58 protein-coding genes (1 of these 58 running past the window's edge) are annotated in these 57,257 nt (G+C 50.8%); 32 read left to right on the top strand and 26 right to left on the bottom strand.

The window, feature by feature from the left end; translation table 11 throughout:
• The 3 genes from greB to G535_RS0106800 all read left to right on the top strand — a co-directional run.
• Window position 1: a 1-nt sliver of a transcription elongation factor GreB gene (greB, locus tag G535_RS0106810; protein ID WP_026861377.1), read on the top strand. It extends 491 nt beyond the left edge of the window; only 1 of the gene's 492 nt is visible here; its start codon lies off the left edge, out of view; the stop codon is cut by the window's left edge — 1 of its three bases falls inside, at window position 1.
• A 65-nt stretch (window positions 2–66) separates the two neighbouring features.
• Window positions 67–2,082, top strand: a complete 2,016-nt coding sequence (locus tag G535_RS13130) for an LTA synthase family protein (RefSeq protein WP_051207009.1) — start codon at window positions 67–69, stop codon at window positions 2,080–2,082.
• Window positions 2,083–2,137: 55 nt separating this feature from the next.
• On the top strand, window positions 2,138–4,471 hold the full coding sequence (locus tag G535_RS0106800; RefSeq protein ID WP_026861376.1) for a Tex family protein: 2,334 nt from the start codon (window positions 2,138–2,140) through the stop codon (window positions 4,469–4,471).
• A 15-nt stretch (window positions 4,472–4,486) separates the two neighbouring features.
• Here G535_RS0106800 and G535_RS0106795 read toward each other — a convergent pair whose 3' ends face one another.
• Window positions 4,487–5,632 (bottom strand): fatty acid desaturase, encoded by a 1,146-nt coding sequence (locus tag G535_RS0106795; RefSeq protein ID WP_026861375.1) that lies wholly within the window; start codon window positions 5,630–5,632, stop codon window positions 4,487–4,489.
• Between the two features lie 183 nt (window positions 5,633–5,815).
• On the opposite strand from G535_RS0106795, the gene fabR reads away from it, so the two are divergent.
• Entirely contained in the window at window positions 5,816–6,439 is a 624-nt protein-coding gene (fabR, locus tag G535_RS0106790; protein ID WP_026861374.1) for an HTH-type transcriptional repressor FabR, read from the top strand.
• On the opposite strand, the gene G535_RS0106785 is transcribed toward fabR, so the two are convergent.
• A complete protein-coding gene (locus G535_RS0106785) occupies window positions 6,405–8,183 on the bottom strand; it encodes an SLC13 family permease (RefSeq protein WP_026861373.1) in 1,779 nt (592 codons plus the stop codon). The two genes, fabR and G535_RS0106785, sit on opposite strands and share 35 nt — an antisense overlap.
• 110 nt (window positions 8,184–8,293) lie before the next feature.
• Between G535_RS0106785 and G535_RS0106780 the strand changes: the two genes are divergently transcribed.
• Together G535_RS0106780 and G535_RS13870 are read left to right on the top strand one after the other, a co-directional pair.
• Complete coding sequence (locus G535_RS0106780) at window positions 8,294–10,306, top strand: alpha/beta hydrolase family protein (protein WP_026861372.1); 2,013 nt, start codon at window positions 8,294–8,296, stop codon at window positions 10,304–10,306.
• Window positions 10,287–11,390: a GGDEF domain-containing protein gene (locus G535_RS13870; RefSeq protein WP_157981190.1), complete on the top strand. Its 1,104-nt coding sequence runs from the start codon at window positions 10,287–10,289 to the stop codon at window positions 11,388–11,390. The genes G535_RS0106780 and G535_RS13870 overlap by 20 nt, the downstream gene beginning before the upstream one ends.
• On the opposite strand, the gene G535_RS0106770 is transcribed toward G535_RS13870, so the two are convergent.
• The 4 genes from G535_RS0106770 to coaD all read right to left on the bottom strand — a co-directional run bounded on the left by G535_RS0106770 (window position 11,352) and on the right by coaD (window position 15,815).
• Window positions 11,352–12,536, bottom strand: coding sequence for an ABC transporter permease (locus G535_RS0106770; protein ID WP_026861371.1), 1,185 nt, complete (start codon window positions 12,534–12,536; stop codon window positions 11,352–11,354). The two genes, G535_RS13870 and G535_RS0106770, sit on opposite strands and share 39 nt — an antisense overlap.
• Complete coding sequence (locus G535_RS13120) at window positions 12,533–13,444, bottom strand: ABC transporter ATP-binding protein (protein ID WP_034727843.1); 912 nt, start codon at window positions 13,442–13,444, stop codon at window positions 12,533–12,535. The genes G535_RS0106770 and G535_RS13120 overlap by 4 nt, the downstream gene beginning before the upstream one ends.
• A gap of 147 nt (window positions 13,445–13,591) precedes the next feature.
• Window positions 13,592–15,193, bottom strand: coding sequence for a phosphoenolpyruvate carboxykinase (ATP) (pckA, locus tag G535_RS0106760; protein WP_026861370.1), 1,602 nt, complete (start codon window positions 15,191–15,193; stop codon window positions 13,592–13,594).
• 127 nt (window positions 15,194–15,320) lie between these two features.
• Entirely contained in the window at window positions 15,321–15,815 is a 495-nt protein-coding gene (gene coaD, locus G535_RS0106755) for a pantetheine-phosphate adenylyltransferase (RefSeq protein ID WP_026861369.1), read from the bottom strand.
• 115 nt (window positions 15,816–15,930) lie between these two features.
• On the opposite strand from coaD, the gene G535_RS0106750 reads away from it, so the two are divergent.
• The 6 genes from G535_RS0106750 to ubiA are packed head-to-tail and all read left to right on the top strand — an operon-like array spanning window position 15,931 to window position 20,791.
• On the top strand, window positions 15,931–17,124 hold the full coding sequence (locus G535_RS0106750; protein ID WP_026861368.1) for a glycine C-acetyltransferase: 1,194 nt from the start codon (window positions 15,931–15,933) through the stop codon (window positions 17,122–17,124).
• A 26-nt stretch (window positions 17,125–17,150) separates the two neighbouring features.
• Complete coding sequence (gene tdh, locus G535_RS0106745) at window positions 17,151–18,179, top strand: L-threonine 3-dehydrogenase (RefSeq protein ID WP_026861367.1); 1,029 nt, start codon at window positions 17,151–17,153, stop codon at window positions 18,177–18,179.
• Between the two features lie 12 nt (window positions 18,180–18,191).
• Window positions 18,192–18,515 (top strand): thiosulfate sulfurtransferase GlpE, encoded by a 324-nt coding sequence (gene glpE, locus G535_RS0106740; RefSeq protein WP_026861366.1) that lies wholly within the window; start codon window positions 18,192–18,194, stop codon window positions 18,513–18,515.
• Window positions 18,516–18,517: 2 nt separating this feature from the next.
• Window positions 18,518–19,369: a rhomboid family intramembrane serine protease gene (locus tag G535_RS0106735; protein WP_026861365.1), complete on the top strand. Its 852-nt coding sequence runs from the start codon at window positions 18,518–18,520 to the stop codon at window positions 19,367–19,369.
• Window positions 19,366–19,953 (top strand): chorismate--pyruvate lyase family protein, encoded by a 588-nt coding sequence (locus G535_RS13115; RefSeq protein ID WP_051207005.1) that lies wholly within the window; start codon window positions 19,366–19,368, stop codon window positions 19,951–19,953. Before G535_RS0106735 ends, G535_RS13115 begins: the two co-directional genes overlap by 4 nt.
• Window positions 19,954–19,969: 16 nt before the next feature.
• The gene (ubiA, locus tag G535_RS0106725; protein WP_051207003.1) at window positions 19,970–20,791 is read left to right on the top strand and encodes a 4-hydroxybenzoate octaprenyltransferase; all 822 of its coding nucleotides are present in this window, start codon (window positions 19,970–19,972) and stop codon (window positions 20,789–20,791) included.
• Here ubiA and plsB read toward each other — a convergent pair.
• Genes plsB through G535_RS0106710 form a run of 3 tightly spaced genes read right to left on the bottom strand, consistent with a single transcriptional unit; the run spans window position 20,779 to window position 24,352 of the window.
• A complete protein-coding gene (plsB, locus tag G535_RS0106720) occupies window positions 20,779–23,232 on the bottom strand; it encodes a glycerol-3-phosphate 1-O-acyltransferase PlsB (RefSeq protein WP_026861363.1) in 2,454 nt (817 codons plus the stop codon). The genes ubiA and plsB overlap by 13 nt on opposite strands.
• Before the next feature lie 59 nt (window positions 23,233–23,291).
• The gene (locus G535_RS0106715) at window positions 23,292–23,627 is read right to left on the bottom strand and encodes an AzlD domain-containing protein (protein ID WP_026861362.1); all 336 of its coding nucleotides are present in this window, start codon (window positions 23,625–23,627) and stop codon (window positions 23,292–23,294) included.
• Window positions 23,624–24,352: an AzlC family ABC transporter permease gene (locus tag G535_RS0106710; RefSeq protein WP_026861361.1), complete on the bottom strand. Its 729-nt coding sequence runs from the start codon at window positions 24,350–24,352 to the stop codon at window positions 23,624–23,626. The genes G535_RS0106715 and G535_RS0106710 overlap by 4 nt, the downstream gene beginning before the upstream one ends.
• Before the next feature lie 202 nt (window positions 24,353–24,554).
• On the opposite strand from G535_RS0106710, the gene lexA reads away from it, so the two are divergent.
• From lexA to G535_RS0106680, 6 genes are all read left to right on the top strand, one after another.
• On the top strand, window positions 24,555–25,175 hold the full coding sequence (gene lexA / locus G535_RS0106705; RefSeq protein WP_026861360.1) for a transcriptional repressor LexA: 621 nt from the start codon (window positions 24,555–24,557) through the stop codon (window positions 25,173–25,175).
• Window positions 25,172–25,588: a hypothetical protein gene (locus G535_RS13110; protein ID WP_051207002.1), complete on the top strand. Its 417-nt coding sequence runs from the start codon at window positions 25,172–25,174 to the stop codon at window positions 25,586–25,588. The genes lexA and G535_RS13110 overlap by 4 nt, the downstream gene beginning before the upstream one ends.
• A gap of 319 nt (window positions 25,589–25,907) precedes the next feature.
• Window positions 25,908–27,002, top strand: a complete 1,095-nt coding sequence (coxB, locus tag G535_RS0106695; RefSeq protein ID WP_198678981.1) for a cytochrome c oxidase subunit II — start codon at window positions 25,908–25,910, stop codon at window positions 27,000–27,002.
• A 13-nt stretch (window positions 27,003–27,015) separates the two neighbouring features.
• Window positions 27,016–28,599, top strand: coding sequence for a cytochrome c oxidase subunit I (gene ctaD / locus G535_RS0106690; protein WP_026861358.1), 1,584 nt, complete (start codon window positions 27,016–27,018; stop codon window positions 28,597–28,599).
• Window position 28,600: 1 nt separating this feature from the next.
• Entirely contained in the window at window positions 28,601–29,179 is a 579-nt protein-coding gene (locus tag G535_RS0106685; protein ID WP_026861357.1) for a cytochrome c oxidase assembly protein, read from the top strand.
• A 10-nt stretch (window positions 29,180–29,189) separates the two neighbouring features.
• Complete coding sequence (locus G535_RS0106680; protein WP_026861356.1) at window positions 29,190–30,071, top strand: cytochrome c oxidase subunit 3; 882 nt, start codon at window positions 29,190–29,192, stop codon at window positions 30,069–30,071.
• Between the two features lie 31 nt (window positions 30,072–30,102).
• On the opposite strand, the gene G535_RS0106675 is transcribed toward G535_RS0106680, so the two are convergent.
• Window positions 30,103–30,318: a DUF2909 domain-containing protein gene (locus G535_RS0106675; protein WP_026861355.1), complete on the bottom strand. Its 216-nt coding sequence runs from the start codon at window positions 30,316–30,318 to the stop codon at window positions 30,103–30,105.
• 63 nt (window positions 30,319–30,381) lie between these two features.
• Between G535_RS0106675 and G535_RS0106670 the strand changes: the two genes are divergently transcribed.
• From G535_RS0106670 to G535_RS0106650, 5 genes are read left to right on the top strand one after another with little or no spacing between them, the layout of a single operon-like run.
• Window positions 30,382–31,074, top strand: a complete 693-nt coding sequence (locus G535_RS0106670; protein WP_157981191.1) for an SURF1 family protein — start codon at window positions 30,382–30,384, stop codon at window positions 31,072–31,074.
• On the top strand, window positions 31,071–31,616 hold the full coding sequence (locus G535_RS0106665) for a hypothetical protein (protein WP_026861353.1): 546 nt from the start codon (window positions 31,071–31,073) through the stop codon (window positions 31,614–31,616). Before G535_RS0106670 ends, G535_RS0106665 begins: the two co-directional genes overlap by 4 nt.
• 6 nt (window positions 31,617–31,622) lie before the next feature.
• Window positions 31,623–32,606: a COX15/CtaA family protein gene (locus G535_RS0106660; protein WP_026861352.1), complete on the top strand. Its 984-nt coding sequence runs from the start codon at window positions 31,623–31,625 to the stop codon at window positions 32,604–32,606.
• 32 nt (window positions 32,607–32,638) lie between these two features.
• Window positions 32,639–33,547, top strand: coding sequence for a heme o synthase (gene cyoE, locus G535_RS0106655; RefSeq protein ID WP_026861351.1), 909 nt, complete (start codon window positions 32,639–32,641; stop codon window positions 33,545–33,547).
• A 22-nt stretch (window positions 33,548–33,569) separates the two neighbouring features.
• Window positions 33,570–34,193 carry an SCO family protein gene (locus G535_RS0106650; protein ID WP_026861350.1) on the top strand — a complete coding sequence of 208 codons (624 nt, stop codon included), beginning with the start codon at window positions 33,570–33,572 and terminating at the stop codon, window positions 34,191–34,193.
• Here G535_RS0106650 and G535_RS0106645 read toward each other — a convergent pair.
• Window positions 34,190–35,245 (bottom strand): polysaccharide deacetylase family protein, encoded by a 1,056-nt coding sequence (locus G535_RS0106645; RefSeq protein WP_157981192.1) that lies wholly within the window; start codon window positions 35,243–35,245, stop codon window positions 34,190–34,192. The two genes, G535_RS0106650 and G535_RS0106645, sit on opposite strands and share 4 nt — an antisense overlap.
• On the opposite strand from G535_RS0106645, the gene G535_RS0106640 reads away from it, so the two are divergent.
• A complete protein-coding gene (locus G535_RS0106640; protein ID WP_051207001.1) occupies window positions 35,211–36,563 on the top strand; it encodes an MATE family efflux transporter in 1,353 nt (450 codons plus the stop codon). The genes G535_RS0106645 and G535_RS0106640 overlap by 35 nt on opposite strands.
• Here G535_RS0106640 and G535_RS0106635 read toward each other — a convergent pair.
• Together G535_RS0106635 and nfuA are read right to left on the bottom strand one after the other, a co-directional pair.
• Window positions 36,546–37,940 carry a DUF4397 domain-containing protein gene (locus G535_RS0106635; protein WP_026861347.1) on the bottom strand — a complete coding sequence of 465 codons (1,395 nt, stop codon included), beginning with the start codon at window positions 37,938–37,940 and terminating at the stop codon, window positions 36,546–36,548. The two genes, G535_RS0106640 and G535_RS0106635, sit on opposite strands and share 18 nt — an antisense overlap.
• Window positions 37,941–38,008: 68 nt before the next feature.
• Complete coding sequence (gene nfuA / locus G535_RS0106630) at window positions 38,009–38,587, bottom strand: Fe-S biogenesis protein NfuA (protein ID WP_026861346.1); 579 nt, start codon at window positions 38,585–38,587, stop codon at window positions 38,009–38,011.
• 155 nt (window positions 38,588–38,742) lie between these two features.
• Between nfuA and G535_RS0106625 the strand changes: the two genes are divergently transcribed.
• Window positions 38,743–41,355 carry a M14 family zinc carboxypeptidase gene (locus G535_RS0106625; RefSeq protein WP_026861345.1) on the top strand — a complete coding sequence of 871 codons (2,613 nt, stop codon included), beginning with the start codon at window positions 38,743–38,745 and terminating at the stop codon, window positions 41,353–41,355.
• Here G535_RS0106625 and G535_RS13105 read toward each other — a convergent pair.
• On the bottom strand, window positions 41,352–42,050 hold the full coding sequence (locus tag G535_RS13105; RefSeq protein WP_051207000.1) for a ComF family protein: 699 nt from the start codon (window positions 42,048–42,050) through the stop codon (window positions 41,352–41,354). The two genes, G535_RS0106625 and G535_RS13105, sit on opposite strands and share 4 nt — an antisense overlap.
• Before the next feature lie 34 nt (window positions 42,051–42,084).
• Here G535_RS13105 and bioH point away from each other — a divergent pair, with 34 nt between their 5' ends.
• On the top strand, window positions 42,085–42,870 hold the full coding sequence (gene bioH, locus G535_RS0106615) for a pimeloyl-ACP methyl ester esterase BioH (RefSeq protein WP_026861344.1): 786 nt from the start codon (window positions 42,085–42,087) through the stop codon (window positions 42,868–42,870).
• Here bioH and mutM read toward each other — a convergent pair.
• Window positions 42,867–43,682 carry a bifunctional DNA-formamidopyrimidine glycosylase/DNA-(apurinic or apyrimidinic site) lyase gene (gene mutM, locus G535_RS0106610; protein WP_026861343.1) on the bottom strand — a complete coding sequence of 272 codons (816 nt, stop codon included), beginning with the start codon at window positions 43,680–43,682 and terminating at the stop codon, window positions 42,867–42,869. The genes bioH and mutM overlap by 4 nt on opposite strands.
• Window positions 43,683–43,753: 71 nt before the next feature.
• On the opposite strand from mutM, the gene G535_RS0106605 reads away from it, so the two are divergent.
• Window positions 43,754–44,410, top strand: a complete 657-nt coding sequence (locus G535_RS0106605; RefSeq protein ID WP_084616815.1) for a 2OG-Fe(II) oxygenase — start codon at window positions 43,754–43,756, stop codon at window positions 44,408–44,410.
• Window positions 44,411–44,466: 56 nt separating this feature from the next.
• On the opposite strand, the gene rpmG is transcribed toward G535_RS0106605, so the two are convergent.
• From rpmG to radC, 3 genes are all read right to left on the bottom strand, one after another.
• Window positions 44,467–44,622, bottom strand: coding sequence for a 50S ribosomal protein L33 (gene rpmG / locus G535_RS0106600; protein WP_026861341.1), 156 nt, complete (start codon window positions 44,620–44,622; stop codon window positions 44,467–44,469).
• Window positions 44,623–44,633: 11 nt separating this feature from the next.
• Window positions 44,634–44,870 (bottom strand): 50S ribosomal protein L28, encoded by a 237-nt coding sequence (rpmB, locus tag G535_RS0106595; protein ID WP_026861340.1) that lies wholly within the window; start codon window positions 44,868–44,870, stop codon window positions 44,634–44,636.
• 160 nt (window positions 44,871–45,030) lie between these two features.
• A complete protein-coding gene (radC, locus tag G535_RS0106590) occupies window positions 45,031–45,708 on the bottom strand; it encodes a RadC family protein (RefSeq protein ID WP_026861339.1) in 678 nt (225 codons plus the stop codon).
• Between the two features lie 167 nt (window positions 45,709–45,875).
• Here radC and coaBC point away from each other — a divergent pair, with 167 nt between their 5' ends.
• Window positions 45,876–47,108, top strand: a complete 1,233-nt coding sequence (gene coaBC / locus G535_RS0106585; RefSeq protein WP_026861338.1) for a bifunctional phosphopantothenoylcysteine decarboxylase/phosphopantothenate--cysteine ligase CoaBC — start codon at window positions 45,876–45,878, stop codon at window positions 47,106–47,108.
• A 53-nt stretch (window positions 47,109–47,161) separates the two neighbouring features.
• A complete protein-coding gene (slmA, locus tag G535_RS0106580) occupies window positions 47,162–47,746 on the top strand; it encodes a nucleoid occlusion factor SlmA (protein WP_026861337.1) in 585 nt (194 codons plus the stop codon).
• Here slmA and gpsA read toward each other — a convergent pair.
• Genes gpsA through G535_RS0106565 form a run of 3 tightly spaced genes read right to left on the bottom strand, consistent with a single transcriptional unit; the run spans window position 47,738 to window position 49,730 of the window.
• Window positions 47,738–48,739, bottom strand: a complete 1,002-nt coding sequence (gpsA, locus tag G535_RS0106575) for an NAD(P)H-dependent glycerol-3-phosphate dehydrogenase (protein ID WP_026861336.1) — start codon at window positions 48,737–48,739, stop codon at window positions 47,738–47,740. The genes slmA and gpsA overlap by 9 nt on opposite strands.
• Window positions 48,740–48,761: 22 nt before the next feature.
• On the bottom strand, window positions 48,762–49,262 hold the full coding sequence (gene secB / locus G535_RS0106570) for a protein-export chaperone SecB (protein ID WP_026861335.1): 501 nt from the start codon (window positions 49,260–49,262) through the stop codon (window positions 48,762–48,764).
• 39 nt (window positions 49,263–49,301) lie between these two features.
• Window positions 49,302–49,730, bottom strand: coding sequence for a rhodanese-like domain-containing protein (locus tag G535_RS0106565; protein WP_026861334.1), 429 nt, complete (start codon window positions 49,728–49,730; stop codon window positions 49,302–49,304).
• Between the two features lie 175 nt (window positions 49,731–49,905).
• Here G535_RS0106565 and gpmI point away from each other — a divergent pair, with 175 nt between their 5' ends.
• Genes gpmI through G535_RS13100 form a run of 3 tightly spaced genes read left to right on the top strand, consistent with a single transcriptional unit; the run spans window position 49,906 to window position 53,326 of the window.
• A complete protein-coding gene (gene gpmI, locus G535_RS0106560) occupies window positions 49,906–51,438 on the top strand; it encodes a 2,3-bisphosphoglycerate-independent phosphoglycerate mutase (protein WP_026861333.1) in 1,533 nt (510 codons plus the stop codon).
• Window positions 51,435–52,583, top strand: coding sequence for a murein hydrolase activator EnvC family protein (locus tag G535_RS0106555; RefSeq protein WP_026861332.1), 1,149 nt, complete (start codon window positions 51,435–51,437; stop codon window positions 52,581–52,583). The genes gpmI and G535_RS0106555 overlap by 4 nt, the downstream gene beginning before the upstream one ends.
• The gene (locus G535_RS13100; RefSeq protein WP_084616814.1) at window positions 52,571–53,326 is read left to right on the top strand and encodes a divergent polysaccharide deacetylase family protein; all 756 of its coding nucleotides are present in this window, start codon (window positions 52,571–52,573) and stop codon (window positions 53,324–53,326) included. The genes G535_RS0106555 and G535_RS13100 overlap by 13 nt, the downstream gene beginning before the upstream one ends.
• Window positions 53,327–53,330: 4 nt before the next feature.
• Here the strand turns inward: G535_RS13100 and G535_RS14070 are convergent, their stop codons facing one another.
• The 5 genes from G535_RS14070 to ftsY all read right to left on the bottom strand — a co-directional run.
• The gene (locus tag G535_RS14070) at window positions 53,331–53,579 is read right to left on the bottom strand and encodes a YkgJ family cysteine cluster protein (RefSeq protein WP_084616813.1); all 249 of its coding nucleotides are present in this window, start codon (window positions 53,577–53,579) and stop codon (window positions 53,331–53,333) included.
• 5 nt (window positions 53,580–53,584) lie between these two features.
• A complete protein-coding gene (gene rpoH, locus G535_RS0106545; protein ID WP_026861331.1) occupies window positions 53,585–54,451 on the bottom strand; it encodes an RNA polymerase sigma factor RpoH in 867 nt (288 codons plus the stop codon).
• A 161-nt stretch (window positions 54,452–54,612) separates the two neighbouring features.
• Entirely contained in the window at window positions 54,613–55,593 is a 981-nt protein-coding gene (ftsX, locus tag G535_RS0106540) for a permease-like cell division protein FtsX (RefSeq protein ID WP_026861330.1), read from the bottom strand.
• Complete coding sequence (gene ftsE / locus G535_RS0106535) at window positions 55,590–56,267, bottom strand: cell division ATP-binding protein FtsE (protein ID WP_026861329.1); 678 nt, start codon at window positions 56,265–56,267, stop codon at window positions 55,590–55,592. Before ftsE ends, ftsX begins: the two co-directional genes overlap by 4 nt.
• Window positions 56,264–57,257, bottom strand: a 994-nt coding sequence (ftsY, locus tag G535_RS13095) for a signal recognition particle-docking protein FtsY (protein WP_034727838.1), incomplete at its 5' end; no start/stop codon positions are given. The genes ftsE and ftsY, both read right to left, overlap by 4 nt.

Here is a 57,257-nt window from a genome sequence, read left to right as displayed (position 1 = left end):
GGTTAAGTTTCTCTTAAGTTTTCATTGCAATAGTGCTCCGGAAGATTGAACAGGAGCGCATTGAAGATGCATTGGTTATTGTCAGGCTTTCGTACCTATCGCCCGTTATATTTCTTTTTCCTTGGCGGATTAGGAATACTTAGTACCAGTCGCGTGGTGCTTTTTGTGCTGTTTGCGGAGCGCGTTACCGCGGTTCAGCAATGGCCGTCACTGTTGCTTGCAGGCATCCGAGCAGACACCATCATGATGGGGTATTTAACCTTGCTTCCATTGCTGTTAATGCCCTTTTTTCAGCTCCCTGCGCTGCAACGCTTTGGTAAAGTTTTTTTGCAGATCTGGACCGTACTTTGGTTACTTATGCTGGTTTTTATCGAAGCATCGACCCCCGCTTTTATCGCCCAATATGATGTGCGACCCAATCGCTTGTTCGTGGAGTACCTGCTCTATCCCCAAGAAGTTATCAGCACCTTATGGTTAGGGTTTCGAGGCTGGGTGATTGCCACCTTAGTTGTTGCCGTAGCTGCGGCATGGGGGCTGCGCATTCTCGTGCAACGCCCATGGTTTCACGCTCGCCGATCTGCGTTATGGCCTACGCTCGCAGTATGGCCTCTCTTACTGCTCTGTTGTTTATTGGCGATACGTTCAACCCTGGCACATCGGCCGGCCAACCCCTCGTTTTTCGCACTCAGTGGCGACCCGCTGGTCAACTCTTTGACCATTAGTTCACCCTATTCAGTAAGTTATGCGCTTTACAATCTGCGCCACGAGGCAGCCGCAAGTGAGGTTTATGGGGCACTCAATGCTGACCAACTGAGTGCGTTCATCCCCACCATTGACTACTTTCAAGGGACCGAGTTTCCGAGCGCCGAATACCCCTCCGTACATTGGCAACAAGCCTCTGCCGAACGCAAGCACCCCCTAAATATTGTGGTCATCTTGGAAGAAAGTATGGGCTATGGCTTTGTTGAGCGTGGTTTAACTCCGAACTTGCAACAATGGGCGACCAAAGGTTGGTGGTTTGAACAACTCTATGCCACAGGGACACGCTCAGTACGAGGGATCGAAGCTGTGGTCAGTGGCTTTTTACCCACCCCCGCTCGCAGCACCGTCAAACTTAGTTTGTCCCAGCGCAATTTCTTTACTATGGCCAGCATGTTGGCAGCACAGGGCTACCACACCGAGTTTATTTACGGTGGCGAATCACACTTTGACAATATGCGGAGTTTCTTCACCGGGAACGGTGTGCAGTCCATCATTGATGAAAATGACTACGACAATCCAAACTTTGTCTCCAGTTGGGGGGTAAGTGATGCTGACCTCTTTGACAAAGCGCACCAACGGCTGAGTCAATTACATGCCACTGACCAAGCCTTTTTCACCCTCATCTTTACCTCGTCGAATCACGAGCCTTTTGAACTTCCGGAGAATGCGCTCAATGATGGGCTGCAGCATTTAGCCCAAAATGTCGATAACGCTGTGCGTTATGCGGATCATGCGTTAGGGCAATTCCTTAGCCAAGCGCAACAGAGCAATTATTGGCAGGATACTCTGTTCTTAGTTGTCGCTGATCATGACAACCGCGTATACGGCGATGCGCTGGTACCGGTCGATAAGTTCCATATTCCTGGCCTGATTTTAGGCGCTGATTTAACCCCGAACACCCTGACCGAAATTGCGAGCCAGATTGACTTGGCTCCCACGCTACTGTCACTGGCAGGCGTTTCCGGCTATCTACCAACCCTTGGTCAAGATCTAAGCTCCGATCTGCCACCGGCAAACCGTGCCTTTTTACAATTCAACCAGACCTTTGCCTATCTGCAAGGAGATGACGACAACACCAGCGCCCAAGTTACACTGCTGCGCCCACAACAAGCAACGCTCACAGGGCTTTATCATCAACCATCCAAGCAACTCAGCGCGCTACAACCGGCAGACGAAACGCAGCATCAGCAAGCACTCCATTGGGCGTTATTGCCGAGCTGGCTCTATCGAGAGCAGCGCTACCAAGTTCCCGAAGCGCTGCTACGTTTTACCCAAAATCAACAGCAAATTCCTGTTGCGGAGGTCGCCTCGAGCAAATAAGGACTGGTATACTGCGGCAACATTTACGCAGTAAACCAACAGAGAGACATTATTCATGAGCTCGATTTCTCAGCAGATTGCCAATGAACTCGCGGTTCGTTCGCAACAAGTTCAAGCTGCTATCGCGCTGCTCGACGACGGTGCCACGGTACCCTTTATCGCACGCTATCGAAAAGAAGCCACCGGTGGCCTCGACGACACCCAACTACGTACACTGGCACAACGCTTGAGTTACTTGCGTGAACTCAACGACCGCCGTGACGTTATTTTGGCAAGTATTCGTGAGCAGGAAAAGCTCACGCCAGAACTTGAGTCAGCCATTCTCGCAACGCAGTCGAAAACCGAATTGGAAGACTTGTATTTACCATACAAGCCGAAACGCCGTACCAAAGGACAAATCGCCATTGAAGCGGGGCTGGAACCGCTGGCCGATCTGCTCCTAGCAGACCCAGCGCGTGACCCTGAGCAAGAAGCCACCGCATACCTCAACGCCGACGCAGGCTTTGCAGATAGTAAAGCGGTGCTAGAAGGTGCACGCTTTATCCTGATGGAACGTTTTGCTGAAGATGCCGCGTTATTGAAGAAAGTCCGCGATTACCTTTGGCAGCAAGCAGAGATCACCAGTAACGTCGCTCCTGGCAAAGAGCAAGAAGGCGCCAAGTATCGAGATTACTTCAGCTTTAGCGAAGCGTTGAAAAAAATTCCATCGCACCGAGCCCTCGCCCTGTTCCGCGGCCGTAATGAAGGCATTTTGCAATTAAAGCTCAACCCAGATCCTGAGCAAGAAGACCCGAAAGCCCGTAGCTACGGCGAACAACTGATTGCTACGCATATTGGTTTCGTTGCCGCAGATCGCCCTGCCGATGCATGGTTAACGCAAACCATCCAATGGACCTGGCGCATCAAGTTGTTGCTGCATATGGAAACTGAGTTATTCGGCAGTGTGCGCGAGCGCGCAGAGGCCGACGCCATTGGTATTTTCGCAAGTAACCTAAATGACCTCTTGATGGCTGCGCCAGCAGGAGCAAAAACCACGATGGGGCTTGATCCAGGTGTTCGTACCGGGATTAAAGTAGCTGTTGTTGATAGCACAGGGAAAGTCCTTGGCACCAACACCGTGTTCCCGTTCCAGCCGCAAAACCAAGTCGACAAAGCAATGCGCACCCTCGCAGGGATGTGTCAGCAGCATAAAGTTGAGCTGATCGCGATTGGTAACGGCACTTATTCACGAGAAACTGACAAGTTGGTGAGCGATATGCTCAAAGCCAACAGCGCCATTAAAGTAAACAAAGTTATCGTTAACGAAGCAGGCGCCTCAGTCTACTCAGCGTCAGAACTCGCTGCCCAAGAATTTCCAGAGTTAGACGTTGCCCTGCGTGGCGCCGTGTCCATCGCCCGACGATTACAAGATCCACTGGCTGAGCTCGTCAAAATTGAGCCGAAGTCAATTGGTGTCGGTCAATACCAGCACGATGTCAGTCAGGCCCAATTGGCCCACAGCCTCGACGCCGTTGTCGAGGATTGCGTAAACGCCGTTGGTGTTGACGTCAACACAGCTTCAGTGGCGTTGTTGGCACGGGTTGCCGGCTTGAACAAAACTTTGGCGCAAAATATTGTCGCCCATCGTGATGCGAGTGGTCGCTTTTTAACGCGTAAACAACTCCTCGACGTCGCCCGAATGGGACCTAAATCGTTTGAACAGGCAGCAGGCTTCTTACGTATCATGGACGGCGCTCAGCCTCTGGATAAGTCAGCCGTTCACCCAGAAGCTTACGCTGTGGTTGAAAAGATTGCGCAGGCCAGCGGCAAAGCAGTAGAGCAATTAATTGGCGACAGTAGCTTTTTAAAGCAACTCGACCCAGCAGCCTACACCGATGAAAAATTTGGTGAGCCGACCATTCGCGACATTATTGCCGAACTGGATAAGCCGGGCCGTGACCCTCGACCAGAGTTTAAAACCGCCACCTTTAAAGATGGTGTCGATACGCTCAAAGACTTACGTCCGGGCATGACCCTTGAAGGCGTGGTTTCTAACGTTGCGGCCTTTGGTGCCTTTGTCGATATTGGCGTTCATCAAGACGGTCTTGTGCATGTGAGTGCTTTGTCGAACACCTTTGTGAGTGACCCGCGTGAAGTTGTGAAAGCTGGTGATATCGTCAAAGTGAAAGTTTTGGAAGTCGACGAAGCACGCAAGCGTATTAGTCTGACCATGCGTCTTGATGATGAAGTTCACAGCGCGCCAGCGAAAGCTGCAACCGCTGGCGTCGGCAAGGGCAAATCTGCTGCATCCCAAGGCAAGAAAAAACCGGCGGCGAAAGCTTCGCAGCCGGTCGGGAACTCAGCAATGGGATCGGCCTTTGCCGAAGCCTTTGCCAAAGCGAAGAAGTAACGTCTTCGCTTTAGCTTAGCTGGCTTGTTGTGCCAGTTGTTGCTGTAACAAGTTGCGGAATGCGCGTTTATGCTGTTGTAAAGCATCACGTAGTTCCGCAACTTTTTGCTGCAGCTCGTCCAGCGTCGGCATATGATCTGCCAAAGCTTTGGTTTTACCATCAAGAAGTTGCTTACGCACCTGATAATACTCACGTAAACGCAGCAACAAGGCATCAAATTCATCGTGCAGCTTGGCCAAGGTGGTCTCACAACCTACATCTGATTGTGCCTTCGCTTTCTTAAACTGCATCTCAAGCTTTGCTTTCTCGACTTGGTAGCCGTTCGCGCGCTTTAAGTTACGCGTTAACCCTAACCAAGAACCCGTGCGAATCAACCATTTGGTTGGATCAAACTGCCACCAACGAATACCGTTACGGTAGTCCGCCGCAAAAATATGGTGGTAGTTGTGATAGCCTTCGCCAAAGGTCAACAAAGCGAGAAAACCGTTGTCCCGCGCAGTATTGCGGTCGGTATAGGTTTGCTTACCCCAAATATGTGCCAAAGAGTTAATGAAAAAAGTGGTGTGGTGGTTGATCACCAAACGCGCAAAACCAACCAAAATCACGGCGCCCCAAATATCTCCGAGCATCCACCCGATCGCCACCGGCCAACCAATCGTCGTCAACAGCGTGAGCGCTAAATAGTGGCGATGTTGCCACATCACAATCGGGTCTTTTTGCAGATCTTTGACGTTGTTGTAATCGTGGTAACGCGCAGCTTGGTACTCGCGCAGCATCCAACCAATATGCGAATACCAAAAACCGCGCTTCGCTGAATACGGGTCGTTGTCGTTGTCATCAACGTGTTTATGATGCTCACGATGGTCAGAAGACCAGTGCAGCGCACTATTTTGTACTGCGAGCGCACCGCCCAAGGCGAACAAAATCCGCCACGACCAATGTGCATCATAAGTTCTGTGGGCCCACAACCGGTGGTAGCCCGCTGTAATTGAGATACCGGCAAAGCCGATGGTACCAAGCAGCGCCATCCACAGACCGAACGAAAAACCGTGGGTAAAGCCGTACCAAGGAACACCGATAGCAGCTACAAGAAAAGTAATCGCAAAAACGAGAGTATTGAGCCAAATAATTTTCGGCTTTTTAGCGTGTGTCGTCGACATATAAAACCTATTTCAAACTACAGGCGTGTTCTTCAGCCAATATTAGCGAACACGTGTACGCTGAATTTAAACGTCTTTGGATTAGGGTGCAACCGTTATTTGGTAAAAATCGATGAATTGCGTGAACACACGTTCACTGACATAATTCACGTTTCTAGCTAAATCTCACCTAAAGGAAGCGTCATGGCAGGCGTACGCGCAGCACAAAAAGAGAAAACGCGGCGGGCACTCATCCAAGCGGCGATGAACCAGCTCAGCGCTGAGCATGGCTATGCGTCGCTGAGTTTGCGCGAAGTTGCTCGTGAAGCTGGGATTGCCCCGACGTCGTTCTACCGCCATTTTCAAAATATGGAAGAGCTCGGACTCACCTTAGTCGATGAAGGCGGATTAACCTTGCGGCAACTGCTGCGCCAATCACGCCAACAAATCGCCAAAGGCGGCTCCATCATTCGCTCGTCGGTCACGACGTTTATGGAATTCGTGAATAACAACACCGCTATTTTTCGGCTTTTGCTCCAAGAAAAATCGGGAAACTCACGTGAGTTCCGTTTAGCCGTGCAACGCGAAGTTGAACACTTTACTGCTGAATTGGTTGATTATCTGGTCGACGAACAGCAGTTCGACCGCGACTTGGCCGAACTGCATGCCGACGCAATTGCTCGTATTGTGTTTAGCGCCGGCGCCGACGCTCTTGATGCCTCGCCCGCGGAGCGCCAAGAACTCCTCGAGACGACCATCGCCCAAGTTCGTATTGTCGCGCGAGGCGCTGAAGCTACCCGTGCATTGGCCAAGTCACTGAAATCATAATCACCGCAACAATACCGACGACAATAGAAAGTGGCAGTCCCAAACGCCAGTAATCAGCAAAGCGATATCCGCCTGGGCCCATCACTAAAATATTGGATTGATGCCCGATCGGCGTCAGAAATGGTAATGCAGCGCCTAAAGCGACAGCCATTAGGAAAGGATCGTGCGATGCCTCTAGTGAGTTCGCCATACTTATCCCAATCGGCGCCATAAGGACCGCTGCAGCAGCATTATTAATGATGTTCGACAGCAACATGGTCACCGTAAGCAACAAACTAATGGCTACCACGCCTGGTGCGCCCTGACTCACCCACAAAGCAGCACCAGCCAGCGTATCTGCCGCTCCGCTACGTTCTAATGCGCCGCCTAGTGGAATGGTTGCAGCAAGCAACACAATAATTGGCCATTCGATATGCTCGTAGAGTTCGCGAATAGGAATAACTTTCGCCAACACCATCAGGCCCGCCGCCATACTGAAGGCGACCGGAACACTCAGTAATCCGAGAGCGCTGGCGAGAATAGCTCCAGTAAAAATCCCCAACGGCAACAGTAGTTGACGCTTTTTCCCCAAGCGCAGGCCGCGTTGCGCGAGCGGCAAGCAGCCAAAGCGATTAAATACATCGTTCAAGACTTCAGCATCACCTTGTAACAACAACACGTCACCCGGTTTAAAGCGCACATCGGATAAGCTGGGTTTCAGCGGCTGACCTTCTCGTGCAACCGCCAACACATTGACGCCAAAGCGATGACGCAAGCGCAGATCAGCCGCAGAGCGGCCGATCAGACGCGAGTCATGCCCGACAATCCCTTCAATGACCTTAATCTCATCAGACACCAAAAAGCGCGTATCGAGCTTTTGCTCAGCGTTCAATTCAAATTTGGTCACATCAAGAATTTGCTGCAAGGTTTCTGCATCGGCCTCGACAATCACGACGTCTTCGGCACGCAAGCGCTGATAACGGGGGGGTGCAGAGAGTGTTTGCTTACCACGCTTAATGGCAACCACCGCAAAGTTCTCTTTAATCTTCGACTCAAATTCAAATAACGTATGCCCCACCAAAGATGCACCTTCAGGTAAATACAGTTCGGTCAGATAGGCACTCACATCATAGGGTGAACTGGAGGTATCACGACTTTTACTCCGCGGCACCAACCAACGTGCCGTGATCCACATCATCAGTAGACCAGCTAACGCAACGACAATACCGACAGGAGTAAAATCAAAAATCGAGAATGGTTCGGCGCCATGGCTCGCGCGAATATCAGAAATAATAATGTTTGGCGGGGTACCAATCATGGTAATGGTACCACCGAGCAATGAGCCAAACGCCATTGGCATAAGCATGAGCGACGCATGTCCTGCGCCATTACGCGACAATTGCAAGGCTACAGGGATCATAATCGCCATGGCGCCAGTATTACTGATAAACGCGGAGACAAAGGTGGTTAACCCGGTCAATACAATCATTTGTAACCACACCTGGTCGCCCATCTGCTTAACGCTACTGGCCATCATGTCGACCACGCCGGAGCGCCAGAGGGCGTGGCTCAATACTAAAACTGCAGCGACGGTGATCACCGCGGCATTCCCAAAGCCTGCGAACACTTCTTCTCGCGGGATCAAACCAACAATCGTTGCGGCAAATAATGCCCCCATCGCCACAAAGTCATAGCGCCAGCGGTCGACTACAAAAAGTACCAATGCCGTGATAAGGATAAGCCCTATCCATATTTGCTCTGCCATACGCAGCTTCCTAGATCATCTTTGTCATGGTTAGAGTGGCGTGATTTCATGGGAAGTCAATAGTTTTACTGCTACTATATTCATGAAAAATAAAACTATAGGAGAATAAGATGTTCCTTCGACTCGGTCTAACCACCTTGTGCGCAACGCTTAGCTTCTCGGTTCTTGCGCGTGACATCACGCTGCAAGAAACGGTGACCACGCAATCTGTGAATAGCGTCGCAGTGAGTAATGATGGCCAAACTGCTGCATTTACACGTGTCCTTCCACGTACGCCGTATGTGGACGATGATGGGAGTAGCTTCTTAGAGTTACTCGTCGTTCGCGGTGAAAACGACCCTATTCCATTTATTGCTGATAAACAAAGCATCCGTGATGTAACGGTGCACGGTGAATTTATTTATTTCACCAGTAAGCGTGATGATGACAAATATACCAGTCTCTACAAAATCGCTTTAAATGGCGGCGAAGCACAACGCGTGTTTAGTCATGAAAGTAGCATCCGTGACTATGCGCTCAGTGCAGACGGGCGTTACCTTGCCTTCACCGCGCAAGAGAAAGCCGATAAAACCGACAAAGAGTTGGTGAAAAAAGGCTTCAAAGCAGAAGTTTATGAAGAAGAACATCAGTTTACCCACGCCTGGCTCGTTGACCTTAGTAACGACGCGCCGATGGCGGCGCAATTGACGAGCGACCGTCAGGTGCTCTCGATTGCCTTCCGTCCGGGCCATGAGCAGCTTTTATTGCGCACTGCGCCAACGGCACTCATTGACGATAATTACATGAGCAGCGCGTATCAGCTGGTCTCCTTTGCAGGCGCGCAAGAAAGCACGTTTTCTACCGTCGGCAAGTTAGGCAAAGCAGAATTCTCGCCGGATGGTCGTTATCTGGCAGTGATTGGTTCAGCAGACTACAACGACCCATCAAGTGGCCGTCTGTACGTGTTTGACACGCAAAATGATAACAGTGTTCGTGACGTACTACCGGACTATCCTGGTCACGTGAAAGATATCGATTGGCGTCGGAATGACGAATTGATTTACCTTGGCCACATCGGTACCGAAAGTGAAGTGCGTGCCATTACCATGCAATGGTTAGAGACACGCTCGTTGTTAGAGCCAGGTGAAGCTATTGTGGTCGATATCGAGGCAACTCCGAATCAATCTGCGGTCTTTGCCCGTGCACACCGTGCTAGTCATCCGACGGAGCTATTCCGCATTGAAAACCAGAGCTTGATTCGCTTAACTGACTCAAACCCTTGGTTGGCCGACATTACTCAACCTAAGCAAGAAACCATCCGCTACAAAGCGCGCGATGGCGTTGAGCTGGAAGGTATTTTGGTCTACCCAACCGACTACCAAGAAGGTACGCGTTACCCGCTGATCACTGTGGTGCACGGTGGTCCAGAATCGCATTACAGCAACGGTTGGCTTGACCGCTACGGTAGCCCCGTCAAATATGCCGCTCAACAGGGCTATGTTTTATTCTTCCCGAACTACCGTGGTAGCACAGGCCGTGGCGTTGAATTCTCGAAAATGGGACAAAACGACTATGCAGGGAAAGAGTTTGACGATCTCGTTGATGGCAAAAACCATTTGGTCGAAATGGGCTTAGTGGATACCAATAAAGCAGGCATCACCGGTGGCTCATACGGTGGTTTCGCGTCAGCTTGGGGCGCCACAGCGCAAACCGAGCATTGGGCAGCAAGCGTTATGTTTGTCGGTATTAGCGACAATATTTCAAAGTTCGGTACCACCGACATCGCCAAAGAAATGCACGCCGTTCACGCGCGTAGCTACCCATGGGAAAAGTGGCAATGGTATTTAGAGCGCAGCCCTATTTACCACGCTGAGAAAGCACGTACGCCAATTCTTATCATGCATGGTAAAGAGGACACGCGTGTCCACCCTAGCCAATCAATGGAGCTCTATCGCTACCTGAAAACACACGGTAACGTGCCGGTGCGTTTGGTCTTGTATCCAGGTGAAGGCCACGGCAACCGTCGTGTCGCTGCACAACTTGATTACAGCATGCGCTTGATGCGTTGGATGGACAGCTTCTTGAAAGAAGGTAAATCAGAAGCACCAGCTCATGAGTTACCACATGCGGAACAACTCAATTAATGACCCGCAGGACCCGCTGTACCGGCGGGTCCAATTCCTCCGAGCATTACTTTGGGTAATGTTCGTTAGCTTTTTGCTTCTTGGCTGTATTAACCAATTCTTATTTGCTAAGCCCACGCTTGCACTCTACCACTTTATCAGTAGTACCCTCGCCTTAGCCGGAACCGCGTGGTTACGCCGCCGTCCCTCCGATACCTCCGTCATTTCGCTGGTGGTTGCCTTGGCCACAGCGACACTCCTAGTGCTCTACATCGTCCGCTCTGCAGGACAAGGGTACGCGCTGTACTGGCTTTCGATTTACCCGCCTATCGTATTTTTCTTATTAGGTCGCACCTGGGGCTATATTCTTAGTATTCTTGTTATTGGCGGATGCCTGACCTACGTCAATCAAGTGGCTGCGTTATGGCAACCTGCACCATTTACACTGCGTTCTCTGCTCAATATTCTCACAGCAACCGCAGCGCTTATTGTTATTTTACGACATATCGAAAAGACCCGAGCCGAGGCGTTTCACTACCTTGAAAAACACAATCAAAAACTCGAATACATTGCCACGACCGACCCACTGACCAGCCTCGCGAACCGAGCCAAACTTGATCGAGCGCTAGGCAATGCCCTACGTATGCGACGGCAAAACGACGAATCCTTCTGCTTGATTCTGGGTGATATCGACCACTTTAAGACCATTAACGATGTTCACGGACATCCGATCGGTGATGTGATTTTGATTGAAATGGCGCAATTGTTACGCAACTCGGTACGCAATTCTGACCTCATTGGCCGCTGGGGAGGTGAAGAGTTTTTGCTCGTGCTACCGAACACTGACTGTGACCAAGCCAAAATGTTGGCGGAAAAGCTACGCAATACCATTGCGGCGTTTAAGTTCCGCAATGGTATTCATATTACCAGTAGTTTTGGCGTCGCCTGCGTGCGCAGCGATGACGATGCCACAAGCTTAATGCAACGCGTCGATCAAGCGTTGTATGCGGCCAAAACTTCAGGCCGCAACCGCACCGTCACCGATGCGGAGCTCACCGAAGTAGAATTAACGACCGATCAACGCGCGACCAATATGACGCCATGACGGCTCTTTGCCATACATGGTGATACCAAGACGAAACACGCGAATTGCGGCAGAACGAATCACGTAGGTGGTTAATAGCAACAAGACCAAGCTACCGGCCCACTCCCACCAGACCACGCCCCCATCGGCAACACGCAAAGGCATGACCGCGAACGAGGTCAGCGGGAACCAACTCAAAAATTGCGCCAAGACGCCCTGCAAACTGTCCATAACCCCAAAACCAGCGGCAACAAACAACCCAGGGATAAGCATAACGACCGGGCGGCCAGAATGGTTCGGATCATCAATGGTCGCAGCAAAACCGGCCATCATGGCATTGATCATCACCAATCCCACCAACGCGAAGAGCAGGGCCAAAATAACGCCACTGGCAGAAATCGCTGGTAAGCTCAAGGCGTCACCGCCAATAACAGTAAACAGCACAGTGACCAACAGCATGATGATTACGACGGTGGCCATGCTCTTTAAAGAATGTAGCGTGATCCCTAAAATCTTACCGTCCATCCACTCACTTGGCGTGATCAAGGTTAGCAGTTGCTCGGTAACTCGCTGCTGCTTCTCTTGCGTAATGGCCGTCATCATCAAACCAAAACTGCCAAACACACCGACCATAATACTCACCAGAATGATGGATGAAATCGCCTTGCCCGTCGACTGACTTTCAACTTCATCGGTGCTTTCACGCTGCACCGTCACATCAATAGCGATCGGCGTATTAAGCATGACAATATCACTTTCACTTAATGGCAGCGCACGCATTTTTTGTTGTTGTAACCACTGCTGCAACTGAGCCTCGAGTCGATCTTGCCAACCGGCGCTACTGGTGACGGTCAACTGCGCACCATAGCCTTGTTCAGGACTACTCACAACATGCAGAATACCGTTGTATCGCTCGCCTAATTGTTGCGTCAACTGCTCACTTGCCGGCACGTAATCCCAGGCAATATTGCGTAGTTCCGGCAAACGCACTTCTGAGGTGACCGCTATCTGCTGAGTTTCTTCTAAGGCATCCTTCAGCACACTCCAGCCAAATGAGGCACCAAATAGTGCCGCCATTAATACCAGCGAGAAGAGCTCCTGCTTCCATTTAAAAAAGCGACGAAATTCGAAGCCGCCAATGCGACGTACTTGTGACCAACGACTCATGATTGCACCGCCTGTAAATAAAGCTCATGTAAACTATGTTGCTGCCGACTGAATTGCACGACCGGCGCGCAGCCTTGCAAAGCCACCAAAAGCGCTTCTGGCGCCACACTATCTTGACACTGCAACACATAATTGCGGCTATCGAGTGATTCCACCGCCTGCACTTCTGGCACCTGCGCAACGGTTTCGGCGTCGACGTCAGTGCTAAATTCCACCATTAAGCTCTGCTGCGTCTGAAGTTGCTGACGCACTTGCGGCAAACTGCCTTGCGCAATCACCTTACCTTTATTCATCAACATCAGTTTATCCGCCATACGCTCGACCAGAGCCATTTGATGCGCACTCAAAATGACGGTGGTGCCCGCGGTCCGCAGCTCCTCCAGCACACGTAAGACAAACTCTTGGTTAACCGGATCTAACCCTGAAAAAGGTTCGTCTAAAATCACCAACTTCGGGTTATGCAGTAAGGTCGCAATTAACTGCACCTTTTGCTGATTCCCTTTCGACAGTTGCCGCATTGGTTCGGTCGCCCGCTCAGATAAATCAAAACGCGCCAACCAGTGCTCAATGTTTTGCTTCGCCGTCGCTTTATCTAAACCACGCAAACGGGCGATGTAATTCAGGTTATCGACAATGGTGCGGTCAAGATAAAGACCGCGATCTTCGGGCAAGTAACCAAAGGCTTCGGTCGCCAAGCTCTGTGCGCTGCCATCAGCAGCCGAGCGATAGATGATCGCGCCTTCATCAGGCTGAGTAAGCCCCACCAACATGCGTACTAGGGAAGATTTACCGGCACCATTAGGTCCGAGTAACGCGAGGATTTCACCACCTTGCGCAACCAAGCTCACTTTGTCTACGGCGCGAACAGTTGCGTATTCCTTGCTGACCGACTGTGCTTCTATGTACATCAATGCCAACTCCTTAGTTATCGTTACGGCATTATCCCATAGCGCAGTCTATTTTCCGTGAGGTTTTGTTAATGAATTGTGTGGGAATGTTTCAAAAAAAAGCCCCGCATGATGCGAGGCTTAGATGATCTAGGTTCGAGGTATTGCTTACAACTGCGGTCCAGCAGCAACTAAGGCTTTACCTTCGTCGTTGTCAGTAAACTTCTCGAAGTTGGCGACAAAACGTTTTGCCAAATCTTGCGCTTTTACGTCCCAATCTTGCGCATCACTGTAAGTATTGCGTGGGTCAAGAATTGAGGTGTCTTCAACGCCAGCCAAAGTCGTTGGCATCGCGAGATTGAAGTATGGCAAGTTTACAAATTCTGCATCTTCGATGCTGCCATCCAAGATAGCGTCGATGATTGCGCGCGTCGCTTTAATCGAAATGCGCTTGCCAGTACCGTTCCAACCAGTGTTAACAAGGTAAGCTTCAGCACCAGAAGCTTCCATCCGCTTCACCAGTACTTCCGCATACTTGGTTGGGTGCAGGCTTAAGAAGGCCGCGCCGAAACAGCTTGAGAAAGTTGGTGTTGGTTCTGTAATACCACGCTCTGTACCCGCCAACTTCGCAGTAAAGCCTGACAAGAAGTGGTACTTGGTTTGCTCTTTGGTCAATTTAGAGACCGGCGGCAACACCCCAAATGCATCCGCAGTCAAGAAGATAACTTTCTTCGCGTGACCTGCTTTCGATACTGGCTTAACGATGTTATCGATGTGATAAATCGGGTAAGACACACGGGTATTTTCAGTTTTTGAACCATCGTTAAAGTCGACGGTGCCGTCGTCAAGTACGGTCACGTTCTCTAACAACGCGTCACGACGGATCGCGTTATAGATATCTGGCTCAGCTTCTTGTGATAAGTTGATGGTTTTCGCGTAACAGCCACCTTCAAAGTTGAAGACACCGTCGTCGTCCCAACCGTGCTCGTCATCACCGATCAACTGACGCTTAGGATCGGTTGAAAGTGTTGTTTTACCAGTACCTGATAAACCGAAGAAGATTGCCACGTCACCTTGCTCGCCAACGTTGGCTGAACAGTGCATTGATGCGACGCCTTTCAATGGCAAGAAGTAGTTCATCATTGAGAACATACCTTTCTTCATCTCACCGCCGTACCAAGTACCACCGATCAGCTGAATCCGCTCTGTTAGGTTAAACGCAACAAAGTTTTCTGAATTCAAACCGTGCTCTTGCCATTTTTCGTTGATGCACTTGGCACCATTCATAACAACAAAATCAGGTTTAAAGGTCGCTAGCTCGTCTTCGCTTGGGCGAATGAACATGTTTTTCACGAAATGCGCTTGCCACGCTACTTCCGTAATAAAACGTACCGCTAGACGGGTATCTTCGTTCGCACCACAATAGGTGTCGACCACAAATAAGCGCTTACCAGAAAGCTGTTGGGTTACTGTCGCTTTCAAGTCCTGCCAAACTTCGCCATCAATAGCTTTGTTGTCATTCTTGCCTTGATCTGCCCACCACAAGGTATCTTTTGTGGTTTCATCACGAACAATGTATTTGTCCTTCGGAGAACGGCCGGTAAAAATACCCGTGTCTACAGCAACAGCGCCGAGCTTGGTGACAACACCTTTCTCATAGCCTTGTAGATCGCTACGCGTTTCTTCTTCAAACAACAAATCATAAGAAGGGTTATGAACAACTTCAGTGACGTCTGTGATGCCGTATTGGCCTAAATCCAGATCAGTCATGTGGCGGACTCCTGCGGGTCTGGTCTGAGCAAATGAATGTGAAACGAAATTTGGGGCGCGATTCTACCTCGAAATCGGTAAAAATGATAGTGTTAGCCAGCGATCGCTAGCTAACTTGACGGTTTCTTTACAGTTTTTGTTTTGACTTTATTTTCTGATTCAGCGCGTCAGCAACACAAGCAGCAGTAAATTGGCGCACATCACCGTAATGTAATGCCACTTCTTTGACTAAAGTAGACGAAATAAACGAATTTTCCTCTGCAGGCGTCAAAAACACACTTTCTAACCCTGGGTAGAGGCGTCGATTCATGTTCGCCATTTGAAATTCGTATTCAAAATCGGACACCGCGCGTAAGCCTCGAATAAGCACTGTCGCGCCATGCTCTTTGGCGAAATCAACCAATAAACCGCTAAATCCAACCACCCGAACATTCGGTAAATCAGTGGTCACCTGTTCAACTAACTTGACACGTTCAGCCAAACTAAACATCGGGTTTTTTCGGGGGTTATCAGCGACCCCTACCACCACTTCACTAAATAGGTTCGCAGCACGCTCGATAAGGTCTGCATGCCCGTTGGTAATGGGATCAAAGGTCCCTGGATAAATAGCACGTTTGTGCATGAATTTCCTCCAGCAAACTGAAATGAGGATGCGCGATGCCTGGCAAATCAGGTAAACTATAGGACAAATCCTATCGATGACCTCTGCGTAGGCTTTCCAAAGCACGGAGAATTACATGAAGACTGATTTTTATCAACAACTCGACACCCAGCTAGACGAACTCAAAGCTGAAGGCCTGTACAAAAATGAACGCGTAATCACCAGTGATCAAGCGGCGGAGATTACTGTTGCTGACGGCCAGTCGGTACTGAACTTTTGTGCCAACAACTACTTAGGGCTCGCGAACCACCCTGACCTCATCGCAGCGGCGAAACAAGGCCTCGACGAGCACGGTTTTGGGACCGCGTCGGTACGCTTTATTTGTGGTACGCAAGATATCCACAAAACCTTAGAAGCGAAATTAAGTCAGTTTTTGGGCACTGAAGATACCATTCTTTATTCGTCGTGTTTCGACGCCAACGGTGGTTTGTTCGAAACCCTTATGGGCCCAGAAGATGCCATCATCAGTGATGAACTCAACCATGCCTCGATCATTGACGGAATTCGCCTCAGTAAGGCAAAACGCTACCGTTATAAAAACAATGACCTGAACGACCTTGAAGCACAGTTAAAGCAAGCCAAGGCCGATGGCGCGCGCCACATCTTGATCGCAACTGATGGCGTGTTCTCAATGGACGGTGTCATCGCCAACATGAAAGGCATCTGTGATTTAGCCGACCAGTACGGCGCACTGACCATGATGGACGACTGTCACGCCACCGGCTTCTTAGGTGCTAACGGTAAAGGAACCCATGAGTATTGCGATGTAATGGGTCGTGTTGACATCATCACCGGTACTTTAGGGAAAGCTCTTGGTGGCGCCTCAGGTGGTTACACCTCTGGTAAAAAACAAGTCATCGACTGGTTGCGTCAACGCTCGCGTCCCTATTTGTTCTCGAACTCGGTTGCGCCAGCCATTGTGCAAGCTTCGATTCGCGTACTTGAAATGCTTGAGCAAGGCGATGCCTTACGTCAACAGCTATGGGATAACGCTAACTACTTCCGCACAGAGATGACCAAAGCTGGCTTTACCCTAAGTGGCGCTGATCATGCGATTATTCCAGTGATGATTGGTGATGCCAAACTTGCCGCCGAAATGTCGGATCGCCTGCTTGCCGAAGGTATTTATGTGGTTGGTTTCTCTTTCCCTGTGGTGCCACGTGGTAAAGCGCGTATCCGTACCCAGATGTCGGCAGGTCACAGCCGCGAACAACTTGAACGTGCGGTTGCAGCCTTTATTCGTATTGGTAAAGATCTCGGTATCATTTAACCGCAACCTTGTCGCGGAGGACGCTTATGAAAGCATTAGCAAAATTACACGCTGAACCAGGCATTTGGATGACCGACGTTGAGAAACCAGAATACGGTTACAACGATCTGCTCATCAAAATAAGGAAAACCGCAATCTGCGGCACTGATGTCCACATCTACAAATGGGATGAATGGTCACAACAAACCATTCCTGTCCCTATGGTTGTCGGCCATGAGTATGTGGGTGTGGTTGAAGCCATGGGTGAAGGCGTACGTGGTTTTAGTCCTGGTGATCGCGTGTCGGGCGAAGGTCACATCACCTGTGGTCATTGCCGTAACTGCCGTGCCGGACGTCGCCATTTGTGTCGAAACACGGTGGGTGTTGGCGTCAATCGTCCAGGCGCTTTTGCCGAATACTTAGTGATACCAGCCGACAACGCATTTAAGTTACCCGATGACATTAGCGATGACCTCGCCGCTATTTTTGACCCATTCGGTAACGCGGTTCACACTGCATTGGCCTTTGATTTGGTAGGTGAAGACGTACTCATCACCGGTGCCGGTCCAATTGGCATTATGGCCGCAGCCGTGGCGCGTCATGTCGGTGCCCGGCACGTCGTTATTACCGATGTAAACCCATACCGCCTTGAGCTGGCTGAGCAAATGGGGGCAACCCGGGCCGTTGACGTCAGTAAAGAGAAATTGACTGACGTCATGAACGAGTTGGGCATGAAAGAAGGCTTTGATGTTGGCTTGGAAATGTCAGGTGTGCCTTCAGCATTTTCACAAATGCTCGCGACCATGAACCACGGTGGTAAGATTGCTATGCTCGGTATTCCACCACAAAGTGTAGCGATTGACTGGAACCAAGTGATCTTTAAAGGCCTTACCATCAAAGGTATTTATGGCCGTGAAATGTTTGAAACATGGTATAAAATGGCGAGTTTGTTGCAATCAGGATTAGATTTAAGTCCAATCCTTACACACCAGTTGCCCGTTGACGCCTACGAAGAAGGCTTTGAAATCATGATTTCAGGTCAATCAGGCAAAGTGATTTTGGATTGGGAAGCGTAAAGGACATTTGTTATGAGCGATTTCAGTCGTATTAATGTGGCCACTGCCCATCAACTCTGGCAAGAAGGGAACACCGCGTTCGCCGATATTCGTGATGCACGTTCCTTTGCTATGGGTCATATCCCGGGCGCGGTGCACCTTACCGACGCGTCGCTCAGCGACTTCCTCGCCGACCTTGCCGATGCGCAGCCTGTTGTTGTCGTGTGCTATCACGGCAACAGCAGTCAAGGCGCTGCGCAGTACCTAGCCCATCAGGGGATTGAACCTGTGAGTAGCTTGGATGGCGGATTTACAGCCTGGGTGCATCAGCATCCTGAAGCGGTGGAGCAAAGCTAACCATGCAAAAGTTACTGACCACCCGTGATGCTGTGATGATGAAACGTCTCCATGACTATCTGCAACGCCGCGGCATCCCTGTCACGGTCAGTGAACATGGTAACCAACTCGAGTTATGGCTGGTGCAGTCCAGTTATAAAGCGCTGGCGAAAGACCTGATCAATGAATTCAAAGCCGACCCTAGTGGTGCTGAAGCAGAACTGCAAGCGCAGACAAGTGCGCACCCCACACACCAAGGTTCCGGCGGGCCGTCTCTCGCGCAGCAACTGCTCCAGCAAGCGGGGCTTGTGACCATCGTCTTTGCTGTACTCGTGAGTTTAGTATTTTTAGGTCTTAACACTCCCCTTGCGGAAGGCATTTTTGCGCAGCTAAGGATCAGTGATACCTTCACTGAACTCCCTTGGCATCAACCTTGGCGCCTACTGACACCAGCCCTACTTCACTTTAGTTTGCTGCATTTCCTATTCAATGTGTTTTGGTGGTGGTACCTTGGCGGGCGCTTTGAGCGCACCTACGGCTCTGTTTACCTTGTCCTCGCGCTGGTTGCATGTGCGGTGTTTTCTAACGTCATGCAGTTTTGGGTCAGTGGCCCTTACTTCGGTGGCCTCTCTGGTGTGGTCTACGGTCTTTTTGGGATTGCCGTTATTGTTGCTTGGCAACGCCCGCAGCACCCGCTCTACCTCCCCATCGGCCTAATCGGCTTTATGCTGGTGTGGTTGTTACTTGGGTACACTGATTTGCTTTGGGTTAGCGTTGCCAATACCGCCCATTCGGCAGGCCTCATTGCAGGACTCATTTTTGGCTTGGCCCTGCGCCTTATTGAGTACTCTAAAAAGCGCACAACGACAAAATGATACAGACATTTCCAACCGTCGCTTTTCCGGTCGTCAGTCGCGGTGGTGAAGCCAACTGGCATACACCCGCCAGCGGTGAGGTTACCTCGCCCTTGGCGGCCGATTGGTTGTTTGACCCAGGCTCACTGACCGCCAAACTCAAACAGCATAGCCAACACTTTGCCGTGCAGTTGCTCGGCCAATATGAAGCTGACCTCCTTGACGATGAACAGGTTTGGCTGGGCGCGCCGCAACGCTGTGTGATCCGCGAAGTGATCCTGTGGTGTGATGACGCACCTTGGGTCTTTGCTCGCAGTGTTTTCCCGCTGCAAGCCCTTGCGCAACAACAGCTTAAATTAGAGCAACTTGGTAATCGCCCACTTGGCGAGCACCTATTTAAGCAACCGGACCTTGTGCGTAGTGAGGTCGAGATTTCTAGCTTCACAGCAGACTCAAAAGTGGGGCGTTTGCATCAACAACTGGGATATCCAGCGACAGAACTTTGGGGTCGTCGTAGTCGCTTCACAGCCGCACAACAACATGTATTGGTTGCCGAAGTATTTATCGGCGCCTCGCCACTTGCTCAGGAGGTGAATCGTGGTTAGTCCTTACTTACGATTAATGCGAGCCGATCGTCCTATCGGTACCTTGTTGCTCGCTTGGCCAATGCTGGTCGCACTTTTGATTGCTGGCCAAGGAAATCCTCCGTTAAAAGTCGTGGTCCTGTTCTTGCTTGGGGCGTTTATCATGCGCTCAGCAGGCTGTGTCATTAACGATTTTGCCGACCGTCGCATTGACGGCCATGTCAGTCGTACCAAAAGCCGACCACTGGCTACGGGCGAGGTGAAGTCCTGGCAAGCAATGACCTTGTTTATCGTGCTCCTGCTGGTAGCCTTTGTGATTGTGTTACAGTTCAACCGCGAGACCATTTTGCTCAGCATTGCGGCGGCAGGCGTGGCGACGCTCTATCCTTTTTGTAAGCGTTTTACCCAACTACCACAAGTGGTGCTAGGCATCGCCTTTAGCTTTGGTGTGTTGATGCCATTTACCGCCTTAGAGCAAGGGCTGCCTTTAGCTGCATGGTTGCTGTTTTTCGCCAACATCTGCTGGACGGTCGCTTACGACACCGAGTATGCGATGGCCGATCGTGACGACGACCTAAAAATTGGGGTTAAGTCGACAGCGATTTTGTTCGCCGGCTTTGACAAATTAGCGATTGCGGCCCTACAACTGCTAACCCTCGCCTTGCTCGCCTGGTTGGGATACAGCTTAATGTTTGGTCTGTATTACTGGGTAGGCCTCGGCATCATCGTGGGGTTATTTGGTTGGCAACACGTACTGATTTGGTATCGGGAACCCCAACGTTGTTTTCACGCCTTTTTGCACAATAACAACGTCGGGTGGGTCTTGGCGTTAGCCGTTGCAGCGACTTATTGGTTCTGAGTCGCTGCAATACGGCGTTGTACCGATTGCCGAATGGTCTGTACCACCGGCGCTTCTAACAAACGATCAATGGTGTCACTCAGCTCGCCAACACTCCAATGGGCGACAAAGTTGCCATCACTATCGACATCAATGAAGTCTTCACGTTTCAACGTTGACACTAAAGCGCTCAGCAGCTTCTTATCAAAGAATTCCGGTGCGTTCACGCCATGCATCGCCGACAAACGCTCCGCCAACTCTACGGCGGCCTGCTCAAGCTCGGCACGACCTTGCGGACCTGCTTGCTGCAAGAGCTCAAAGATGATGGCATAACGCTGTAACGTCTCACTGGCGGCACGTGCCAACAAGTGCAGTTGGAAATACTCAGAGGTTTCACGCGGAGCAGCGCGGTAAGTGCAGTCGCCAACGCTTTCAATCAAGCCGATACTTGCCAAGTGCTCAACAATCGCCTCACCCCAAAGACTCATGGCATCACGTTCATGGCTAATAAACAGCTCTTCTTTTAACAGCGGCTGCAGTTGCTCTAGCAGTTTACCGATTTGCGCAACATTGAAGGTACGATGGGCGCAGGCGAATGAAGCGACCAAGGCCGGCACAATCATCATATGCATAATGTTGTTGCGGTAGTAGGTCATGGCAATCGCCGTGGTGCCATCTAAACGAATCATTTCGCCCATGCTGTCACTGACGACAGTGAATTTGTCATGGCGCTTCGCCAATTGCCATAATTCTTCACCGGTCTCTTCAGGTACATAGGCATATTTACTGTAGGGAACTTGGCGCAGCATATGCGTATACACATCAAGTTGTGCGACGAGCTCTTCACGTGACAAGGTATACTGCTCAGCACTCAGCAATGCCAACGCGGTAAGGTTAACGCTGTTTAAACCCGCAGCATCGTTGATACGACACATGATCTGATCGGCAATCAGATTCACCGTTGGCGTTAACCAACGTGGCCGCGCCGGCTCTTCAGCACCTATGGTGATTGAATCACGCCAATCAGGTGTTAAAGCGTCAAGCGTTTGGCCAACGTTGATCGGCTCACCGAAGGTCACATAACCTTGACCAAAATTCCGCAAGTGGCGCAAGCTCGAGATCACTTGCCAAATCGATTCATTTTCTTTCGATTTGCCTTTCAGTTCTTTGAGGTAGGTCCCCACTTCCATCACGTGCTCGTAACCCAGATACACAGGCACAATCGACATCGGTCGTTGCTGACCGCGCAACATGCCTTGCAAGGTCATCGCAATCATGCCGGTTTTAGGCTGTAACAAGCGCCCCGTTCGGCTGCGTCCACCTTCGGTAAAGTATTCCACCGGATAGCCACGTTGAAACAAACGATCTAAATACTCACGAAACACGGCTGAGTAAAGCTTGTTGCCTTTAAAACTGCGGCGAATAAAGAAGGCTCCGCCACGACGAAAGAGTGGCCCGGCAGGGAAAAAGTCGAGGTTTACCCCCGCAGCAATATGCGGTGGCACCAAGCCTTCTTTGTAGATCACATAACTCAATAGCAAGTAGTCCATATGACTACGATGGCAGGGAACATACACAATCTCATGACCAGCTTGTGCCAGCGCGCGCAAACGCTCGCCACCCTCAACATGAATGCCATTATAGATACGGCTCCACATCCATCCCATAAAGCGATCCAGCATTCGCACTAAGGTTTCGCTGTACTTCGCTGCAATTTCGTCAAGATAACCTTGGGCACGCTTTTCGGCCTTTTCTAAACTGATCTTTTTCGCGCGCGCTTCTTCGGCAATGGCTTTTTGTAAGGCCGCACTTTGCAATAACTCTCGAATGACGCGCTCGCGATCAACAACTTTGGGGCCTGCAACGGCATGACGTAAGCGCACGAAATGTACGCGCGCAACACGGGCAAGCTTATGGGCAACCGGTCGCTCAGCACCGTAATCGTCGGTCATTTGGCGTAAACTCACCGCCCGACTGACCCGAATCAACACGTTGCGCCCAGAAAACATTACCAGCCAAAACTTGCGCCAGCGACCCGGGTTATCAAGGTCGGCCACCATGGTGTTACCTTGGCGTGGCTCTTGCCCAGCTTTACGTCCCCAAAACAGACCCAAAGGCACTAGTTGAACGTTTAGCGAGGTCTCTTTTTTATGGCTTTGCAACAGATGCAAAAACTCGTCAATCGCGACTTCGTTGGTATCGGTGCGTGCTTGTTCAAGATACATCACGCGCGCATGGCGCTCACCATTAATAATCAGTGGTTCTGCGGGATCTGGTAAGCCTGCACGGAGCATCGCTCGACGCGCAAGTAAATAGTCGGTGACAGAGGTCGAACGCATCACGTAAACCACATGTTCTGGGTTTTGTGTGTTCCCTACTGTCTCGTCAAAAATCGTTTCAAAACGCGTTAACCAACGCACCGGCCAATACATTAATTTGGCGACGAAACTTCTCCAACTCATTCGATTCCCCTAAAGAATTCAGTCCTCTAAAGAATACCATTGATTGACAACTTTTGCTGTTACAAAAGTAGCATCACCACCGCATAACTAACGACACCAGCAAATACCGGCCAGCCTAAGGATTTGCGCCAAAACCAAACCAATAACGTGACCAAGGCCCCCACCAGGGTTGCGAGACTAAGTCCCAAGGTCAACGGTTCAGGCACTAATGAAACCCCCAACATCGCAGCAATCATCAGCGGACCCAGCACACTTAACCAGGTCGGAATACTATCCACACGGTGCTCGTCAGATTGCCCGCGCAAACGCCGCTGCAGCCAAATGACCGGGATGGCGCGCATGAGAAACGTTGCGAGCGCTATCACAACTAACGCAAAACCGACGTCAAACGTCATGCCTCTGCTCCTTTCCGTAACTGATAACGGTGCATCACTTGAAAACATATTGCTCCGCTTATCGCAGCCAACGGGATGGCTGCGTTCGGATAGCCCAACACTTTCATAATTAAGGCCAGTACAACAGTGCCACTGAGCACCAATGCCCAGCGGCCACTATTAAAACGAGGCGCAAGTAATACCAAGAATAACGCCGGCAACGCGAACGGCATAGCCTCCGCTAACAGGGGCCAATGCTTGGTCAGCTCGCTACCGCCAATAGCACCGAGAGCAGTGCCCGCAATCCAACTGAGCCAAGCGAACAGCGCTAAACCAATGAACCACGGCAGCCGCTGCGCTTCACGGAGCTGTTCCAGTTGCGTTAATGCCATGGCAAAGACCTGATCGGTTAAGCCATGCATCAGCCAAGGCCAGGCGCGATGAGGCGTAAAATAAGGTGCCAAGTTAGGGCCATAGACAATATGCCGGGCATTGATCAGCAATGTGGTTGCGATAATCAACCACAGCGGCGCGCCCGTGGCGAACATTGCCACGAAAAGAAACTGTGACGCACCGGCGTAGATAAAGGTCGAAATTAGTATCGCTTCGAAACTACTAAAGCCTGCTTGAATTGCCACCAAGCCAAACGACAACGCCACCGCAATATAGCCACCAAACAAAGGGATTGCATCGCGTGCCCCTTGCCAAAACGCGGCCTGCCACTCCGACCTTTGCTCACTACTCACGACCCCATACCTCCTCGCTCGTGTCATGTCAGGCGCAGTACCGCCTTGGAACCACATCCATTCACTAATACGCCACTATAACCTAGTCATCACGAAAAATGCCCATCACCTTACTTTTTAACGCACTGTATAAAAAATAGTTGCGATTTCAAAACACCTGTATATACTCACAGTATTACTGTATGGATAAACAGGTATTGATATGCGACCGTTAACACCTCGACAGCAAGAAATTTTAGATCTCATCAAAGAGACGATCGACGCCACTGGAATGCCGCCAACGCGTGCTGAAATCGCTCAGCGTTTAGGTTTTCGTTCTGCCAACTCAGCGGAAGAGCATTTAAAGGCGTTAGCTAAAAAAGGCGTGATCGAAATGCTGCCAGGAATGTCACGCGGTATTCGTCTCATTGGCGCGAACGATGAAGAGGCCTTCGCGGGCTTGCCTCTTATCGGTCAAGTCGCCGCAGGCGAACCCATTTTGGCGCAACAGCATATTGAAAGCCATTACCAAGTCGATCAAAACCTGTTTCGCCCGCACGCCGATTTTCTCTTACGCGTTAACGGCATGAGTATGAAAGATATTGGTATTTTAGACGGCGATTTACTAGCCGTGCATAAGACACACGAAGCGCGTAACGGTCAGATTATCGTTGCGCGTGTAGAAGATGATGTCACTGTGAAGCGCTTTGAGCGCAAAGGTAATGTCATTCTATTACACCCAGAAAATGAAGAATTCTCACCTATCCAAGTCGACTTGACTCAGCAGTACTTCACTATCGAAGGATTAGCGGTCGGCGTGATTCGAAATGGAGCGTGGTTATGAAATACAACTACCCACACGCAACGCGTGACCTCGTTGCAGAAGCTGTCGCCTTTTGCGATGACAGTACCCTCAACAATGATGACTTTTCACAAATGATGCCACGCATTCAATCGCTGGCACTGCGAACCACCCAGTGGGTGACCGTGATTGGCGGCTCTCGTGCGATTGTACAACAGCTCGTAGATGCTGGTGTCAGCCGAGGTAAAATTCGTTGGGTGGCCGGTCGTGATGCAGACCAACGCGAATGGGCGACTGAGCAAGCGCTCTTGGCAGGTACTTCAAGTGTCGTTTTAAGCTTTCTTGATCATTACTCATCACCACGCGTGCATCAGCGTTTTAAAATGGCAAGCAAAGTAAGCCAAACGCATAGCTTCGTTTTTCGGACTCCACCTTCTCAATCCCCACTCCACTAAAATTGAGAAGGTTCCCTGCAAGGCTGCTTCGGCAGCCTTTTTTTATGCCGCTCAAAAATTCTTCATTTAGCGGTGGCTTTTTCATCTACTCATGGTATTTTGATCGAGCAGCCTACTGCTAACACAATAAATAACAACAATTATTGATATAAAACAACAAAGGGTTAGTAGGGAAAGCGATTTTCTCCCCGGAAATGCTGTTCCTTTTTCTGCTCATCTCTTTGTTCTTCAGACACGCACTTCGGTGTACTCGCGGTAAAGTCCGCGTCGGAAGAATAAGAGGAGATGTCGCGTGAGTATTAAACTCATCACTGCGCTAATGGCCATGGCTCCCATGGCTGCTCAAGCTAGTTCTCAGTACAACCTTACACAAGGGGTTACTGATATTAGCCAACGCGTCTTTGACCTACACATGACAATTTTTTACATCTGTTGTGCAATCGGTCTTATCGTGTTTGGCGCGATGTTTTGGGCGGTGATCCACCACCGCAAGTCAAAAGGTAGCAAGCCTGCCAGTTTCCATGAAAACGTCAAAGTTGAAATTCTTTGGACGGTTATTCCATTTGTTATTCTTATCGGTATGGCGATTCCAGCCACATCGACCCTGATCGCAATGGAAGATACCTCTGAAGCTGACGTGACTGTGCTTGTCACAGGTTCACAATGGAAATGGCACTACAAATACCTTGAAAGTGACGTTGAATACTTCAGTTTACTCGCAACTCAACGCGAGCAAATTGAAAACAAACTTGAGAAAGGTGAGAACTACCTACTTGAAGTTGACCGTCCTTTAGTCATTCCCACCGGTAAAAAAGTTCGCTTCTTGATTACCTCTGATGATGTTATCCACTCCTGGTGGGTACCTGATTTCGCGGTTAAAAAAGACGCCAACCCAGGCTTTATCAATGAAGCATGGACGCAAGTGAATGAACCCGGAATCTACCGCGGCCAATGTGCCGAGCTTTGTGGTAAGGACCACGGTTATATGCCGGTTGTCGTTATTGCCAAATCACCTGCTGATTACGAAAGCTGGCTCGCTGAGCAAGAAGAAATCCAGCGTCAAGCCAAAGCAGAAGAACAACGCCTGCTCGCCATGTCGATGGAGATGGATGAGTTAATGGAGCTTGGCGAACGCGTCTATATTGGGAGCTGTGCCGCGTGCCACCAAGCCAATGGTGAAGGTATTCCAGGCGTCTTCCCTGGCTTGAAAGGCTCTGCCATGGTGACGAGTGATATGGACGCCCATATCGATATCGTCGTGAACGGCAAATCCGGAACCGCGATGCAAGCCTTTGGCAATCAGTTGAGCTTAAAAGAGTTGGCCGCAGTTATTACCTACGAGCGTAACGCTTGGGGGAATAACACTGGCGAAACAGTCCAAGCCGCTGACGTCAACGCGTTTATGAACCAATAAGGGAGACCTGACTATGAGCACAGTAGTTGGCGAGATGGATCAACACGATCATCACCACGCGCCGTCGGGGATTTCCCGTTGGCTATTCACGACGAACCATAAAGATATTGGCTCTATGTATCTTTGGTTCTCATTCATTATGTTTTTGGTTGGCGGTTCCATGGCAATGGTCATTCGGGCCGAGCTATTCCAACCGGGGTTGCAATTAGTTGACCCACACTTCTTCAACCAGATGACCACCGTCCATGGTCTGATCATGGTATTTGGTGCCGTAATGCCAGCCTTTACGGGCTTAGCGAACTGGATGATTCCGATGATGATTGGTGCGCCGGATATGGCGCTACCACGGATGAATAACTGGAGCTTTTGGATCTTACCCTTTGCCTTTGCGATTCTATTGGCGTCGCTATTTATGGAAGGGGGTGGTCCAGCATTTGGTTGGACGTTCTACGCGCCGTTATCGACAACCTATAGCAGCGACTCAACAGCATTGTTCGTGTTCTCCGTCCATATTATGGGGATTTCATCCATTATGGGTGCGATTAACGTGATAGTGACCATCATGAACATGCGCGCCCCAGGCATGAGTTATATGAAAATGCCGCTGTTTGTCTGGACTTGGTTTATCACGGCATTCCTGCTCATCGCCGTCATGCCAGTGCTAGCAGGCGCGGTGACTATGGTGTTGACCGATAAATATTTCGGGACCAGCTTCTTCGATGCCGCAGGTGGCGGTGACCCTGTGATGTTCCAGCATATCTTCTGGTTCTTTGGTCATCCCGAAGTGTACATCATGATTTTGCCCTCTTTCGGTATCATCTCCGCCATCATTCCAGCGTTTTCCCGCAAACGACTGTTTGGTTACGCCTCGATGGTATACGCCACCGCAGCCATTGCTGGCCTATCCTTCTTGGTTTGGGCGCACCATATGTTCACCACCGGCATGCCCGTCTTTGCCGAGCTGTTCTTTATGTACTGCACCATGCTGATCTCCATTCCTACCGGGGTGAAAGTATTCAACTGGGTTGCAACCATGTGGCGCGGTGCCATGACCTTTGAAACTCCGATGCTGTTTGCCTTGGCGTTTGTCATTTTATTCACCATTGGCGGTTTTTCGGGACTTATGCTGGCCATTACACCAATTGACTTCCAGTATCACGACACCTACTTCGTGGTTGCACATTTCCACTATGTGCTGGTGAGCGGTGCCATTTTCTCGATTATGGCTGCCGCATATTACTGGTTACCCAAATGGACCGGGCATATGTATGACGAAAAACTCGGCAAGCTACATTTCTGGGCTTCACTGATATCGGTCAACGTCTTGTTCTTCCCAATGCACTTCGCAGGTCTAGCTGGAATGCCACGCCGTATTCCAGATTACTCACTGGCCTTTGCCGACATTAACCAAATTGTCAGTATTGGTGGCTTTGCCTTTGGCTTGTCGCAACTGATCTTTTTGTGGGTCGTTATCAAGTGTGTGAAGGGTGGCGAGAAAGCCCCGGCCAAACCTTGGGAAGGTGCTGAGGGTCTAGAGTGGACCGTTCCGTCGCCGGCGCCTTATCACACCTTTGATACGCCACCTGAGGTGAAATAACATGTCTGAGCAACCAACCCGACCTGACAATACACGCATTGTGCGGCGACTCCTGTTGACCGTCATCGGCATGTTTGCCTTTGGGTTCGCTTTGGTCCCTCTCTATGATGTGTTTTGCGACATCACCGGATTCAATGGCCGCTTTACCGATGGGCAAGCGGCCGCGAATACACGCTCGGTGGATACCAGTCGTACCATTAATGTGCAATTTATTACCCGTGTGAATCAAGGCATGCCGTGGGACTTCGCGCCCGAGGTAACTTCGGTGCGGGTGCATCCTGGTGAAACGAAAGTGGTTAACTTCTTAGCCAAGAACCGTACCGGCAAAAATATGGTGGCCCAAGCGATTCCCTCGGTAGCACCGGGAGAAGCCTCACTTTACCTCAATAAAGTGGAGTGCTTTTGCTTCAATCAGCAACCCTTAGCGGCAGGCGATAACGTTGCCATGCCGATGCAGTTCTATCTTGACCCTGAGATCCCAGCTGATATTCACACAGTTACCCTGTCATACACGATGTACGACATGACAGAAAACGTTACACCTGACGCGTTGGCGGCACTTATGCCGACAACGAATTGAGGATTTTGTTATGGCAGAACAACACCATGAAAAATATTATGTGCCAGCCTCGAGTCCATGGCCGATTGTCGGCGCAATTGGACTAGGACTCATCGCCTTTGGTGCGGGCCATACGGTTATTGATATGAAAAATGAGGTCGATGGTTGGGGCGCGAATGTGCTTACCGGCGGCATCATTGTCATGCTCGTTATGCTGTTTGGTTGGTTTCGTGACCAGATCAATGAGTCTATGTCTGGGCTCTATAGCGCCCAACTTGGTCACTCGTACCGCCAGGGCATGGCTTGGTTTATCTTCTCTGAAATCATGTTTTTTGCGGCCTTCTTTGGCGCGCTTTTTTACGCCCGTGTTATTGCCGTTGAATGGCTCGGAGGCGCCAGCAACAATGCAATGACGAATGAGGTTTTATGGCCAGGTTTTGAGGCTATGTGGCCGCTGACACAAACGCCTGGGGGTACTGAAACCCAAGCCATGGGCTGGGCAGGTTTACCACTGTACAACACCTTGATCTTAATCACCTCTTCGTTTACCTGTCACTTCGCCCACGTAGGTCTTGAAAAAGGCAAACGCAAGCAACTGACCTTGTGGCTCGGCATTACCATTCTTCTTGGCTGTATTTTCTTGTACTTGCAAGGTGCTGAGTATGTGCACGCTTACGAAGAGCTCGGCCTTACCCTATCGTCTGGTGTCTATGGGAATACTTTTTACTTACTGACCGGATTTCACGGTGTCCACGTGACCTTAGGAACCTTGATGCTGATCATCATGTTCTTACGCATCTTGAAAGGTCACTTTACTCCCGAGCATCACTTTGCCTTCCAAGCGACCAGTTGGTATTGGCACTTTGTCGATGTGGTCTGGGTGTGCTTATTTATTTTTGTTTATGTTCTCTAGTGCAGAAGTTGGCCTTACTTGGGGTTCGCCCCTAGTAAGGCCGCTGGTTTGGCTCTAACACGCCAAATGCCAGCAATAAAATAATAATAACGAGCGCAAGGGCTGACACGCCTACGCGACGACCCAAATAACGGGTCATGGGTGGTTGGGTCGGATCGTTGCGCAACATAACAAGCAATGCGCGCATGAGATTAAAGACCATAAAAAACATGAGTAGTACCAGAATGATTTTAGCGGTAACAACCATTTGTCTGTCCTGTTGTGGTGAATGCTGATGCGTATCAGTACACTTCTTATTGTAGGTCTCACTGTGCTGACTATTGCTAGCTTGGTCAAGCTTGGATTTTGGCAGTTGGACCGCGCGGCCGAAAAGCAACAACTGTTTGATGACTTCGAGCACGCCATGCATAGCGCCGACAACGCTGACCTACTGACCTTACCGACCGACACTGCAAACCTTACTCGCTTTCAACCTGTACGTCTCACCGGCTCGTTTCACCCAACCTACTTACTACTCGACAACCAAATCTATCAAGGGCGCGTCGGTTATCAGGTTATCGGCCTACTTGAAAGCGCCGCAAGAAACACCCTACAACCCGTCAATTTGGGCTGGGTTGCAGCGGATTATGATCGCAACCAAGTTCCCCAAGTCCTGTTACCGCAAGGAAACATCGAGATTACCGGCTGGTGGTACCCGCCCAACCAAAAGGGAATTCAACTTGCGCAACAGCTTGTCGAGCCTTTTGACCAAGCATTCCGGATCCAAAAAGCTGAATTCGAGATACTCAGTACTGAATTTGAGCAACCTATTGCACCAGCAATGATTCTGCTCGCTGAAAGCGCAGACTTAGGCTGGCCGCGGCATTGGCAACCCGCTGTCATGCCACCAGAAAAACACCAAGCCTATGCCTTGCAATGGTTTTCACTTGCGCTTGCCGCTGTCATTGTGGTGTTCTTTGTACGACGTTCCCAAATAAAAACGAAAAAGAAGGAATGTGCATGAATGCAGTAAAAAAATCCCGCGCCACCTTGATTGGCGTTGTGTTGGCTTTTGCCCTCCCTGTTATTGGGGCTAAATTTGTGCTCGACCAAAGCTGGTATGAGGGCGCAGCCACCAATAAAGGCATTATGTTATCGCCCCCTATCACCCTTAGCGAAGCGAGCAATGCGACCCTTCCTGAAGGTTGGCATGTCGCCTTGATTGCTGATCAAGCGTGTGCGGAGAACTGCATGCAAGCGCTCTATGCCATGAATCAGCTGGATATCGCGCTCGGTAAAGAAAGTGACCGTGTCACACCGCTACTGCTCAGTAGCAGCCCGGTTAACATGGCGCTAGACCTAGTTCCAATGGTGCAGCCACTGCAAAATGCCAGCCTCGTGCGCGAGCTCGCAGCGCTACCTGCGCATCATTTATTCATTATTGACCCAATGGGCAACGTCATGCTGCATTACCCAAGCTACAGTGACGAAGCTACGATGCGTGCCAAAGCCAAAGAGTTGCTCTCTGACTTACGCACCTTGCTCAAACTTTCACGAATGGGGTGATCCATCATGCGAACCTTAGTGAACTTCAGTCTCGCCCTAGCTATTGTTGTGATTGTCTTAGGTGCCTACACCCGTCTCACCGATGCCGGGCTTGGCTGCCCTGATTGGCCCGGTTGCTATGGCCACCTCACCGTACCTACCGATGCTGACAAGGTGGCTCGAGCCCAGGCACTCTTTCCTGATACGCCGTTAGAACACCATAAAGCCTGGAATGAAATGGTGCACCGCTATGCGGCAGGAACCTTAGGGTTAATGATTTTGTTTATTGCCGTCACGGCGCTTGTGCGTCAGCGCAAACGCGCCGAAACACCGGTGAAATTGCCACTGTTACTGCTTGCACTGGTGATTTTTCAAGCTGCGCTTGGCATGTGGACGGTGACCTTAAACCTCCAGCCGCTTATCGTTATGGGCCATTTACTTGGTGGCTTTGCGACCTTATCGCTGTTGTACCTGCTCCGCCTGCGTCTAAAGCGAATGCACCTGCCAATGGGCGATAAACACGCCCACCGCTTCAGCAAATTGGCAGCTTTTACCTTAGTCGTCGTGATTGCCCAAATTGCGCTAGGCGGATGGGTCGCAGCCAACTACGCGGCACTCGCCTGCACAGAATTACCTATTTGCGAGGGGGACTGGAGCGCACGACTGGATGTGGCTGGAGCTTTTTCTGTGCCAGAAGCGGTCACCTACCAGTATGGGGCCCATGACTATGCCGAACGTATGACCATGCATGTCGCCCACCGCTTAGGCGCGGTCTTAACCCTATGCATTGCTGGCTGGTTATTGTTTAAGGGCTACCGGAATGCCCAATCGACGGTGATTCGCAGCAGTCTCAATTGGGTTGCGCTAGCACTACTGCTGCAAATCGCGTTAGGGTTAAGCAACGTGATCTTCATGCTCCCCTTAAGCGTTGCCGTCGCGCATAACCTTGTCGGAGCATTGCTATTACTTAGCCTTGTCGGTCTCAATTACAAAATCGGACGCTACGCATAACAACTCTAAAAGCGTCTAAGAGGATACTCGCTATGACAGAGATAACCTATAAAGCCTATTTTAACTGGCGTGACTACCTCGAGCTCACCAAGCCTCGCGTGGTGCTCCTTCTTCTACTTACCGCGCTCGTGGGACTTTGCTTAGCCAGCCCTACCTGGGTAGGCTGGCAGGTACTGGTACCGGCCATGATCGGTATTGGTTTGATGTCTGGCTCGGCTGCCGCGGTCAATCATTTGGTCGACCGCCATATCGATGCCCGTATGGCACGTACCCTGCGTCGCCCGCTGCCCTCAGGTGCGCTCTCTCCGCGACACGTTCTGGGCTTTGCAGCATTGATTGGCCTGCTCGGCTTTGCGGTGTTGGCAGTTTGGGTCAACATGCTTACCGCATGGCTGACCTTAGCAAGCCTCGTCGGCTACGCGGTGATTTATACCATGTACCTGAAACGTGCGACCCCGCAGAATATCGTCATTGGTGGACTGGCAGGTGCTGCACCGCCGTTACTCGGTTGGACCGCAGTGACCAACGACATTCACCCCCATGCGATTTTGCTGGTGATGATTGTCTTCACCTGGACACCACCACACTTCTGGGCACTGGCAGTGCATCGCGCAAAAGATTATGCCAAGGCTGAAATTCCAATGCTGCCGGTCACTCACGGCATTGAATTCACTAAGACCTGCATCTTGTTGTACACAATATTACTCGCGATCATTTGTTTGTTGCCCTATATTGTCGGCATGTCTGGTGTTATCTACCTGATTGGCTCAAGTATTCTGAGCATTTGGTTTCTCGGTTATGCATGGAAGCTTAAATTCGCTCCCGAAAAGCTCACAGCCTACCGTATGTTTAGCTTCTCCATCTGGCAGTTGATGGCCTTGTTTGTGCTATTGTTAGTGGACCATTATGTAGCAGCACCGACATTATCTTTCGGCAGTTAAATCGACATGAGGTAGTCAGGAAATGCAAAAGTTATTGGTTTCGGTAGTAGCCTTAATTGCTCTCGTCGCCGGGGTGGTCATATACAACAGTTTGCCACAACCCCAGCCGCAAGCCTTAGTCTACGACCCACCTCGAGTGATGGAGCCTTTCTCATTGCAAGGACATCATGGCAGCGCGATCAGCAATGCCGATCTCGAAGGCCAATGGACTCTACTTTTCACCGGCTACACTTCGTGTCCTGATATCTGTCCAACCACCATGGCCGATCTCAAAAAAGCAATGCCGCGTCTCAACGCGAAAGCTGAAGCGCCAGTGAAGGTTTGGATGATCAGTGTTGATCCCAAGCGCGATAGTTTAGATAAGTTGGCGCAATATAACGGCTATTTTGGTCCGGAATTCTTAGGCGTGCGGGCCGAACACGAGCAGCTTTATCCCTTTGTAAACGGCTTAGGCTTGATGTATTCCATTCCTGCTCCTGACCAAATGGATTACTTGGTGAATCACAGCTCAGCGATTGTGCTGGTCAACCCACAAGGTCAACGCCACGCTATTTTCAAAGCCAGCCATACCCCTGGAAAAATTCCGACAGTGGATATGGAGCAACTCATCACTGACTTCCGTTTGATCGTCAGAGATTATCGTTAATCAGGCCAACGCCCTGCTGCGTCAGGGCGTACTAACGGCACCGAATACCAATAAAAGCGCCCCTGCAACTGTTTGCTTGGCGCCGTGCAATTCACCCGCGAGCGCCCCACCGGCAAACCATCAATACTTAGCGTGAGTCGCTCACCATCAAGCTCTGGTTGCAAGCGTTCTCCTTGATAGAAACAGCCAAGCTGTTGCCACTGTACATCGTCACTAGGCTCAACCTGTAACTCAATCGTCAGACGCTCTGTATCGCTTGACTGCACCATGCTGGTCGGTGCGACACGACGCGCTGGTAAGGCCAAACTCAGCAACTTGGTCTTAAGTGTTGTTAGGTTTGCATAATGGCCTGACGCTGGAAAGCGCGGAATTTCCGTCTGCGGAACGTAACGACTCCAAGGCCCACTGTGCTGACCAAAGGCAAGGTAGCCAAGCTCTTTAAGCAACGCCGCAAGCTCGGGATTGTACTCGCCAAACGGGTACGCAAAGTATTTTGCTTGTGCGCTACCCAACTCGGCATCAATTTTTGCTTGCGCCTGCACGATGGCTTGCTGTTGTCTTGCCAACCATTGCGTCTCGGTTTCACCTTCTTCGCGCCACGTCATATGGGCATGGTACTCGGAATGATTGGCGATGGTCGCTCCGAACTCCGTTAACGCGTTCAATTGTTGCCATGACATATAGAGTCGCGGCGTTTCTTCCATAAGGTGTGGATTCACAAAAATCGTAAACGGATAGCGATACTTCTCAAACACCGCACGGCCATTGCTGTAGATGTTTCGCCAACTATCGTCAAAAGTAATGGCAACGGTTTTATCCGGCACCTTATCTTGCGCCACCAATTGCTGGGCGTCGGCAAGTGACACCACGTTAAAGTCATTTTCTTGCAAGAAAGCGAAGTGTGCTTCAAGCTCCTGCGCTGTCACCGAAGTCACCCGCGGTGTATCATCTCCCACATGATGGTATTGCAACACCACCACACCGTGCTGCGCCGCATACGAAATCACAGGGAATAAGATGAGCAGTAAGCCAAACAACCGGAATATCGCCACACTAAACCTCCATTCTTTTTGGGGGAGCTGGCCCGCGCATCGCCGCATTATTGCCATTGCTATCCCTATGATTATTTCCAACATTGCAGCGCCCTTATTGGGGCTGGTCGATACCGCGATCATAGGGCATCTCGACGATTCAATCTACCTTAGCGCAGTAGCCCTTGGGGCCATGGTCGTCAGCTTTATTTATCTGCTAGCGATTTTTTTGCGGATGACCACCACTGGTGAAATCGCCCGAGCTTACGGCCGTGAAAAACCAGCAGAACAGCTTCAAATTGCCTTACACGCACTGACGTTTGCCGTGGCCGTCGGCGTACTGCTCTTGCTGCTGCGCCCCTGGTTACTTGAGCTCGCTTGGTGGCTTATTGAGCCTTCGCCAGAGCTTCGCGGTTACGCCACATCTTACATCAGCATTCGGCTCTGGGCCGCGCCAGCAGCATTGATTAACCTCGTCGTGTTAGGTGTTTTATTGGGACGGCAACAAAGTCGTCAAGCGATGTTCTTGGTGATCTTTACCAATGCCGTTAACGTGGTTGCAGATATTTTTCTCGTCATTGGCCTCCAGTTGAATGTGGTTGGTGCCGCCTGGGCGTCGGTCAGCGCCGAGATCGCTACTGCCATTTTAGGCCTGTACTTTTTGCGCCACACCCTACAACTGCAACAAGCATGGCACCTCCAACTCAGCTACTTTAAGCGCTTTCTTAGCATGAATCGCGATGTGTTTTTACGCTCGCTCATTCTGCAGCTCTGCATGGCAAGCATGACCGGTTACGCCGCACGCTTTGGCGAGATTTACGTGGCCGTTAATGCCGTACTGATGCAGTTTCTCATGCTTATTTCGTTGGGTCTTGATGGTATTGCCTATGCTGTGGAGGCCTTAGCTGGCGCAGCGGTAGGCCGTCAGCGACGCGACGAAGTGCGCTATTGGTTACGCTTAACGTTGTTTTGGTCCTGTGGTTTTGCGCTCATCTACAGTACGGTCTTTTTACTTGCCGGGCACCAGATCATTCGCCTCTTAACCGACCTTCCCGATGTCATTCAAACCGCGCTACTGTTCTTGCCGTGGATCTATGCCTTACCACTCATAGCCCACTGGAGTTACTACTTTGATGGTGTCTTTATCGGCTTGGGCTATACGCGCGCAATGCGCGATACTATGGCAATCAGCGCAGTTGGCGTATTTTTGCCGTTATGGTGGCTTGGTCAACAGTGGTTCACAAACACAAACGCCAACCACGGGCTGTGGTTGGCGTTAACTGGTTTTCTACTCGCCCGCGGCGTGAGTCAAAGTCTCTACTTACTGTACCGGCGCTAAGTCGTCGAGCAAGATTAACTGCGGCAATAAACCACCGCCGGTGGCATCGACCGCAGCAGCACTGTAGATACCGCCGCCCTCAAGAGTTAGCGTGATCGGCCCAATTGCCGCGTTTTTGGTTCCGGTTGGAGTTACAGTCACCACATAGTCACCCGGTACCAACGACACGTAACCTGTCGAAACCAACGCACTGGCATCAAACGGAACATTGCTAAAGACAGGGTCAGCGTCCGCGATCGCATCAGTTTCCGTCACATAAATATCAACGTTGCCGGCACTCGGTGAGGCATGCACTAATTGCAATTGCGCTTCGGTCGCAATACGGCGCTGCATATCACTCACTGCAGCCAAAGTTAGACTACCATCACCTAATGCACCTACGGCATATACGCTGAGCTTATCACTGGTCGCCAACGACAACGGAATGTCATCAAGCACCAGCGGGTCACCGCCCTCGGCAGCAACATCAACCAGATAATCACCCGTGGCTAAGCTCACAAAACCTGTCGCTGCTAGAAATGGTAAATTGGCAATAGCTGGCGTTGCCGCGTTATTCAATGTCACATCGACTGCTGGCGCATCGGCGCTGGCATGAACAACACGGATCTCAGCACCGGCATTGACGTCAGGCACTAGCATTGCGCCTTCTCCATCAGCCACCTGCAACATCACTGGCGCGTTACCGGTCATCGTATTGGTCACTGCAGCGACGACTAAATCTGCCCCAGCTGCAAGTTCCAACGAACCACTGTCGTAAACCACAGTCGCTGGTTCGCCAGCAACGGTGATGCGTACTTGATAATCACCCGCGGCAACTTCGACTTGCCCAGAGTTATCGGTGAAGGCCAAGGTCGTTAACGCCGACGCTGCGGTAAGATCGGCGCCAGGTTCGGTCACATAAATATCTACCGGTGGCGCATCTGGTGCAGCATGCACAACTTCAACCCGCGCATTGCCTTCGGTAACAGCGGTCACTTCATTAGCAAAAATAAGTGGCGCGATGGTTGCGTCGCCAACTTTACCTACCGCAAACACCTCGTAACGCATGTCATCGTCAAGCTCAACATCGGCAGGACCAATGACCGTCGCGGTCGACATATCGGCTAAAATGCCATCAACTTGAATACTGTAAGTGCCTTCATCCAACTCAAGCACTGCTGAAGAAGCGCCATACGGCACACTTTCAAGCGCTACATTGCCGTCAACCAGCACATTAACATCAGGGGCATCGGCAACACTGTGATGCACCCGAACGTAGGTCGAATCGGGTGCTGGTGGTGGGGTTACAACAGACTCTGAATTATCATCATCGCTGTCACATGCGGCTAGCATGAGCACAGCTAAAACAGGTATACTGCATTTCGTGATCCCATTCATGGTTTGTTCCTCGTTGTGTTATATGCAAATTCCACATACGAAGATAAATAATGTCTGGGATCACAATTTTAGTAGTAAGAGTGCTCGCCGCGTTGGTGCTCAGTCACGTCTTTAACGCCTTTTAGCTCACCATCAAAACGCTCAAGCAATTGTTTTTCAATGCCTTCTTTCAGCGTGACGTCAACCATACTACAACCGTTACAGCCACCACCGAATTGCAAAATAGCAAAACCGTCGTCAGTGATTTCTGTCACCGATACGCGACCGCCGTGGTTGGCGAGCTGCGGGTTCACTTCAGCTTGAATCACGTATTCGACGCGCTCAATTAACGGCGCATCATCCGCCACTTTTCGTGCTTTCGCATTCGGTGCTTTCAAGGTTAACTGTGAGCCAAGGTCCTGCTCTTCAAAATCAATCACGGCATCTTTCAAAAATGGGGCGCTGCCAGAATCGACCACGGCGTCAAAACCCGAGAAAGGTAGAATTTCATCATCAGCTTCTACGGAATCAGGTGGACAATACGAAACGCCACACTCCGCTGTCGGTGTTCCCGGATTGACCACGAAAACACGAATATTGGTGTTGTCCGGTTGCTCGGCAAGCAATTTACGAAAATGTGCCTGTGCGTTCTCTGTAATACGAATCATGAGCTTACCACCTTACTAATCTACTGAAGCTATACTTGAGCAATTTACTAGGGTATATCTTATCGCAAAAATCCTGCATTGCATAGTAACCCGCTTGGGGCTTTGCCTAGCATTTGTTAGCTTATACCGACGTTTCAATTGCTTAGGATCCAACTATGCGTTTTCTCAAGATGTTCGCAGCCGCAGTGCTGTTGGTATCTTTTAGTGCTCAAAGCACAACTTTAAAAGATTACCTGCCCGATGATGTCACCTATGACCCTGAAATCCCAACACCAAAAGAGATTTTAGGTTATGAAGTAGGTGAGTGGCATGTACGCCATGATCAACTTGTCCGTTACATGGAAGTACTTGCTGAAAAAAGCGACCGTTTTCACCTTGAATACACCGGCCGTACCCACCAGCAACGTCCGTTATTGTTGATCACTGTGACCTCACCAGAGAATCACCAGAACATCGATACCTTGCGTGACGAACATTTGGCGATTGCCGATCCAAGCCGTAACGGTGACCCTGAAACTGCACCGCTGGTACTCTACATGGGTTACAGCATCCATGGTGATGAGGCAAGCGGTAGTAACTCAGCATTGTTGTACGCGTATTACCTTGCCGCTGCACAAGGCGAGAAAATTGAGGCGGTATTGCGCGACAGCATTATCCTCCTCGATCCTAGCTTTAACCCCGATGGCCTTGCTCGCTTTGCGCTGTGGGTTAACCAGCACAAGAGCCAAAACATCGTGTCAGATGACCAGCACCGTGAGCACGTTCAAGGTACACCTCGCGGTCGGGTCAACCACTACTGGTTTGACTTAAACCGTGACTGGTTGTTACTGCAACACCCAGAATCTCGTGCGCGCATCGCCAACTTCCAAAAGTGGAAGCCAAACGTACTCACCGATTTCCATGAAATGGGATCAAACAGCACCTTCTTCTTCCAACCAGGTATTCCGACCCGTCGTAACCCTGAAACCCCAGAAGAAAACGTTACCCTGACCGCCAAATTGGCAGCAGGTCACGCAGCTGCCCTTGATGAAGAGGGTCGTTTGTATTTCACTGAAGAGTCCTTCGATGACTTTTACGTAGGTAAAGGTTCAACCTACCCTGATGTACAAGGTGCAATTGGCATTTTGTTTGAGCAGGGCTCGAGCCGCGGCCATGCGCACGATTCGATCAACGGTGTGGTTGAGTTCCCGTTCACTATCGAGAACCAGTTCATTACCTCGCTAACCACCATGTACGGTGCTCACGCGCACAAGTCATCGTTCCTCGACTATCAGCAGCGCTTCTTCAAAGACGCACTAGAACAGGCCGATGATGCTGACTTCCGCGGTTATGTCTTCGGTGATGCCACCGACCCAGGTCGCGTCGAAGGTATGCTGGAGATCCTTTCACAACATGGCGTGAAAGTTTACCCAATCACCAAAGACATCGAAGAAAATGACGTCGTCTACCGTGCCGGCAGCAGCTACTATGTGCCGCTTGCGCAGCCACAGTACCGTTTGATTCGTCAAATCTTCACGACGCAGAAGAGCTTCCGTGACAACACCTTCTACGATGTATCAGGTTGGACGTTGCCACTCGCCTTTAACGTCAACTTCAGCGCAACCGACAGCCGTGTTCGCCACAGCGACCAGGTTTGGCAAGCAGTACAAGCGCCTGCGCAAAGCCTTAGTAGCGACGCTTATGCGTATGGCTTCGATTGGCACCACTACTTTGCACCACGTACCTTACAGCAGCTCTCGAAAGCAGGTGTACATGTACGCCAAGCACAGCTCGGTTTTACCGCAAAAACCAGCGACGGCGAACATGCGTTTGCACCAGGCGCAGTGATTGTTCCTCGTGCCTATCAAACGAAACCATGGGCTGAGGTACAAGCGCTCGTAGCGCAGGCCATGGCTGACAATGGCGTGACCGTGCATAGCATTACCACTGGTTTAACACCAAAAGGGATGGATCTGGGTAGCCGTAACTTACCGCCGGTTGATCCTGTTAGCGTAATGATGTTGGTCGGTCATGGTGCCAACATGTATGAAAATGGTGAAGCATGGTATTACCTTGATCGCCACGTTGGTATCCCTGTGTCCTTGGTTGACACCGACCGCTTTGGTCGCAGTGATTTGCAGCGCTACACCCACATCATTTTAGTCGATGGTAGCTACAGCAACCTTAGCGAGCAGCATGTCAAACGCCTCCGCGAATGGGTCGCCAATGGCGGTACTATTATCGGTCAACAAGGTGGGGCGAAATGGCTTGCTAAGCAAGGTATCTTGGCGGCCAACTTTGTCGACAGCAAAGCTTTTGACGAAAAATTTGAAACCGCAGAGCTAAGCTACGCAGACCGTGATAGTTACTATGGCCAGCGCCGTGTTGCCGGTGCCATCTTCGGTGCTGATTTGGATCTGAGCCACCCGCTCGCCTTTGGTTTCCCGCGCACAAAACTGCCGTTATTTAAAGACAGCTTAAATGCCATGGAAGTACCGAACGCACCATTCATTACGGTAGCTCGCTATCAAGAAGATCCGCTGCTAAGCGGCTATGCTGCGAAGCAAAACCGTGAAGTTATCGGCAATAAAGCAGCCATCGTTGCCCACCGTCTCGGCAGTGGTCGTGTGATTGCCTTTGCTGATGACGTGAACTTCCGAGCGTATTTCTGGGGCACGGCCAAACTGCTCAGCAACGCGATTTTCTTAGCGCCTGCAGTCAACGCCTTCCCGAAAAGTGCGGAAGACGCTGCCGCGGCAAACGCTGAAGCAGCTGAAGAAAACCACTAGGCCTCACCTAGTTGATGCGGTTCGGTGTAGCATAACGTCCACACATCAACCGCTCTTGCACCGCGTCGCCGCATTGCAGCGGCGGCCGCGGTCACTGACGCGCCGCTCGTCAACACATCATCGACGAGCGCCACGCGCAGACCTTTCATATCTCGCGTACAATGAAACGCCTGTTGCATCCTCTGCCAACGCTGCTGTCGATTCAATTGATGTTGCTGCTCTTCGTCGCGTAAGCGTCGCAGCAAACCAACGGCGTAAGGTAACTGCACCTGCTTAGCCACCTGTTCTGCCAACAACCCAGCTTGATTAAATCCGCGTTTACGCCAGCGCCGCCGTGTCATTGGCATCGCCACCACCACATCAGGCCAACGTGCTTGATACTTTTGATAACAGGCCATCACCTGAGCGCTGAGCAACGGCGCTAACCAACGCGCCAATTCAGGCCGTCGCTGAAATTTGTAGCTATACACCAGTTGCCGACTCATCGAGCGCCACGCCAGCGCAGCAAACCAATAGCGTGTATGTGGCAAGGCTCGCGAGGCACCGCGCCAGTGTAAACATGATGGCGGCAAGCGTGGTAAGTCACGAAAGCACGCGCGACAAAAGCCATGTTGCTCACTCGCGAATAGCGGCATTAAACAACACCAACAACAGCCACCTGACAGCTTGGCAAAAGCCCCTTCCATGGTTACCATTACACACTCCAAAATAACTACTAGGTTGTCACTCATGGTAGAGAATGTGTGGTTAGAAAGCAGTGGGACAGGGGCTGATATTGTTGTCCTTCATGGCTGGGGTTTGAATGCGAATATTTGGACACCTATTCTTGCGCCCTTACAGCAGTTAGGTCGCGTTACCCGTATCGATTTACCTGGCTACGGTGACTCAGCTTGGCCAGCCTCGCTGCCACTCACGTTCGACAACTTATGCGCACTCACCCAAGCAGCGCTGCCACCATCGTGTCACCTCATCGGTTGGTCCCTCGGTGGTTTAGTGGCGACCCAGATTGCACTGCGCGCACCGCAACAAGTACAAAGCCTTACAACTGTCGCTTCATCACCTTATTTTCCCAGTGTGGCCGAAACGCAGTGGCCCGGTATTGAGCCTAAGATTTTGAACCAGTTCGGGAAACAGCTGAGCAAAGACTTCCGTCGCACCGTTGAGCGCTTTTTAGCCTTGCAATCGCTTGGTAGTCCACACGCCAAACAAGATGTGAAAGTCATTAAAGAGTGGCTTTTTAGTAAACCTATGGCCGCAGTGGAAGTACTTGATGCAGGTTTAGATATGCTCGCCTCAGTCGATTTACGAGCACAACTGGCGCAGTTAGAAATGCCGTTTCTACGTATGTATGGGCGACTTGACGCACTCGTGCCTGTTGCCACCGCAGACAAGGTTCAGCAATTAGCGCCAAACAGCACGCAAGTCATTGCGCCGCGCTGCAGTCATGCCCCGTTCATCAGCGATCCGGAGCAGTTCATGCAACAATGGCGCGCATTCTTTTCAGCCCAAGCTTAGCGCTGGCACTGCTTACAATACACCGTACTACGCTGACCTAAGCGGATTTCGGTCAGCTCGGTTTTACACACCATGCAAGGGCGCCCACCACGACCATACACGTTTAAGTGCTGTTTAAAGTACCCTGGTTGGCCGTCGGCTTGGGTGAAGTCTTGGAGCGTGGTGCCGCCTTGTGCGATTGCCGCGCTGAGGGTTTCTTTGATAATCGGCACCAGTCGCTGATAACGCGCCAAGCTCACCTTACCCGCAGCGCGTTTAGGGTGAATACCGGCCTTAAACAGCGCCTCATTGGCATAAATGTTACCCACCCCAACAACCACATGATTGTCCATCAAGAAGGTCTTAATCGCTTGGGTTTTACCTTGCGCCTGCTGATGTAGGTAACTGGCAGTAAAGGCCTCGGTCAGCGGCTCCGGTCCCAGCGCGCGTAACAAGGGGTGCTCAACTCCCGGATGCTGGGCGCTAAACAGCACACAGCCAAAACGGCGCGGGTCGTTTAATCGCAAACACTGGCCATTGGTCAATTGCAGTTCGAAGTGATCATGCTTCACCACCAAGCTATCGCTAGCCACCACTCGGAGCGCACCCGACATGCCTAGGTGCAAAATGAGAAAGCCTTTATCGGTATGCAAGATAAGGTACTTCGCCCGTCGCTCCACCTGATGAATAAGCGCGCCTTCAAGCTGCATCACCTGTTCCGGTATGGGCCAGCGTAAACGAGGTTCACGTACGACTACAGCCTTAATTTGCTGGCCTTCTAGATGGGGCGCTATGCCCATTCGACTGACTTCAACTTCTGGTAATTCTGGCATCTCATTTCTCTTGTGTTTGGTGACACTGTCCACTATATTTCGTCGGTTAGATAATGAGGCACTATCCATCAATGACGACACATTCACATGCACTATCGTTCGCGGGTTTCGACACTGCGACCATTGATATTGAGCATTTTATTTCGCACGGTTATGTCATTGTACCCAACTTTCTCGAGCGCCAACACTGTCTCGATTTATATCATTATGCGGTCGATTTGCCGCCGCCAGCTTGGCAGCAAGCAGGGATTGGCCGGGCCGAAAACTATACCACCAATACGGCAGTGCGACAGGACAGAATTCGCTGGCTCAACAGCGACGCACCCTATGAAAACGCCTACTTGCAGCTCATGGATCAACTCCGAACACTGATCAACCGTGAACTGTTTATGGGATTGTTTGACTACGAGTGTCACCTTGCCCACTATCCGCCAGGAGCTTTTTATCGCAAGCATCTCGATGCCTTCAAAGGGCGCAGTAATCGCATTCTTACGACAGTATTTTACTTGAACCCTGAATGGCAAGAACACGATGGTGGTCAATTGGTGATCTACGGAGATCGTGGACAAGTCCTTGAGACCGTGTTGCCAGAAGCTGGGAAGTTAGTGCTGTTTTTGAGCGACGTGTTCGTTCATGAGGTGTTGACTGGGCTACGTGACCGTTACAGTATCACCGGCTGGTATCGCTTGAATGCCAGTGTAAGCGGCATTGTTGACCCAACCCGATAAGCAGGCAATAAAAAACCCGACACAAGGTCGGGTTTTTTTAGACTGCTTCAAGAAACTTATTTGATTTTAGCTTCTTTGAAGATCACATGCTTACGAATCTTTGGATCAAACTTTTTGATTTCCATTTTTTCTGGCATGTTACGCTTGTTCTTGTCGGTAGTGTAGAAGTAACCAGTACCGGCAGAAGAAACTAGACGGATCTTATCGCGCATGGTTTAGCTCCTTACACTTTTTCGCCACGGGCACGCAAATCTGCGAGCACCGAGTCGATACCGTTTTTATCAATAATGCGCATACCTTTAGTAGAAATACGCAGCTTCACCCAACGCTTCTCTGATTCTACCCAGAAACGGTGAGATTGTAGGTTCGGCAGGAAACGACGCTTGGTCGCATTGCGCGCGTGAGAACGGTTATTACCGGTAACCGGACGCTTTCCTGTAACTTGACATACTCGTGACATCGTTTTTTACTCCAAAAATTGCTTCAAGCTCGCCTGTCGCCCATCGCGGCCTTGCCTTGAATCCGAGGGCGCATTTTATACAGTAAACCGGCTCGGTAATCAAGTAATCGACGTAATTTTTTGATCTTTTGCGATCGTTTTAGATGGTCGCGGTATTCTATTACAGAAGCCCTCGTTCGGCAAACGAAACTGGCGCACCGCTGCCAATCACGAAATGATCCAACAACGCCACATCGATCATCGCTAGCGCCTTCTTCAATCGCTCTGTAACGCGCTGATCCGCTTGGCTAGGTTCTGCTACCCCTGAAGGATGATTATGGGCGAGAATGACCGCTGCGGCGTTATGTTGCATCACCAACTTCACAATCTCGCGTGGATACACTGGCGCCGCATTGATAGTACCGTGAAACAGTTCGACGTATTTAAGCAAGCGGTGCTGGCTATCCAGCAGGAGAATCACAAAGACCTCGCGCTCTTGGTGACGCAGCTGTGACGTAAGATAGTCACGCACCATGGCCGGCTGGGTGAAGCCGTCATCGCGACGCAACTGCCAAGCGAGATAACGCCGGGAAATTTCCATCACCACTTGCAGTTGCATCACTCGCGCAGGACCTAAACCCGGTTGCGTGAGTAAGTCTGCCGCCGGTGCAGCCATCAGCCCGCCGATACCTTCATAGTACTGGAGTAGCTCTCGAGCATAAGTGACCACATCTTTCCCCTTAATGCCCGTGCCCAATAAAATGGCGAGTAACTCCGCATCGCTCAACGCATGTACCCCCATCTCCGCAAACTTTTCACGGGGCCGTTCTGAGGCGGGCCATGCCTTTAAATTTGCCATCACTCCTCCTTGAGTTCGTCGCGACAATCCTTCTGCTTGCAGTGTAACCGAATGAACGAAATCAGCGACATAGGGTACGCTGAGCTCGGGTCACTTCAGCGATAAAGTTCGCATCATGCCCCTTCGTCGTGGTATCTTACAGCGTAAAGATTAGGTAAGGACTCACTATGACGGAACCCCTTTCTAACACGCTTGCTGGCCGCCATATTTTGGTTGGTGTAAGCGGTGGTATTGCCGCCTACAAAACCCCTGATTTAGTTCGTCGCTTACGCGAGCTTGGGGCGATTGTGCGGGTTGTAATGACTCAAGGCGCACAATCTTTTATTACGCCGCTGACATTACAAGCTGTCTCAGGCCACCCAGTCCACGACGACTTACTCGATCCGGCTGCTGAAGCTGCGATGGGACACATTGAGCTGGCCAAATGGGCCGATGTGATCCTGATTGCTCCAGCGAGCGCGAGCACCTTGGCGCGACTTGCCCATGGGCTCGCTGATGACTTGTTAAGCACCTTATGCTTAGCGACCACCGCGCCGATCATGATCGCGCCAGCAATGAACCAACAAATGTGGGCGGCGCCAGTAGTGCAAGCTAATTTGCGCCAACTAGAGCAATTTGGCTTCCATTTGATTGCGCCCGCCAGTGGCGCCCAAGCCTGTGGTGATGTGGGGGCAGGACGTATGCCCGAGCCGTTGGCGTTGCGTGATGCCGTGGTCGAACTGCTCGCGCCACGCGAAAACCTTTTTCAGGGGCAGCATATCCTGATTACTGCTGGCCCTACCCGCGAAGCCATTGACCCCGTACGTTACCTGAGCAACCACAGCTCCGGTAAAATGGGCTATGCTCTCGCAGAACAGGCGCAACGCTTAGGCGCCAAAGTAACCTTAGTCAGTGGACCGACGCAGTTGCCTGTGCCAACAGGAGTCGACTGTGTGCAGGTTGAAAGTGCCGAACAGATGCTCAATGCGGTGCAACAAGCAGTCAGCGCAAGCTCGGTATTTATTGCTTGTGCAGCCGTTGCCGACTATCGCTTGGCTAATGTCGCTGAGCAAAAAATGAAGAAAAGCCAAGCGACGATGCAACTTCAACTGGTACGCAATCCAGATATATTGGCGACCATAGCTGCCCGCCCCGATGCTCCTTTATGTATTGGCTTTGCCGCCGAAACACAGGATGTCGCGCACTATGCCCAAGACAAGCTTACGCGTAAAAAGCTTGCCATGATTGCTGCGAACGATGTCAGTGATCAAGGTATCGGGTTTAATAGCGATGAAAATGCAATGCAGCTATTTTGGCATGACGCCGCAGGACAACTTCAGCAACGCGATCTGCCACGTGCAAGCAAAGGTCACATTGCCGCACAAATTCTACGTCAAATTAAAGAATTACCATCGTCGTAGGCCTTGGAGAACGGCCCACGACGGTTGCTTTTGTAACGGAGACAATAACAACAATGACAAGCAAAAAGCCAAATCGCAAAGAGCAGATTTTAGGCACCCTCGCCCATATGCTAGAAACCAGCCCGGGTCAGCGCATTACCACCAAAAGTCTTGCCGCTGAGCTTGGTGTTTCTGAAGCTGCACTGTACCGCCACTTTCCATCGAAAGCGCGGATGTTTGAAGGGCTCATTGAGTTCACAGAAGAAACGGTGTTGTCACAAATCAACGTGGTGATGGAGCGCGAGAAAGATACCCTAACCCGCTGTCGCAACACCCTCTGGGTACTTTTGAAGTTTGTCGAGGTCAACCCCGGTATCACACGTATTTTAACCGGTGACGCCCTGATGGGTGAGCATGAACGGTTACGTTCACGCGTACAAAACCTGTTTGGTAAAATTGAAGCGAATCTGAAGCAAGCATTACGTGAACGCCGTTTACGCGAAAACGTGCAAGCACGTCTTGACGAGGCCGTGTTGGCGAATCTCTTGATGGCTTATGCAGATGGCAAAATTGCTCAATATGTTCGCAGTGAGTTTAAACAAACACCGACCACCGAATTTGAAGCGCAATGGCAAACCATCGCGCACCAATTACTCTGACGTACGCGCGCGGCTCAATAAGTTCACCGCAGCCTGCTGCGGTGTTGTGTCGCCATACAGCACATCGTAGATTTGCTCACAAATCGGCATTTCTACGTTGTTGCGGCGCGCCAACATAACCACTTCTTTGGTATTCCGATAACCTTCGACCGCCTGGCCAATGCTCTGCATGGCTTCGTCAACCGATTTACCTTGTCCGAGCGCCAAGCCGAAACGCCGGTTGCGCGATTGGTTGTCGGTACAGGTTAAGATCAAATCACCTAAGCCAGCCATGCCAGTGAAGGTTTCAGGTTTCGCTCCGAGTTTTAACCCCAGTCGGGTTAACTCCGCCAAGCCACGGGTGATAAGTGCAGTACGTGCATTGGCACCAAAGCCAATACCATCAGCCATCCCGGCGCCAATTGCGATCACGTTTTTCACCACACCACCAAGTTGCACGCCAATGAAATCGTCATTGGTATACACCCGGAAGCTACGATCGCAATGCAATAATTCTGAGAGTTCATGCACAAACTCTGGATCAGTCGATGACATTGAAATCGCGGTCGGTAACCCCTTCGCCATTTCCATCGCAAACGTCGGCCCAGATAAGACCGCGAGCGCATGGTCATGACCTAAAATTTCCTCCGCAACCTCAAACAACAATCTGCCGGTGCCAGGCTCTAGCCCTTTGGTCGCCCAGGCTACCCGCGCATCGTTGCGCAGTAACGGTTGGATATCGCGCAGTACCTGCGCAAAGCCCCCACTGGGCACCACCACAACAACATTCTGGGCATCGCGCACAGCGTCGTCGAGGTCGTCGGTCAGTGTTAGGGAATCAGGAAAGGACACACCCGGCAAATAGCGTCGATTCTCACGATCTGCCGACATGGTTTGAATTTGTTTGCTATCGCGACCCCATAAACACACCGGAGTACCTTTGCGAGCAAAACAAAGTGCTAGGGCAGTTCCGTAAGAACCGGCGCCTAGCACTGTGACTTGTTTCGTATGCATTAGTGGGTATTAGACCAACTAATTACGCGTCTGCTTGCTGCTCAGCCGCTTGTTGCTGACGCTGTTGCAAGTGTTGTGCGAAAACTGCATCGAAGTTTACTGGCGCAAGGTTCAATTGTGGGAACGTTGCACGGCTTACGAGGCTAGAGAGGCACTCACGCGCGTATGGGAACAAGATGTTCGGGCAGAATGCACCTAACAAGTGTGCGCGCTGACCTTCTTCAAGGGTTTCAGCGATAGTGAAGATACCTGCTTGATGAACTTCCGCCAAGAAAGCAACTTCTTCGCCGATTTTGTTGGTTGCAGTTACTTTCAACACAACTTCATAAGTGTTGTCGTCAAGCTTGTTGTTTTTCACGTTCAGATCAAGGTTCAGATCTGGTTTCCACTCTTTGCGGAAAATTTCTGGCGCATTTGGTGACTCGAAAGAAACGTCTTTCGTGTAGATACGTTGAATTGCGAATGCTTGTTGCTGTTGTGCGTCGTCTTGAGCGGCGCCGTTTACTTGCTGTTCATCAGCCATGGTAATACTTCCTATTAACGTAATTTAATGTTCGAAATTTTATTTTTTCACGAGCGGAAAACTGGCGCCTTGCCAGGCAGAGATTCCACCTTGTAATAAGGCAACGTTCTCATAACCAGCTTTTGCAAGCTGCTGAGCTGCAGCTTTTGCCGTCATGCCTGTTGCACATACAACCACGATGGGGGCACTTTTATATTTATCAAGGGCCGGCGTGTCATTTTTCCGGATTCGCTCAGAAGGCAAATGCAGTGAGCCGTGGATATGCCCCTTGCGATATTCATCAATCGAACGAATATCAACAAACACACCATCGTTACGGTTCACTGCCAGCGTGGCTTCTTGTGCAGAGAGCGCTTTCACATTTGAGGTCGCGGCAGATACATAAGAGACAATGATGGCGATCAGCAGAACGACCCAGAGAATACTCATCAAATAATGGTCGGCTGCGAATGCAAGAAGTTGCTCCATAATGACTCACTACTCCTACTAAAAAAATCAAGCTCAAGAGTATACCCGCTGAAATGTCAGATACCAGTAAAATTTGGGGGCATTTCCTAGGACAGCGGGTGCGTTGCACCACAAAATCGCATAAACTAGAGCCAGATCAAGTAAAACCCGCAGTAAGTCAACATGAGGACGTTCAATGGCTAAGCCACACACTCCCCTTGCACTATTGATTTTAGATGGTTGGGGTCACCGCGAAGCGGCTGACGACAACGCGATTGCCGCTGCCCATACACCCACTATGGATGCCTTGTGGCAGCAATGTCCACACACCTTAGTTGATGGTTCAGGCATGGCCGTTGGTCTGCCCCACGGGCAGATGGGCAATTCCGAAGTTGGCCATGTCAACTTAGGCGCAGGACGTGTGGTTTATCAAGACTTTACTCGCATTAGTAAAGCCATCGCCGATGGTGAGTTCTATCAAAACCCGACCCTCACCCGAGCGGTAGATGCTGCGGTTCAACATGAGGGTGCCGTGCATATCATGGGCTTACTTTCGCCAGGTGGCGTGCACAGCCATGAAGATCACTTACTGGCGATGGTTGAGCTAGCCGCACAACGCGGCGCCAAACGTGTTTATGTCCACGGCTTCCTTGATGGTCGTGACACACCGCCACGCTCAGCAAAGCCTTCGCTCGAGCGTTTTGAGCAGCTCTTTAGTCGCCTTGGCGTCGGACGCTTCGCCAGTCTTTGTGGCCGTTATTACGCCATGGACCGTGACCAGCGCTGGGATCGCGTAGAGCAAGCCTGGCAGCTGTTAGTCGACGGCGTTGCACCCTTCCATGCCGAGAGTGCCAGCGACGGCTTGGCAATGGCTTATGAGCGCGACGAAAGCGATGAATTCGTCCAGCCGACACGCATTGCTGACGCGGCACCGATGCAAGATGGCGATGCAGTCATTTTCATGAACTTCCGTGCCGACCGCGCACGTCAACTAAGTCATGCCTTTATCAGCGATGGTTTCGCTGGTTTTGCCGCCCAGCGGCGACCGCAACTGGCGGCCTTTGTGTCATTGACCGAATATGCCAAAGATATTCACAGCGACGTAGCATTTCCAGCAGTAGCTCTGCATAACGTGCTCGGCGAGTGGTTAGCAAAACAAGGTTATACCCAGTTACGCATTTCTGAGACCGAAAAGTATGCACACGTAACGTTCTTCTTTAGTGGCGGTCGTGAGCAAGAGTTTGACGGTGAAACACGCGTACTGATCCCATCACCGCAAGTCGCAACATACGACTTACAACCAGAGATGAGCAGTGAAGCGCTCACCGATGCCTTGGTTGAAGCCATTGAATCAGGCAAGCATGACGTTATCGTCTGTAATTACCCGAATGGTGACATGGTTGGCCACACCGGTAATTTCGCTGCTGCAGTGAAAGCCGTCGAAGCTGTAGATCGCTCGATTGCACGGGTTATCGACGCCCTGCAGCGGGTAAATGGTGAATGCTTAATCACCGCGGACCATGGTAACGCCGAACAAATGCAAGACCACACGACAGGCCAGTGTCACACCGCGCATACCAGCGAGTTGGTGCCCTTTATTTACGTCGGCCGTGACGCAACACCGCGCGACGGTGGTACGCTATCTGACGTTGCGCCAACCATGCTGCACTTGCTCGGTCTTGAGCAGCCTGCAGAAATGACCGGCTCCCCTATCGTTACCCTCAAATGATGACGCGCGTTGGCTGTTTTTTTGCGCTTGCCTTGCTGTTGCTGCCAGTAACAGCAAGCCATGCGTGGCAGGCACCGTCCCAAGAAACAGCAGAGCAAACACAGGCACGTATTGATGCGATTGCCAAAGAACTGCAACAGCGGCAAGCGGCCATCAAACAGCGTGCAAAAGAACTGAGCAGCACCGAGCGTGCGCTCCAGCAACTGGAAATGGACATCAGTGCCATCGCCAGCAAGCTTAGCGCCACACGTAAAGCGCAAGCGGCCACGCAACAACGTATTGCGCAACTTGAGCAACAACAACGCACACTCGAGCAAGAGCAGGCAAAACAATTGCAGTGGCTCGCCAAGCAACTCGATATGGCCTACCGCATTGGTGAGCATGACTTACTGAAGCTTATTCTCAATCAACAAGACCCTGCACACCTTGAGCGCATGCATGGCTACTACGGCTATTTTAACCGCGCCCGAATGCAACAGCTGCAGCAGGTGAAGCAAACCCAACAAGAGCTGGTAAACATCGTCGCTGATGTCGCCGCTGAGCAAGACAAGCTTGCGCAGCAGGAGCAACAGCAGCAGCGTCAACGCGCCAATCTAGAAAGCCAGCAACAACAGCAGCAAAAATTGGTACGCCAATTAAACCAAGAGCAACAACACGACCAGTCGCGTATTGCGCAGCTAGAACGTGATCAGCGTGAGCTCGAAGAAGTTCTCGCTGCGATTATCGCAGCCTTACGTGATGAGCCTCAGTTGGATGGTTTAGCTCAGCTTAAAGGCCAAATGCGTTGGCCGACACAAGGAAAGGTCCAGCGCCTATTCGGCAAGAACCGTAGCGGTGGAGTGAAATGGAAAGGCGTGGTCATCGACGCCGCCGAAGGCACCTCTGTGCAGGCCATCGCTGATGGCCGTGTGATTTTTGCCAATTGGATGCGCGGTTTCGGGTTATTGCTAGTACTTGATCACGGCGACGGCTACATGAGTCTCTATGGTCATAACCAAGCTATTTTGCCGCGGGTCGGTGACGTCGTCCGCCGTGGCGAAGAGATTTCCTTGGTTGGCCAAAGTGGCGGGCGTGAAGGGCCTGCGTTGTACTTTGAAATTCGTGTGAAAGGCGACCCGGTGAATCCGACGCAATGGTGTCGTTGATGCGGGTGCGTCGTTTGTTGCTCAGTATTGCGCTGCTACCCGCGTTGCTTCTCAGTGCTACAGCACAGCAGAGCGATGCGGCAGCAACGCCTAAAATTGCGATTGTCATTGACGATCTTGGTCACCATCACGATCATTTCGCTTTCACAGCGCTTGCGATGCCACTAACGTTGGCCATTATGCCCTTTACTCCCAAAGCTGAAGCCTTAGCGGCCGCAGCCTCTAGCCAAGGGCATGAAGTGATCATTCATATGCCAATGCAGCGTGAAAATAATGACCTGCAAGAACAAGGTGTGCTCGATCGCTTTGACTCCAAAGCCCAGTTCATCGCAACGCTGAGTGCGGCCATTTCGCGCTTGCCCCAAGCCGTTGGATTAAACAACCATCAAGGCAGTGCACTCACTGCACGCCCGCAACAAATGCAATGGCTCATGCAGGAACTCACACAGCAACAGTTGTATTTTCTCGACAGTCGCACCACCACGCTTACTGTTGCCGAGCAGCAAGCTGAAGCCGCAGGAGTTCTCACCGGTCGTCGCCATGTGTTTCTCGACAACGCGCCAGAACGTGAGGCGATATTAGCCGAGTGGCAACGCTTACTCGATTTAGCGCATCGTCAAGGCTATGCGATAGCGATTGGCCACCCATACCCTGCCACCTTGGCTTTTTTACAGAATGACCTACCCCTGCTCGCTGCAGCACACAATGTAGAGCTGGTGAAAGCCTCTGAGCTACTGCATTAGCGTCTTACGTGAGTTGTTCTAGCTCGGTAATGAGGATCAGCGCTTCGTCTCTGGAATTGCCACAGACATAATCATCCGCTTTGAAATCAGCACACACCTTAGGGCGATCTGGATGGTCAAAAATGGCGCAAAGGTTGGTTTCGGTGAGATGAATACAACGAATGCCAGCGGGTTTCCCGGCTGGCATTCCTGGTAGGGCTGAACTAATGGAAGGTGCTATACAACACGCTCCACATCCAGCGCGGCATTGCATGGCGATTAAGCCATGGCCATGCGCAATTTCTTCATTGCGTTAGCTTCAAGCTGACGCACACGCTCTGCAGAGACTTGGTATTTATCGGCCAATTCTTGCAAAGTGGTTTTGTTGTCTTCGTCTAACCAACGTGCACGAACGATATCTTGGCTACGTTCATCAAGCGTATTAATGGCTGACAACAAACGCTGTTGCGTGTGATCTTGCCATTGCTGTTGCTCAACTTCTTCAGCCAAGTCAGAACGCTTGTCTTCAAGGTACTGAGCTGGTGAATAGGTGCTGTTTTCACGCGCATCGTCATCGTCTGAGCTGAGCTCGAATGCTTGGTCATGGGCACTCATCCGCGCTTCCATTTCCATCACTTCAGCGGTGCTCACACCGAGGGTTTCCGCAACAGTGTTGACTTCTTCTTGCGTGAACCAACCTAAACGCTTTTTCATCTTACGGAGATTGAAAAACAACTTACGTTGCGCTTTGGTCGTCGCAATTTTGACCATGCGCCAGTTTTTCAGCACATACTCATGAATTTCAGCTTTGATCCAATGCACAGCAAATGAAACCAAGCGCACACCTACCGAAGGGTCAAAACGACGCACGGCTTTCATTAAGCCAATGTTACCTTCTTGGATCAGGTCTGCTTGTGGTAAGCCGTAACCTGAATAGCTACGCGCCACATGCACAACGAAGCGCAAGTGCGACATGATCAATTGACGTGCAGCTTCTAAATCATTTTCTTCGGTTAATCGAACCGCCAAAGCCTGTTCTTCTTCAGCGGTAAGCATTGGAATGCGATTGACCGACTGAATATAGGCCTCAAGGCTTCCTCCGCCTTGCGGTACCGCTAACGCCATTTTTGTCATTTCAGTGCTCATTCAACAACATCCTCTTCTGCTGGTGACTGCGCTTGGTGAATCGAATTTCGCAATCACACTTTCAGACCCTTTATAGCCTGAAAAGTTCCCTCATTCTAGCAAATTTGACGCTGCTGACAACGGGATCATTTTGATCTTCATAGAACTGACATGGGGATGAATTATTGCGGTTCAATAGCTCGTACGTGTTTTCTTACCGCCAGATACGAACCTAACAACCCAATACCTATGGCAAAGCCCCAAACCACGCCCATCTCAGTGATATTCAGCCCCGTCAAACGGAATTGGCTGTCATATAATTCAGCGATGTCACGCACCGCTGCACTTAGCCACCACAGTAATACGCCGGTCGCAATCCAAGTGATCACACCACCAAGCAGACCATACCATAAACCGGTGTAAAGAAAGGGACGTTGAATGTAAGCATCTGTTGCACCGACCAGCTTCATGACGGCAATCTCATCACGCTTGCTACTAATATTTAAGCGAATGGTGTTGCCGACAATCAGCACCACTGCAATAGAAAGCAATAGGGCCAGCCCAAGAAAGCCGTCTTGGATAAGACGCACAATCGCTTGAAAGCGTTGCAACCAGCCCACATCAAGACGTGCTTGGTCGACTTCTCGTTGTTGCTGCATTTGCTGCAACAACTGCTCTGCCGCAGCTGGATGACGGTAGCTCTCGGCGGGCGTAACAATCAACACGTCCGGCAGCGGATTGTTTTCTAAGGTATCCAGTGCCTCTCCAAAACCTGAACGCTGGCGAAAATCGGCTAAGCCTGCGGCCTTATCAATCAACCGCGTCGATGCAACGGCTGGATTGACCTGCACCCGCTTATGAAAAGTCGCCACTTCTTGTTCGCTTAAATCTTGACGCAAAAAGAGGGTCATTTCTGAAGCTTGTTGAAAGTTAGCGCCCACCGCATCGGTGTTTTTTACAATCACGTAAAGCGTGGCAGGTAGGGTTAAGCTAAGCCCCAACACCGCCATAGTCATTAACGATGCAAACGGATACCGCGCCAGTTCCCCCAAACTACCAATACATTGCTGTGCGTGGTGCAGCCAAAAGGTTAAGAAACGACGCCCCAGTGAAATTTTGACCTGTTGAGCACCTTGCTGACGGCCGCGAAACAGAAAACTCATAGGTTTTCCTCCACTAAACCATCATTGATCATGCGCCCGTCTTTGAGCGTTAAAGTACGGTAGCGTAAACGTGCGATCAGGCCTAAATCATGGGTGGCAATCACTACCGACACCCCTACCCGGTTAAAGTCTTCAAACAACTTAATGATTTCTGCGGAGAGCTTAGGATCAAGGTTCCCCGTCGGTTCATCTGCCAGCAACAACGGCGGCTTGTTGACCACCGCCCGTGCGATGCCGACCCGTTGTTGTTCACCACCAGAGAGCATACGCGGATAATGACGGATTTTGTCGCCAAGGCCGACCTTTTCCAAGGCCGCTTGCACGCGCTTTCGTGCTTCGCCCATGCTGTAACCTTCAATCAGTAACGGCAGTGCAACGTTGTCGAAAACGGTACGGTCCATTAACAAGCGGTGATCTTGGAAAATCATCCCAATATCACGACGGGCATAAGCCACCTGTTTACGGCTGATCTTTTTCAAATCATGGCCGTTAATCAACACGCGCCCAGCAGTGGGACGCTCCATCATACTGATCAACTTGAGCACAGTACTTTTACCAGCGCCTGAGTGACCTGTTAAAAAAGCCATTTCACCAGGTTCAACGTTAAAACTAACGTTGTTCAGGGCCTGAAAACCGCCTGGGTAGGCTTTACTGACTTGCTCAAATTTGATCATTCGCTACGCGGCTCCTCAATACTGCGCTCAAACAACGCTTTCACAAACGAGGTCGCTTCAAATGGACGCAGATCATCAATCCCTTCGCCTACGCCGATATAGCGGATAGGTAATTTAAACTGGTCAGCAATGGCAAAAATCACCCCGCCTTTCGCGGTACCGTCTAATTTGGTTAAGGTAATGCCGGTGACGCCCACTGCTTCAGTAAACAATTTGGCCTGACTAATCGCGTTCTGACCCGTTCCCGCATCAAGGGTTAGCATGACTTCGTGTGGTGCATTCACATCAAGCTTCTTCATCACCCGGACGACTTTCTTCAGTTCGTCCATCAGATGTGCTTTGTTTTGCAGGCGACCCGCCGTGTCAGCGATAAGCACGTCGACATCACGCGCTTTGGCTGCTTCCACCGCATCGTAAATGACGGACGCACTGTCGGCACCAGTGTGCTGCGCGATCACTGGGATGTTGTTACGCTCACCCCACACTTGCAACTGTTCAACTGCTGCTGCACGGAAGGTGTCACCGGCAGCAAGCATGACTGATTTGCCCTCGCGCTTCAGTTGTTGTGCCAACTTACCAATGGTGGTGGTTTTACCCACACCATTCACGCCAACCATTAAGATAACTTGAGGGCCATCTTGTGTGTTATCGAGCTGCAACGGCTGTTCCACATCTTTAAGAATGTCGACTAAATCGTCTTGCAACAACTGATAGAGGGCTTCTGCGTTTTGCAATTGACGGCGATCCGCCTGCTCAGTAAGGCGCTCGACAATTTTCATGGTGGTGGGCACACCGATATCAGCCGTTAGCAGCTGCGTTTCCAGCTCTTCAAACAGCTCGTCATCGATTTTTTTATCTTTAAAAATGCCCCATAAACCATCACCGATGGCCGTCGAGGTCTTTTTCAACCCTTGCGTTAGCCGTTTCCAAAGGCTCGGCTTACTCTGCTCCTTCGCTGGCTCTGGCTCTGGCTCTGGCTCTGGCTCTGGC

The organism is Pseudidiomarina sediminum DSM 21906, from assembly GCF_000423165.1.
Classification (GTDB): Bacteria; Pseudomonadota; Gammaproteobacteria; order Enterobacterales; family Alteromonadaceae; genus Pseudidiomarina; species Pseudidiomarina sediminum.
Note: the sequence above shows the minus strand (reverse complement) of the source record. Positions and strands in the feature narration are given on the sequence as shown.

Coding starts and splice junctions, on each gene's coding strand:
- G535_RS13130 (WP_051207009.1), top strand. CDS start 67: ATGCATTGGTTATTGTCAGGCTTTCGTACCTATCGCCCGTTATATTTC.
- G535_RS0106800 (WP_026861376.1), top strand. CDS start 2,138: ATGAGCTCGATTTCTCAGCAGATTGCCAATGAACTCGCGGTTCGTTCG.
- G535_RS0106795 (WP_026861375.1), bottom strand. CDS start 5,632: ATGTCGACGACACACGCTAAAAAGCCGAAAATTATTTGGCTCAATACT.
- fabR (WP_026861374.1), top strand. CDS start 5,816: ATGGCAGGCGTACGCGCAGCACAAAAAGAGAAAACGCGGCGGGCACTC.
- G535_RS0106785 (WP_026861373.1), bottom strand. CDS start 8,183: ATGGCAGAGCAAATATGGATAGGGCTTATCCTTATCACGGCATTGGTA.
- G535_RS0106780 (WP_026861372.1), top strand. CDS start 8,294: ATGTTCCTTCGACTCGGTCTAACCACCTTGTGCGCAACGCTTAGCTTC.
- G535_RS13870 (WP_157981190.1), top strand. CDS start 10,287: ATGCGGAACAACTCAATTAATGACCCGCAGGACCCGCTGTACCGGCGG.
- G535_RS0106770 (WP_026861371.1), bottom strand. CDS start 12,536: ATGAGTCGTTGGTCACAAGTACGTCGCATTGGCGGCTTCGAATTTCGT.
- G535_RS13120 (WP_034727843.1), bottom strand. CDS start 13,444: ATGTACATAGAAGCACAGTCGGTCAGCAAGGAATACGCAACTGTTCGC.
- pckA (WP_026861370.1), bottom strand. CDS start 15,193: ATGACTGATCTGGATTTAGGCCAATACGGCATCACAGACGTCACTGAA.
- coaD (WP_026861369.1), bottom strand. CDS start 15,815: ATGCACAAACGTGCTATTTATCCAGGGACCTTTGATCCCATTACCAAC.
- G535_RS0106750 (WP_026861368.1), top strand. CDS start 15,931: ATGAAGACTGATTTTTATCAACAACTCGACACCCAGCTAGACGAACTC.
- tdh (WP_026861367.1), top strand. CDS start 17,151: ATGAAAGCATTAGCAAAATTACACGCTGAACCAGGCATTTGGATGACC.
- glpE (WP_026861366.1), top strand. CDS start 18,192: ATGAGCGATTTCAGTCGTATTAATGTGGCCACTGCCCATCAACTCTGG.
- G535_RS0106735 (WP_026861365.1), top strand. CDS start 18,518: ATGCAAAAGTTACTGACCACCCGTGATGCTGTGATGATGAAACGTCTC.
- G535_RS13115 (WP_051207005.1), top strand. CDS start 19,366: ATGATACAGACATTTCCAACCGTCGCTTTTCCGGTCGTCAGTCGCGGT.
- ubiA (WP_051207003.1), top strand. CDS start 19,970: ATGCGAGCCGATCGTCCTATCGGTACCTTGTTGCTCGCTTGGCCAATG.
- plsB (WP_026861363.1), bottom strand. CDS start 23,232: ATGAGTTGGAGAAGTTTCGTCGCCAAATTAATGTATTGGCCGGTGCGT.
- G535_RS0106715 (WP_026861362.1), bottom strand. CDS start 23,627: ATGACGTTTGACGTCGGTTTTGCGTTAGTTGTGATAGCGCTCGCAACG.
- lexA (WP_026861360.1), top strand. CDS start 24,555: ATGCGACCGTTAACACCTCGACAGCAAGAAATTTTAGATCTCATCAAA.
- G535_RS13110 (WP_051207002.1), top strand. CDS start 25,172: ATGAAATACAACTACCCACACGCAACGCGTGACCTCGTTGCAGAAGCT.
- coxB (WP_198678981.1), top strand. CDS start 25,908: ATGGCCATGGCTCCCATGGCTGCTCAAGCTAGTTCTCAGTACAACCTT.
- ctaD (WP_026861358.1), top strand. CDS start 27,016: ATGAGCACAGTAGTTGGCGAGATGGATCAACACGATCATCACCACGCG.
- G535_RS0106685 (WP_026861357.1), top strand. CDS start 28,601: ATGTCTGAGCAACCAACCCGACCTGACAATACACGCATTGTGCGGCGA.
- G535_RS0106680 (WP_026861356.1), top strand. CDS start 29,190: ATGGCAGAACAACACCATGAAAAATATTATGTGCCAGCCTCGAGTCCA.
- G535_RS0106675 (WP_026861355.1), bottom strand. CDS start 30,318: ATGGTTGTTACCGCTAAAATCATTCTGGTACTACTCATGTTTTTTATG.
- G535_RS0106665 (WP_026861353.1), top strand. CDS start 31,071: ATGAATGCAGTAAAAAAATCCCGCGCCACCTTGATTGGCGTTGTGTTG.
- G535_RS0106660 (WP_026861352.1), top strand. CDS start 31,623: ATGCGAACCTTAGTGAACTTCAGTCTCGCCCTAGCTATTGTTGTGATT.
- cyoE (WP_026861351.1), top strand. CDS start 32,639: ATGACAGAGATAACCTATAAAGCCTATTTTAACTGGCGTGACTACCTC.
- G535_RS0106650 (WP_026861350.1), top strand. CDS start 33,570: ATGCAAAAGTTATTGGTTTCGGTAGTAGCCTTAATTGCTCTCGTCGCC.
- G535_RS0106640 (WP_051207001.1), top strand. CDS start 35,211: ATGAGCAGTAAGCCAAACAACCGGAATATCGCCACACTAAACCTCCAT.
- G535_RS0106635 (WP_026861347.1), bottom strand. CDS start 37,940: ATGAATGGGATCACGAAATGCAGTATACCTGTTTTAGCTGTGCTCATG.
- nfuA (WP_026861346.1), bottom strand. CDS start 38,587: ATGATTCGTATTACAGAGAACGCACAGGCACATTTTCGTAAATTGCTT.
- G535_RS0106625 (WP_026861345.1), top strand. CDS start 38,743: ATGCGTTTTCTCAAGATGTTCGCAGCCGCAGTGCTGTTGGTATCTTTT.
- G535_RS13105 (WP_051207000.1), bottom strand. CDS start 42,050: ATGGTAACCATGGAAGGGGCTTTTGCCAAGCTGTCAGGTGGCTGTTGT.
- bioH (WP_026861344.1), top strand. CDS start 42,085: ATGGTAGAGAATGTGTGGTTAGAAAGCAGTGGGACAGGGGCTGATATT.
- mutM (WP_026861343.1), bottom strand. CDS start 43,682: ATGCCAGAATTACCAGAAGTTGAAGTCAGTCGAATGGGCATAGCGCCC.
- G535_RS0106605 (WP_084616815.1), top strand. CDS start 43,754: ATGACGACACATTCACATGCACTATCGTTCGCGGGTTTCGACACTGCG.
- rpmG (WP_026861341.1), bottom strand. CDS start 44,622: ATGCGCGATAAGATCCGTCTAGTTTCTTCTGCCGGTACTGGTTACTTC.
- rpmB (WP_026861340.1), bottom strand. CDS start 44,870: ATGTCACGAGTATGTCAAGTTACAGGAAAGCGTCCGGTTACCGGTAAT.
- radC (WP_026861339.1), bottom strand. CDS start 45,708: ATGGCAAATTTAAAGGCATGGCCCGCCTCAGAACGGCCCCGTGAAAAG.
- coaBC (WP_026861338.1), top strand. CDS start 45,876: ATGACGGAACCCCTTTCTAACACGCTTGCTGGCCGCCATATTTTGGTT.
- slmA (WP_026861337.1), top strand. CDS start 47,162: ATGACAAGCAAAAAGCCAAATCGCAAAGAGCAGATTTTAGGCACCCTC.
- gpsA (WP_026861336.1), bottom strand. CDS start 48,739: ATGCATACGAAACAAGTCACAGTGCTAGGCGCCGGTTCTTACGGAACT.
- secB (WP_026861335.1), bottom strand. CDS start 49,262: ATGGCTGATGAACAGCAAGTAAACGGCGCCGCTCAAGACGACGCACAA.
- G535_RS0106565 (WP_026861334.1), bottom strand. CDS start 49,730: ATGGAGCAACTTCTTGCATTCGCAGCCGACCATTATTTGATGAGTATT.
- gpmI (WP_026861333.1), top strand. CDS start 49,906: ATGGCTAAGCCACACACTCCCCTTGCACTATTGATTTTAGATGGTTGG.
- G535_RS0106555 (WP_026861332.1), top strand. CDS start 51,435: ATGATGACGCGCGTTGGCTGTTTTTTTGCGCTTGCCTTGCTGTTGCTG.
- G535_RS13100 (WP_084616814.1), top strand. CDS start 52,571: ATGGTGTCGTTGATGCGGGTGCGTCGTTTGTTGCTCAGTATTGCGCTG.
- G535_RS14070 (WP_084616813.1), bottom strand. CDS start 53,579: ATGCAATGCCGCGCTGGATGTGGAGCGTGTTGTATAGCACCTTCCATT.
- rpoH (WP_026861331.1), bottom strand. CDS start 54,451: ATGAGCACTGAAATGACAAAAATGGCGTTAGCGGTACCGCAAGGCGGA.
- ftsX (WP_026861330.1), bottom strand. CDS start 55,593: ATGAGTTTTCTGTTTCGCGGCCGTCAGCAAGGTGCTCAACAGGTCAAA.
- ftsE (WP_026861329.1), bottom strand. CDS start 56,267: ATGATCAAATTTGAGCAAGTCAGTAAAGCCTACCCAGGCGGTTTTCAG.